The organism is Henriciella sp. (genome assembly GCF_029937755.1).
In the GTDB taxonomy this organism is placed as follows: domain Bacteria; phylum Pseudomonadota; class Alphaproteobacteria; order Caulobacterales; family Hyphomonadaceae; genus Henriciella.
In genome coordinates this window covers 1-54,461 of the sequence record NZ_JAPYPG010000007.1, presented here as the reverse complement: position 1 = coordinate 54,461, position 54,461 = coordinate 1, and the positions used below count along the sequence as shown (strand labels likewise).

Here is a 54,461-nt window from a genome sequence, read left to right as displayed (position 1 = left end):
CGGGCCGCTCACGCACGCGGGCGAGGCGCTCGACATCAAGGAAGAGAACTTTCGGCTCGGAGTCCTTCAGTGCATAGGCCATTTCCTCGGCCGTCCACCAGGCATTCATGCCCACAACCGTTATGCCGACCGAACAGCAGGCCCAGTAGATGATCATCCATTCCGGATAGTTACGCATCGAGATCGCGACCCGGTCGCCCGGCTTCACCCCTTGGGCAAACAGCCAGTTTGCAACCGCATTCGTACGATTGTGCGTCTCGGCATAGGTCAGAACTTCATCATGGTAGATGAGGTAAGGGCGCTCGGCGAATTGCTGCGTCGACAGCCAGAATTCGCGTACGCTCGGCGGAGCATTCTTGTAGGTACGGATGCGGTTGCCAAGGATCTCAGCCTCGACAATTTCAAAGTCGCCGCCCGGACCGGTCAGCTGCTCTCGCGCCCTCTGCAACTCGGCGTAATGCATGTTTCCTCCAGCATTTTTATTTGCCTAGTGAAGTAACATGCCGCGCGTTGTGACGAAACGCCGGACGCAGGGGAAGTTCATCTTTTCCGTCCGCCTCTATGGCGCATCAGACATACTCCTCCTCATCCCATCCCCAGACAGGGCGGTCCGGACCGGCCGGGTGGGGGTGCTCTTTGACGGCGGTCGGCGCAGCCGGTCAATCGATCCGGTGGATCGGTTGATGGCGGCAAAGGCCACGCCAGTGGCGTCGCTCCGGAAAGACCCCGGCCCGAGGCCGAAGAGGCCGCATAGCCTTGCGGCGGAGGCGAGGGTGACCGTGCTGCGGGTGAGGGGTAACGGCCTCACAAGGGCGGTGCGGCGCTACGTCAGTAAGTCCGCGCGCTGAGCGATCTCACGCGTACCACCTCTGGCGGGCCGGTAAGGGACACCTGCACGGCCAATAAACCTCGCGGGCGCGTCCGGTTCGGGCGCTCTATCGCCGTCTCGAAAGAGCGGCAGTCACTTCAGCGTTCAAACCGGACGCGCCCGGCCCTGTCATTGCAGGGCATCTGACACGAAACGCCAGGCGGAGACGCCGTGGCGGTTCCGGCGTTGAGACATCATCCGATCCGCCGGATAGCGCGTTCGCCATCCCACCCCTGCGCGGCCTTGCGAATATGGGCGAACGTCTCGCCCTTCGAGCCGCTTATATCGGATATCTCTACGACAGTGCCGGGATGAGCTTCGGTGTCGAAATAGGCGAACCGGCCTTTCTCTCCGCCGATCTGCCCTTCATGGCCGACCCGATAGCCGAGCGACAGCGCCTTGTCGTAGAGGCCCTGATAGTCGGTCGTCCAGTAGGACATGTGCTGGAGCCCCTCATGCCCGGCATCGAGGAATTCCTTGTACATGGAAGGCGCATCATTGCGTTGCTGGATAAGCTCGATCTGCAAGTCCCCGGAATTGGCGAGCGCGATCGACATCTTCACGTCTGAGGGGTTTCCGCGATGGGTGAACCAGTCGGTCTTCACATCCTCGATATAGAACCACGGGCCGACGCCCATCACTTCGATCCAGTGCTGTATCGCCGCTCTCGCACGACATATCCGTTCTGGCAGACGTTCCCAAAGATGCGGCTCATGGTGATCAGGACCTTTTCTCTAGCGACCGGTCCTTCTTTCTAGGCCCGGGATACGCGTGCGCAAACCGTATTGCCGATTGCAGGGTCAGGCTTTGACTCGTACCATCGCTGTAAAACGACATAAAACATAAGGGGAGGGCAGCATGGCAGACGAGTCCGGAAAAGCACGGGCCAAGGCCTACTGGAAAGATACTGTCCGGCTGACGATCGGCCTTCTGGTTATCTGGTTCACTGTGTCCTACGGCGCAGGCATCCTGCTCCGGGACTGGCTGGATCAGGTTTCCATCGGTGGGGCACCGCTGGGTTTCTGGTTTGCGCAACAAGGCTCGATCTACGTCTTTGTGGCGCTGATCTTCTATTACTGCTTCGCCATGCGCCGTATCGAGAAGAAGCACGGCGTGGAGGCCTAGGTCATGGATTTCTGGACCCTCTTCTTCGTCGTCACGACCTTTGGGCTCTACATCGGCATCGCCATCTGGGCGAGGGCTGGCTCGACCGATGAATTCTATGTCGCCGGTCATCATGTTCATCCGACAGTGAATGGCATGGCGACGGCTGCCGACTGGATGTCTGCAGCGTCCTTCCTGTCGATGGCCGGGCTGATTGCTTTCATGGGCTATGGCGGCTCGGTCTATCTGATGGGCTGGACAGGTGGCTTCGTGCTCCTGGCGCTTCTGCTTGCGCCATTCCTCAGGGAGTTCGGCAAGTTTACCGTGCCGGACTTTGTCGGCGACCGGTATTATTCCACCACAGCCCGCGTGATTGCTGTCATCTGCGCGCTGTTTGTGTCGTTCACTTATATTGCCGGCCAGATGAAGGGGGTCGGGGTCGCTTTCTCCGGTTTTCTCGGTGTGCCCTTCGAGTGGGGCATCGTGATCGGAATGGTGATCGTTTTCTTCTATGCGGTCCTCGGCGGAATGAAGGGCGTCACCTACACTCAGGTCGCCCAGTATTGTGTCCTCATCTTTGCCTTTACCGTCCCGGCGATCTTCATGTCGCTCATCATCACCGGCAATCCTGTCCCGCAGCTCGGCTTCATTGGTGAAGCGAAAGGCGAGGGCGTTGCGATGCTGACAAAGCTCAACAATGTGCTCAACGATCTCGGCTTTGGAGAGTACACGCAGACGGACAAGTCAAAGATCGACATGTTCTGCATCACGGCCGCATTGATGTTTGGCACAGCCGGCCTGCCTCACGTGATTATCCGCTTCTTCACGGTGAAAAGCGCTGGCGCGGCGAGGGTGTCCGCCGGCTGGGCGCTGGTGTTTATCGCTATCCTGTATACGACGGCGCCGGCGGTTGGTGCGTTCGCCCGGATCAACTTCATCGATACCGTGAACGAGTCGACCTACATCGCCGACGAGGAGGACTATGAGAGCCGTGCCGCCGAGATCGAGGCAGACGGCGGCAAGCCGGTGCCGACCTGGTACAAGGACTGGGAAGCTACGGGCCTGCTGAGCTTCGAGGACCGGAATGGTGATGGCATCATGCAATATCGCGGGCCGGATGCGCCCGATGGTATCGCGAATGAAGTGACGCCCGATCGGGATATCTTTGTCCTCGCCAATCCACAGATCGCGAACCTGCCTGGCTGGGTCATTGGCCTGGTCGTGGCAGGCGGTCTTGCGGCCGCACTCTCCACGGCTGCAGGCCTTCTCATGGTGATATCCTCAGCCGTCAGTCATGACCTATGCCGGCGAACCATTTTCCGGGACATGACTGACAAGGACGAACTACGCGTGGCGCGCATCTCGGCGGCGGGGGCGGTCCTGTGCGCGGGCTTGCTCGGGATATTTTCCTCACAGCTTGGCTTCGTGGCCCAGGTGGTCGCCTTCGCCTTCGGACTGGCTGCAGCCTCGCTCTTCCCGGTCATCTTCCTTGGCATCTTCTGGACTCGGATGAACAAGGAAGGCGCGATTGCTGCCATGGTGACCGGTTTGACGACGACGTTCGGCTATATCTACTGGTTCAAATTCGTCGATACCAATCCGGCGCATTGGGTCTTCGGTGTTTCACCTGAGGGCATTGGCTTTGTCTTCATGTGGCTGGCCGCTGCTGTAGGTGTCGCCGTAGCCCTGGCGACCAAGGCGCCACCCGAAGACATTCGTGAACTTGTCGAGGATATTCGCGTGCCGGGCTCCCGGATCGCGCATGGGGCAGGGGACCGGGACATGGCTCCGCTGCCCAGGGATTAGGCTAAAAGCAAAGAGCGCAGCCTTAAGGGGCTGCGCTCTTTATGATGTACGTTCCCTTCCATGGAGGGAGGAGGCCGCAAAATTTTTTAGCCGATCATCGACACGACTGTGGTCGTCGGCTGGGCCGGTTCAGCCTGCTGTTGCTTGTCAGCAGGCTCAGTGCTTACACCCAGCCAGCTGATCAGAACAGTAATGGCGAAGTCGCGCATGGCAACAAGAAGCGCAATCATGACGCATCCCCTATTGAATATCGATAAGTATCGATACTCCGAAACCGTTAAGAAAGCAATGGTCAGGCGATCAAAAGCGGACCACTGCTGCGCTTTTTAACGGCGGGGAAATCAGTTTCTACAAAGTTGGCAACCGATAAGCCGGATTCACTGGCTACAAAGAGGTTCTCTGGCATGGCTGAAACGACCGACCTTGATCTCGACCATCTTCTTTCGATGACCGGTGGAGATGTCGACCTGGCCGAAGAGGTGATCGACATTTTCCGCCAGCAGGTGGAGATCTGGTCGCGTCTGCTCGACCCGCGCGCACCGGCTTCGCAATGGGCTGATGCCGCGCACACTCTGAAAGGTGCCGCGCTGAGCATCGGGGCGCATGAGCTTGCCGAGCGCTGCCGGGTAGCTGAACAAACCGGCCGCGAGGTGCCCCCGACACCAGCGGGCGCAGCCTTACTGCTCAATGATGTAAAAGATGAGATCGCCGCCACACTGGATGCATGCGGCCGTGCGGTTCACGCTTTATCGCGCCCCGGCTTGAGAGCATCGAAGGCTTCGAACTCGTAGGCGATGCAGCGGTCTATCAAAGTGCGCCAGACCGGTTCGGCAATCGCGGGGGAGAGGCCCTGACGTCTGGCTTCTGCCAGAACTTTTGCCACCACATCCTCAATGCGCGCCCGGTCATGGACAACGGATCGCTTGCCTTTGATGCGGGCCGCGGCATCCATGAAGGACTGTCTTTCCTCGAGCAGCGCGACAAGGGCCCGGTCAAGCCGATCAATCTCGTGACGGACATCGCCCATTGTGCGAGCTGTTTCGGCGGTATGACGGCGTATGTCGGGATCGGCCGTATCGGTCATGTATGCTCCCTGAAGACGGTCTAGCCGCTTTATATGGGTGTCTCAGATACGGCAAGGCGTGTGGCGGCTCGACGCAGACGCCAATTGCAGTTGCCTGCCCGACGCACGCGTCCTGACAACCTGACGCCTATTTCTCGATCAGAAGCGGGCCACGAGCCTGTACGGGTGATCCTTGCAACATGGACCCACGCTCGATCAGGGCCTGGATTCGCTCGTCTTCAAGGATGGCTGCTGCACGTGAAATCGCCCCAAGATCCTCTGCCGAAGCTTCGGCCATGGGGCCGAAGCCAGGGATGCCGCCCTGAGGTTTCGGATAGAAGATGTAGCGGGTTTGCTGGTCGGCTTCGATACCGGCCAGGTCGCGAGCCTTGTCGATAGCATCCATAAGGCCGCCGAGCTGATCGACCAGGCCAACATCGAGGGCGTCCTCGCCGCTCCAGACACGCCCCCGGGCGACTTCGTTGACCTCGTCAAAGGTCATGCCGCGGCCTTCAGCAACCAGACCAACAAAGCGGTTGTAGCCGCGCTCCAGCCAGGCATGCAGCATTTCCCGTTGCTGCTCCGTGAAGGAATCGATGGTGGTCATTGCTCCCGCAAATGGGCCGCCGACTGTGATTTCCTCGGTATTGATACCGATCTGACGCAAGCCGTCAGCAAGGGCAAGTTTGCCGCCGAAAATGCCGATAGAGCCCGTAATGGTGGAGCGGCTGGCCATGATCCAGTCCGCGCCGGCAGAGACATAGTATCCGCCGGATGCAGCCACCGACCCCATGGAAACGATAACGGGCTTGTCCATCTCCTGAACCATCTCGACAGCATGCCAAACCTGGTCGGAAGCAACCGGCGACCCGCCTGGGCTGTCCACACGGAAGACGATTGCCTTCACCCGCTCATTGCGGCCAGCTGCGAGCAGGGCGCTGGCGACGGGGTCCGAAGCGAATTCAGCAGAGTTGGCAAAGAGGTCACCAGAGACACCACCGGTCACGATAGGACCTTCACCACCAACAATGGCGATGGCCGGTGTGCCGAGCGGCGCAGATGGTGGGTTGTAGGCCAGGACGTCAAGAAGTTCGGTTTCTTCTCCGCCGCGTTCCTTCACACGCTCCATGACATCTTCCGGCCAGCCGGTCGAATCGGCGAGACCGACCTCGATCATGCGTTCGGGGCTGAGCGGGCCGCCGGACATCGCATCCTCAACAATCGAGAAGTCAAGCTGACGATCACTCGCAATATCCTGAAGCGATGTCTGCCATACCGAATCGGCGAGCGCGGTCATGGCTTCACGGTGGGGCTCAGTGAAACCGGTTTCCTTATAGACATTGGGGGAGTTCTTATATTCGTAGAACTGCTCGATCTCTGCAGAGATATGAAGCCTGTCGAGCAGGCCCTTGAAGAACATGGTCTCGAAAGTGACGCCGCCTGTCAGGTGGTCACCACCGGGCTGCACAACGATTTCGTCGGCTGCCGCAATGGCGCGCATGGACGAGGGCCCGCCGCCATAGGTGCCCTGAGAGTGAACCACAACGAACTTGCCGGCTTCCCGAAGCTCAAGGATGGCTTCCCGCAACTCTTCGGCGCGCGAGGAGCCGATGGAAAATTCGCTGCCACGAAGAAAGAGGCCTTTTACCCGATCGTCGGTTTTCGCCGCATCGAGCCTCGTCAGCACATTGACGAAGCCTTTCTGTCCGAAGAGTGCTGCAAGACCGCTGGTCGCTGGCTGGTCGCTCAGCTCCTGCCGCAGGTCCAGGGTAAGCACCATGGAATCGGGGTTGTCCCCGCCTCCGGCCAACGAAGAACTCGCCGATTGCATCACGCTGTTGACCACCATGGACGCAACAAAGAAGAGAAGCACTGCGCCGAGAACTGTCCCGAGGATGGCGCCTCCGAGGGCTGTAAAGAATGTTTTCACGGCGTTTCTGGCCTCCGAACCGGAATTTATCAATAAACGATATGAAGCTTATCGATTAAAAGTAAAGGCCGGATGTGAGTGACCCGTGCGATTCGTGAAGCTTTTTTCCAGGGGAAGTAAATGGTCGGAACAGGAGGATTCGAACCTCCGACCCCCGCCTCCCGAAGACGGTGCTCTACCAGGCTGAGCTATGTTCCGGACCGGAGCGGGCGCCTATATCCCAGCCGCCTTTTCGTGGCAAGTATCACGGTCCCGGATTATGCAGAAAAGGGACAGCTGTCATTGCCACAGTTTGGGAGTTGAAACCGTGAAATGGATTGGCTATGTCCAGCCTTCTTCAGTGTTGGGGTATCGCCAAGTGGTAAGGCATCGGTTTTTGGTATCGACATTCCCAGGTTCGAATCCTGGTACCCCAGCCACTTCTTACGCATGAATGACACTGGTCCGGGTTATTTTTCGGTACGGCCGCCGAGCCGCCGGTGTCGCTGCGTTGCCTCTATCAATCACCAAAATACCGCATTCTTTCTGTCTACTGTGATGCGTGATTGTGCTTGCGCTTCAAAACGGTAAGTTTTTTAAACACCTTCTGGACGGCCATTGATCAGCGAGGTTGCTATTGCTAGCGTCCCACGCGATGGTCGCCTCGGCGGCGTCAGGCTTTGCCGAGAAATAATATAGAGAGTGCAACAAGCACTCCGGAAATATGGGAAGGCGTTGGGTGTCACTCTCACCCGCCTCCAGACTGTGGCCCTGTGTGTGGCGGCCAAGACTGAAAGAGCAGCGGCGGCCAATACTCAGGGGGCGCAGCCGCATTGGAGTTTCACCGTGCCGACATATAAAGGCACGACCATTCGGAGAGTAAGAGGCAAACCTCATGAAGAAAGTACTGACACCGGCGCGCGGTGCCATGATGGCAGCGCTTGTTGCCGGCCTGGCCATGCCTGCAGTGGCACAAAGCCAGCTGCGCCAGGCGCTGGAAACTGGAGAGCAGGCAACCCGCAAGGCCGAACAAGTACAGGAGCAGATCAATCAGCTTGATGACCAGCGCTCCGACATGGTCAGCGAGTTCCGGACGCTTCTGCAACGTACCCAGGCTTCGCAACTCTATGCTCGCCAGCAAGAGAAAGTGGTTGAAAGTCAGCGCCGCGAACTTGAATCGCTGCAAAATCAGCTTGAGCGCGTAGACGAGATCACAGCGCAGACCACGCCCATGCTGATTGATATGATTTCCGATCTGGAAGCTTTTGTTCAGGCCGACCTTCCGTTCAAGCTTGAAGATCGCAAGGAGCGCATCGAAACCCTGCGCGCCGCCATGGAAAATCCGCAAGTTCCGATCGTTGAGCAGTACCGTCTTATCATCGAGGCCTACAAAACCGAGATGGAGTACGGGCGTACCATCAGCACCTGGCCGGAAGTGATCGACATCGACGGCAATCCGGTGATGGTGGATATGTTCCTCTATGGCCGTGTTGCACTCGTCTATATGTCGCCGGACCGGCGTTATGCCGCGCGCTACGATCGCGCCCAGAATGCCTGGGTCCCGGTCGCCAGCAAGTTCAAGGAAAACATCGGCAAGGCCATCAAAGTGGCCAAGGGTACGACGACGCCGAGCGTTCTTTACGCACCGGCGACCCGTCTTGCTGTGACCGCACCCTAAGCGCCAAGTTCCAGAGGATTATCGATATGAACCCGATCAAGAAATCTCTGCAGGCCTTCGGCGCAGCCGCGCTGGTCATGGGCTCTGCAATGGTAGTTACCGCTCCTGCCGTGGCGCAGGACGTTTCACTGAGTGACATTTTGCGCCGCGTCCAGCAGGATGCCCAGCAGATGTCGGCTGAAGACCAGCGCCGTCTTCAGGAGTTCCGTCAGGACGCTGCGACCCAAGAGCAGAAGATGCAGCAGGCACGAGCTGACCTGAATGCTGCCGAGGCCCGCGGCCGTCAGTTGTCTGCGGAGTTCGATGAAAACGAACGTCAGCTGAGCCAGCTATCTGCCGAACTCGAAACACAGGCCGGTGACTTCGGTGAACTGCTGGGTCAGTTCCGGACTGCCGCTGGTGAGACGATGCCGATCATCCGCGAGTCGCTCTCGAACTATGAGTATAGCGGCCGTGCCGAAAAGCTCGCTGAAGTGTCGGAAGCCCGTTCGCTTCCGACCCGTGAAGACCTTGATGCTCTTCCGGATGCGATGCTGAAGGAAATGATTGCACAATCCGAGGTGAAAACTTTCACGGCGGATGTCGCGGGTGCCGGCTCTGAAGGCGAGGTCGTCAACACCGAGCTGATGCGCGTCGGTATCTTTACGGCCGCAACAACCGACAACGCCCGCTTCGTTGAAGTGATCACCGACGGCACGGACGAACCTTATCTGCGCGTTCTGAAGGCTCAGCCGGGCGGCGACTTCCAGTCGGCGATGAGCAAGCTCATCAATGCTGACGAAGGCGACGTGGTCATTACGCCGGTTGATCCGACCAAGGGCGATCTGTTTGCTGTGCAAGGTGAAATGCCTGGCCTCGGTGAGCGTATCGCTCAAGGTGGTATCGTCGGTGCCGTCATTCTGGTTCTGCTCGCGATCGGTGCAGCCTTCGCGATCTTCAAGATCGTCACGCTGTTCTTGATGGGCAGCTCCATGCGCAAGACCGCCAAGACCCGCCAGGCCGGTACGGGCAATCCGCTGGCCCGTGTCTTTGAAGCCTATGAGACCAACAAGCATCAGGACCTTGAATCGCTCGAGCTGAAGCTCGACGAACAGATCCTGCGCGAAACGCCGAAGATCGAACGCTTCAACGACATCGTTAAGGTGCTCGCTGCTGTCGCCCCGCTCCTCGGTCTGCTTGGTACGGTTATCGGCATGATCATCACCTTCACCGCCATCACCAACTTTGGTGCCGGCGATCCGAAGCTGATGGCCGGTGGTATCTCGGTCGCCCTGATGACGACGGTGCTCGGCCTGGTTGCAGCCATCCCGCTGCTCCTGCTGCACGCTGTCGCTGCATCGCTCGCCCGCGGTAACCAGCAGATCCTCGATGAGCAGGCTGCCGGTCTCGTCGCCGAGCGTGCAGAGTCCAACACGGGAACGGCCTAAGCGCCGTTCCCTCCTTCGGGAGGTGCTTCAATGGACTTTGGATTAAACGATCTGGAAGCCTTTCTGGAACGCGGTGGTCCCGTCCTTCTGGTCATCATGGTTGCCACATTCATCATGTGGGCCCTGATCCTGGAGCGCCTGTTCTATTTTCGCTTCGCCCACCAGTCCGTCGCGGACGAGGCGATTGCTGAATGGAATGCGCGGTCCGACCATAAATCCGTGTTCGCGCACTGGATCCGTGACAAGCTGATTTCGGAAGTCCGCGCCAAAGCGGAAGCCAATGTCAGCATGACGAAGGCGATGGTGGCGCTTGCGCCGCTTCTCGGCCTGCTTGGGACCGTGACCGGCATGGTTACCGTCTTCGACGTCATGGCAATCACGGACGGTGCCGATGCCAAGGCCATGTCGGGCGGTGTGTCTCGTGCCACCATCCCGACCATGGCCGGCATGGTCGCGTCGATCTCCGGCATCATCTTTACGTCCGGTATGGACAGCAAGGTGAACCGCCTGGTGCAGCGCGTCGCAGACGAGATGGAGGTTCGCTGATGCGAGGACGTCAACACAAGGCGCCTGAAGAGGCGAGTGTCGACCTCACGCCGATGCTGGATGTGGTTTTTATTCTCCTCATCTTCTTCATTGTGACATCGACCTTCATTCAGGAGAGGGCGCTCGGGCTTGAGCCGCCGCCCCCTCCGGCGCCGTCTACTGATAATGAGCAACAGGATGCCATTCTGGTTTTTGTTGGTCAGGACAATCTGATCCAGGTGAACGGCCGTTACACCGATATTGGCGGTGTGCGGGCAAACATGGAGCGGCTTCGTGCCGAGAACCCGGAAAGCTCCCTGATCATTCAGGCGCACCCGCGGGCTCGTACGGGGATCATCGTCAAGATCCGTGACGAGGCATACAATGCCCAGATGGAACGGGTTAACATCGTTCAGAGTCAGGAATAGGAGGCAGAAATGGCACGAAGAAAACGTATGCTCGCCTCGGATAGCTCTGGCGATGATGATGTGAACCTCACGCCGATGCTGGATGTGGTTTTTATTCTCCTCATCTTCTTCATTGTGACGGCGCAGTTCATCAAGGAACCCGGTGTCGAGATCAATCGCACGGAAGTCGATAATCTTGAACGCCAGAATCCATTGGGCATCCTGATCGCCATCGATGAGAATAGCGATATCTACATCGACAAGGAGCAGGTTCAGCCTCAGGAAGTCGGATACCGTATCCGCGAACTTCGTGAGGATAATCCCAAGGGCAAGCTTGTGATTCAGGCCGACCGAGATTCTGAAGCGGGGGTTTTGATCTCATTGCTCGAGACGATCAACAAGGAAGACGGGTTGACCCGAATTCCTGTGTCGGTCGAGCAGGAATAGGAGACTGCCATGTTTAGCAATCCCATCATTCGACTTGCGATTGGTATCCCGCTCGCCGCGATCGTTGTCTATGCGTTGTTCACGTTCATGTACAACATGATCAACCAGGACTACGAGCAGCCTGAGAACGTCGAACAGCGCGTTCTGGAACGGATTACGCCGGCGGACGAGGACACCGAAGTCCGCCAGCGCAGCCGCAACAAGGCCCGCAAGATCGACTCGGCTGACAAGCCGCCGCCGCCGCCAAAAATGTCGGCATCGCGGTCGGACATTGATCTTCCGACGCCAAATATCCAGGGGGCTGCTCCGACGGAACTCAATGTCGAGCGTCTCGATTCCCTGGCTATTGATCCGGTCGCTATCTCTGACCGCGATGCGCAGCCGATCCGACCACCGGTCCCGACTTATCCGTCGCGGGCGGCCGAGCGCGGTATTGAAGGGTCCTGCGAGGTCCGCTTCGACGTGGACACACGCGGGAAGCCCTACAATATCGAGGCAAACTGCACCGACAGCATCTTCAGACGGGAAGCCGAACGCGCCGTGAGCCGGGTCGAATTCGCGCCGAAGATCGTGCGTGGGCAGGCCGCTGAACGCCGTAATGTTGTCTACCCGCTGGAATTCCAGCTGTCAGACTAGGTTTGCGTGACGCTATCGAAGTTCAGAAATGGGCCTCCGAGTGAGGCCCATTTTTTATGCCGGAAATCCCAATATACTTGGGGACTTCGTCCTCTTCGCAGGCCGTCCAGTTCGCAGCATCAAGAGGAGGTTTGTGACGGCGCCTGCTGGACATTGGCATTAGAAAAAATCGTCAATAACCAAACGCAAGACTAGCGGGGTTGACGCTGCGTAATATAAAATGATATAATATAACATATAAAAAAGGGAGGCTGCTCGTGTTCAATCATATTCTTCTGCGCTCAGGCGTCGGATTACCGCTTGCCGCGATCATAGTCTGGGGCCTGTTCGGCTTCATGACCGCCATGATTTCCGACGAGTTCGTGCCGTCGGAAGTCGAAGCTCAGCGAGAGCTTACCGCCTTTGTGTTTCCCGGGGAGACGAGCTTTCCTGAGCCGCTTTCCAAGCGTGAATTTACCCCGCTTGACCCGGCAACGCCTCCGCCGCCTCTGCCGGCCCTGTCGGCGGGATCAAGCATTGTAAGTTTGCCCACGGTCAGCATTGGGGGCAGTGTGCCAGCGCTCAATCCCGATGATTTTCTACAGGGTATCAGTGTAACCCCGGTTGTTTATGGAAACCGAGTGGCCCAGCCGCTGTCTCCGCCTGCAGTCAGCTATCCGCCACGCCTGGCAAAGGCTGAGGTGGAAGGCCGCTGCGATGTACGGTTCGACGTCGATGTATCGGGCAAACCCCATAATGTCGAAGCCGATTGCACCCACAAGGGGTTCAAACGTGAGGCCGAGCGCGCGGTGCGCCGTGTGCTGTTCGCGCCGGAGATTATCGACGGCCGCCCACGGGCACGGCAGAACGTTATCTATCCGCGGGAATTCAGGTTGAAGACAGATTGATGCAGAAGGAGGGGCGCCAAGCGTTGACGCAACCTTTCCAACCGCTCATATCTTGATGTGTATTGTTATGCGATAGCGCGCCGTGAACAACAATAGCAACGATACGGCGGATTCGTGATCCGAACCGGTCAGGCTGGGGAGCCTGCCAAAGACAGACATCCGCCGTCACGGCGAAAGGAGTGAGACACCATGGGACTTAAGCCAATCCTGAAAGGCGCCATTTTTGCCGGGGCGATGACGATGTTTGGCGCTGGCGCCGCAATGGCACAGGCCGCCCAGTGCGAAGAGACACAGTTCAGCTCGAAAACCGGCGAGGTTTACCTCAAAGCCGAAACCGAGCTTCTTCAGAATGACAACCCGCAAGCGGCGCTGCAGCAGATCAACAAGCTGCGCGGTATGGAGTTGAACTGCTACGAGCAGGGCGCTGTCCTCAAGCTCGGTGCAGCCATCAAGATCCAGGCAGGCGACTACGCCGGGGCCGTTGCCGATCTGGAATCCGCCATCAATCAGGGCTATGTCCCGGATAGCGAACGCGCAAAGACCTATTACAACATCTTCCAGATCTATCTGAGCCAGAACGACCTGAACAAGGCGCTGGAATACTCTCAGAAGTGGATGAATGCCGGTGGCGACCCGGATCGTGATGACATGTGGCGTCTCGCTGTCGTGAACCAGAAACTTGAGAACAATCAGGAAGCCCTGAAATGGGCAGAGCGTGTCTTCGAGATCGATGGACCCGGCGCGAAGCGTGAAGTCTATGACTTCCTCATCTATCTTTATGACGCGACAAACCAGCGTGCCAAGAAGGCCCAGCTGCTCGAGCAGCTGCTCGCGCGCAACCCGAACGAGCGCAAGCTCTGGGATGCGATCGCAGGTGACTACTTTCAGGCCAATGAAGAGCGGAAAGCTTTTGAGGTCCAGAAGGCTATGTACCTCGGCGGCATCCTCCAGAAGGAAGATGAGCTGATGCGGATTGTGAATTTCTACAACCGCTTCGACGTGCCCTATCACGCGGCGCGCACGCTCGAAAAAGAGATGAACGCTGGTCGTATCTCCAAGACCTATGACCGGATGGAGCTTCTGGCCAACCTCTACCAGGTGGCCCGTGAGTTCCAGAAGGCTATCCCCGTGATTGAAGAAGCGGCCCGGATGAACAATAGCGGCGCCATGTATGAGCGCCTCGGCCGCTCCTATGCTGAGCTACAGGAATGGGAAGAGACCGAAGATGCCATGTTACAGGCCCTGAACGCTGGTGGCGTGAAGGACCGTGGTCTGGCATGGGTGCTCATTGGCCAGTCCCGCTATGAGCGTGGTGACCGTCCGGGCGCTCGCGAGGCATTCCGCAATGCGAACAATCGCGGTGGCCGCGGCTGGCTCCAGTTCATGGATTCCGAAGAGCGGACCGAAGCAGCGCTTGTCAGGTTTGAAGCTCAGAGCCTCGTGCAGGACACGAAGAATGAGAAGGAGCGCTGCGAGCGCCTGGCGGTTCTTGGTGAAAGCAACGTGCCGGAAGAGTGTAACACCGTTGATCAGCGTCTTGAGGATGCTGAGCAAGCACTCGCTGAGCTTGGAAACAGCTAGGCCCATTGCTTCGACTTTGTTGAAGAACGAGGGAAACCCCGGCCTTTGGTCGGGGTTTTCTTTATGGCGGGCCGCCAACTGTTGCTTTGGCCGCCTTAATGGTTTCACTTGCAACAAGTTACAGGAAAGGAAGCTGCCATGAGCAAGCCCAGCAAGTCTTACCGCAAGCGCAAGATCGGTGATCATGTTCTGAAACCGGAATCGCTGGTTATGGGATACGGGTTCGACCCGGCGATGTCGGAAGGCTCAATCAAGCCACCGATCTTCATGACGTCGACCTTTGTCTTCAAATCTGCACGCGACGGGGAAGCGCTGTTCCGGCAACTCGCCGGAAAGCGCGAAGAGGGCGACCCTGAAGAAGCGGACCTGATCTATACCCGCTTCAACAACCCGAACATGGAAGTGCTGGAAGATCGGCTGACCCTTTATGATGCAGGCGATCATGCGCTGGTCTTCTCATCGGGCATGGGTGCGATCACGACAGCGCTACTTGCGTGTGCAGGTGCCGGCACCACGATTTTGCACTCCAGTCCGCTCTACGGTGGCACTGAGGTCTTCATGCGGACTTTTATGCCGGACTTCGGGGTGACCCCGTTCGAAATGGATGCTTGGGCGACTGAGGAACAGATCCTCGCCAAGGCCCGCGAAGCTGCCAAGTCTGGTCCGCTCAGCGTGATCTTTACCGAGTCTCCTGCAAACCCGACCTGCGCTCTGGTCGATATCGAGGCGTGCAAGAGGGTTGCCGATACAATCGAGAAAGAGACGGGGCACCGTCCGGTCATCATGTGCGACAATACCATGATGGGGCCGATCGGGCATGTCCCACTGAAACACGGCGCCGATCTCGCGCTCTATTCGCTGACAAAGTATATCGGCGGCCATTCTGATCTCGTGGCTGGAGCTGCGATTGGTAACGAGGAAACGATCAGCAAGATCCGCCGCGTGCGCAACTATCTTGGTACAACGCTGGATGCCAATACGTGCTGGCTTGTTACGCGGTCTCTGGAAACGGTGCGCCTGCGCATGGAAAAAGCCTTCGATAATGCCCGCATCTGTGCCGAGTATCTGCGCGATCATCCGAAGATCGGCAAAATGATGTATCCGGCTTTCTTCGAAGAGGGAGACCCTCAGAAGAAGGTTTATGACGAACAGTGTGAAGCTGCCGGTTCCACATTCTCCTTCGATGTTAAGGGCGGCAAGGAAGCGGCTTTTCGCATGCTCGACAATCTCCAGCTGATCAAGCTCGCCGTCTCGCTGGGCGGGACGGAGAGCCTGATGTGCCATCCAGGCTCCACGACCCATTCGGGGGTCGATGAGGAAATCCGCAATCGGATCGGCTTCACGGATGGCCTGGTCCGCTTCTCGGTTGGAATCGAGGCCGCCGACGACCTGATCGCCGACCTCGAACAGGCGCTCGAGAAAGTCTAGCGGCTCAGTCGGTCACGTTGCCAAAGGTGTAGACGACCGATGCTCGTGTCACCGTGTCCGTCGCCTCGAAGCCAGGCGGCGGATTGGTGTCGTGGCGGACCTCGAAAGAGAAGCGAGCCGACAGCGTATCAGTAAGCGAGGCAGTCAGTGCGGCGATATTGCCGATCTGGGTGGATTCCTGCGCGTAGAGAATTTTTGTCTCGTTGGAGATCCCGACGGCCTCATTGAACTGGTGAGAGTATTCCGAGGCGCCGACGATAGAGAAGGATGTTTCGGTTGAGGCTGGCGTGGTCTGCGGCACCTCATTAACGAGAACCGTGGTCTCCTGCACCTCATCGATCTTCAGGCCAGGACCGCCGCGTAGAGACCATTGGGTCTCCGGCCCGTCAATCATCTTCCAGCCAAGGCCTCCGCCGATGAAGAAACGCGAATCAAAGCCCGAGAATTCGTCTTTTTCATAGGAGGTGCGACCAAAACCGAAGAGGCGATCGCCAAGCTGGCGCTCGATTTCGCCTGCCGTATACCAGCGATTTCTGGTCTCGACCGAATCGGTCTCGCCATAATCCGCAGCTGCTTCGACGCCAAACGTCCACAGACCGGCTTCGCGGTCGATTTTCAGGGCAAGTCCAAGATCGGTTGTCTCGGTATTGCCCGTTGTGTAGCCAGCGCTGAAGGATCCCTCGCCGCTCCATCCATCTTCAGCGACAGCCAGTGGGCTGGCAGCCAGGCAGAGCGCGATCAGGGACGCATTCCGAAACAACATGTAAGACCCTCCTTGGAATTCGGGGGCCTATCGCAAATACATCCCAACAAGTCGATACGGCAGCTGTGGAAGCGTCTTATGGGGGCGGGAAAGGCTAGCCATCGGGCTTGCAGTAATTGATTTCCCATGAAACCAAGAAGCATGACAGATCTGACCCAAAAGACCTCCGAAGACGAGGCCATCTGCGAACGGATCGCCGATGCCGAAGAGCGAATGCAGTCGCGAACGCTGGACTGGGCGAAGATCAATACGGGCAGCTGGAATCGCGCTGGACTGGACCAGCTGGCGCCGAAGCTTGCAGACGCCTTCTCGGCCCTGGATGCGAGTATCAAGCTCGATCCGTCGCAGCCGTTCGAAAAGGTCAATGCGAAGGGGGAAGCGGAGGATTTCGAAACCGGCCCTATCATCCGCGTGACATCGCGCCCCGAAGCGCCGGTCCAGATCGTGATGAGTGGACACTATGACACCGTTTTTCCCGACGGCACATTCACCGAGATCACCGATCTTGGCGATGGCCGTATGAATGGCCCGGGGCTGGCGGACATGAAAGGCGGCCTGTCAGTGATGCTCGGTGCCCTTGAAGCTTTCGAAGCCGGGCCGTTCAAGGAGAAAATTGGCTATCAGATCGTCGTTTCGCCTGATGAAGAGATCGGCAATTTTGCCAGTTCGCCCGCCCTCAAACAGGCAGCGCAGTCCGGCGCCATGATCGGTATGACCTATGAGCCGTGCATGGAAACCGGCGCGATGTCCGGCGGCCGTAAGGGATCGGCCGTTTTTGACGTTGTCCTTCATGGCCGCTCCGCGCATGCCGGGCGCGCCAAGGAAGATGGCCGCAGCGCTCTGGAAGCGGCGGCACATATGGTCGTTGATCTGGAAGCGCTCAACAATCGCCGCGAAGGGGTCTCCTTTAATGTTGGCGCGATTGAGGGCGGCGGTGCCGTCAACATTGTGCCTGATCTCGCGGTCGTCCGTTTTGGCGCCAGGGCACCCGATGCGGATGCGGCTCAATGGGCAACCTGGGAGGTCGAGCGCATCTTCCGCGAAGCAAAGGCACGTGACGGCATTTCCGGGCATCTCCATGGCGGGTTCTACCGCCCGCCCAAGCCGCGCAATGAGGCGCAGCAGGCGATTTTCTCGGCTGTGGCCGATACTGGCAAGGCGCTGGGGCTGGACCTGGAATTTGTCGATACGGGTGGCGTGTGTGAGGGTAACAACATCTTCGCCGCCGGTGTGCCCAATGTCGATACGCTCGGTGTCATGGGCGGGCGTATCCATTCGAATGAGGAATACGTGGTCATGTCGAGCTTCGTGGAGCGCGCCTGTTTGTCCGGTCTTTTGCTCAACCGGCTTGCGGACGGCCGCATGGATGCAAAGAAAATCAAGGCTTTGATGGAATGAGTTCGTCTTATGTCATGCGGCCGGCCCGGCTGGATGATTTCAACATATTGATGCAGCTGGCCGAGGAATCTGGCCCGGGCTTTACGAGCCTGCCCGTGCACGAGCCCATCATCCGGGAACGTCTGGAAAAGTCGGAGAAGGCTTTTTCCGGCAAGCTGTCGCAGCCCCAGTATGGCAAGTACCTCATGATGATGGTCGATCATGAGACGGGTGAGGTGGGTGGCTGCAGTGCGGTCAAAGCGGGTGTGGGTATCGACCAGCCCTTCTTCAATTACCGCGTCATAACCATCGCCCAGTCGAGTGCCGCGGGCGATCGTCGTTTCGACATGGATGCGCTTGTCCTGACCAATGAGTTCGTCGGCTTTACCGAGGTTGGCACGCTATTCCTCCGGCAGGCCCATCGCGGTGGCGGAGCCGGGCGGCTGTTGGCGCAATCGCGCTACCTCCTGATGGCGGCGGCACCTGACCGCTTCGGAGACATGGTTTTGGCCGAATTGCGCGGCGTGGTCGATCCGGAGGGGAGGACGCCCTTCTGGGATGCAATCGGCGCGCACTTCTTCCGCATGGAGTTCACTGAAGCCGACATCCTGTCTGCGACCACGGATAACCAGTTCATTCTGGATCTGATGCCGAAATACCCGATCTATGTGGACCTGCTGCCGCCGGAGGCGCGTGAGGTCATTGGACGCGTGCATGCTGATGGCGTCGGGGCGCTGAAGCTGCTCGAATGGGAAGGCTTCCGCTTCGAGCGCACGGTCGACATCTTCGATGGTGGTCCATTGGTCGCTGCCCCGCGTAGCCTGATCCGTACGATCCGGGAAAGCCGCGTGGTCACGCTTCAGGTCGGTGAAGCAAACGAATCGAGTGGCCTTGTTTCAAACGACAAGGCGTCTGACATCCGGGTCACGATGGCCGAGGGTGAGCTGAAGGGAGATGTCTTCGTGACAACGAAGGCTGTCCTCGACCGGCTCAAGCTCTCAGCCGGAGACCCGGCCCGAATCTGGTTGAGGAGCTGATCATGGCGAAAGGCGCCCATATCGCAGGAAAATGGACCACGGGCGATGGAGACTGGTTCGAGAAAACCTGTCCCGCGACCGGTGAGACAAGTTGGGAAGGTCAGGCGGCCAGCCCGGCACAGGTCAACGAAGCCGTTGAAAATGCCCGTCAGGCCGGCAAGGCCTGGCGGCACATGCCGCATCATGATCGCACGAAGATCCTTGAGGCGTACGCCGAAGAAGTCGGCAAGCGGGCCGAAAAGATATCCGAGGCGATCAGCCGCGACATGGGTAAGGTGAAATGGGACTCGCTCGGCGAAGCCGCGGCGATGAAAGGCAAGATTGCCGTTTCGATCCAGGCTCAGATCGAACGGGCTGGCGGAAAGTCCAATGAAACAGCCTTTGGGTCGGCCCATCTCACCCATAGGCCGCATGGCGTCATGGCGGTCTTCGGACCATTCAACTTTCCGGGCCATTTGCCGAACGGGCACATTATTCCGGCGCTTCTGGCGGGCAATACCTGCGTTTTCAAACCCTCGGAGCTCGCTCCGGCAGTTGCCGAGATCATGGTCGAATGTTTTGACGCGGCCGGCCTTCCGCCGGGTGTCGTGAATGTCGTCCATGGCGGGCGGCAGACGGGCAGCGCGCTGCTGGAGGCCGAAATCGACGGGCTGCTTTTTACTGGCTCTGCGTCGACTGGAACGGCGTTTCATCGTCACTTTGCCGGAAGGCCTGATGTGATCCTGGCGCTCGAGATGGGCGGTAACAACCCGCTCATCGTCTGGGACCCGGCAGACGTGGATGCTGCGGCCGATCTCGCGGCCCAGTCGGCCTATCTTACGACGGGCCAGCGCTGCACTTGCGCACGCCGGATCTTCTTGCCCGACAACAAGTTCGGCCAAAGTGTCATCGAGGCGCTGGTTGAGCGCGCGCGCGGACTTCGTATCGGGGCGTGGAATGAAGACGATGTCTTCATGGGGCCGTTGGTTTCGGAAAAGGCAGCCCAAGCGGCTGTCGATTTCCAGACAATGATTTCAAAAGCTGGCGGCAAACCGCTACGCCGTCTCAAGCGGATGGATCGTGGCGGTGGGTTTGTCACCGCTGGGGTCATCGATGTGACCGATGCGAACAACCTCCCGGACGAGGAGCTGTTCGGCCCGCTCGTTCAGGTCACCCGGGTGAAGGATTTCGATACCGCAATTGCAATGGCCAACGATACGCGCTTCGGCCTCTCGGGTGGCTTGATCAGCGATGATGATGCCCGGTGGCTGCAGGTGCATAACGAAATGCGGGCCGGTATTCTCAATCGTAACCGTCCAACGGTCGGTGCTGCCGGCAATATGCCATTTGGCGGGCCGGGCCTCTCCGGCAATTCGCGTCCTGGCGCCTACTATGCGGCAGACTACTGCGCCTGGCCGCAGGCGAGCCAGGTGGCGGACAAAGCTGAGCGCCTGCCTGCGAAGGGTTTTCCGAAATGAGTGCCACACAAGACGATAACGCCGCTCAGCGAGAGTACTGGAACGGCAAGGCCGGTGAAAACTGGGCACGCGAAGCTGAACGTCTGGACGGGATGCTTGCGCCATTCATAACGGCAGTCCTGGGTGCAGCCGGCCTTGAAGGCGGTGAACGCGTGCTGGATGTGGGCTGTGGTTCCGGCGCGCTCAGCCTGGCAGCGCTTCGGGCCGGGGCAGGGCAGGTCACGGGCGTCGACGTATCCGCCCCCATGCTCGCGCTCGGTCGTCAGCGCGCCGATGGCGAGACACAGGTCCAGTTCGTCGAGGCGGATGCTTCCAAGTGGCAGGCGGACCAATCTTTCGACCGTTTGATATCGCGCTTCGGCGTGATGTTCTTCGCCGATCCTCAAGCCGCATTTTCCAACCTGCATGCGCAGATGACGCCAGGCGGCAGGCTGGCATTCGCTTGCTGGCAGCCGCTTGATCAGAACGAGTGGGCGCTGTTGCCCTTGCGGGCTGCCCTGTCCCTGACCGATCAAAGACTGGACCGGCCGGAGCCCGGCGCGCCGGGTCCATTTGCCTTTGAGGATCCTGACAGAACCGTTTCCATTCTTGAGCGGGCTGGATGGAAATCCGCCGAAGCCAAGCCTTGGGTCGGCCAGATAGCGCTCCCCGGAGAGTCCGTCTCCGAAGCGGCTGCCTTTGCGACAAAGATGGGGCCGACCGCCCGGCTTATTGCCGAGCTGGAAATGGACGCCAACCGTGTGAGAGAGACGGTTGAAGCACGTCTGGCTGAGAAAGCCAGCGCGGATGGCCGCGTCCGGCTGGATGCAGCCGCCTGGATAGTCACCGCCGACGTCTAGAATGGGTTCAATGAATAGCCGTCTTCGGCGAGTACGGCATGGGCCGTCATTGCTGAGAGAGCGAGCTGGACGCCGGGGATGAGATCGTCTTTGCCTATGCCTTTTGCAGCTGCTGTCTGCCCGCAAAGATAGATCGGCACGCCTTCTTCAAGCAGTGCCTCGACAAGCGCCGCAGTTGGTGCAGCCTCTTCGTCATCCGTGGGCTTCAGGATGTCAGCAGCGGCAGGCCCGTGCACGACGATCGCCGGCTCAATCCGTTCACGCGCGATGCCCGCGGCAGCATGCATGTTGATGAAGCGGGCGACGCTTTCGAAGCGGCGGCTTACCCTGCCTTCATCAGCGGCTTCCGAGATATCGAAGGCGATCTTGAAGCTCATATCGTCCGGAATCTCGAGATCGCTATCTACGGCAGCGGCCGGGCCGAAACCCTCGAGCACCGGGCCTTTTACGAAGCCTTGTTCCGCAGTCTGGCCATGGGCAACAGCAGCGAAGCTCGTGGACAGCGCGGCGATGAAAAGAATGCGTTTCACGGACAACTCCTCCTGAATTGGGTAGGGCCACTGTAACCCGGCTGGCGAAACCGTCGAGGAATGACTTCCCTCCCGGAATGGGGGCGTGTAATCCGGCGCTAATGAGCAATGCACGCGAAGTCAATTTCGATGGCCTTATCGGGCCGAGCCACAATTATGGCGGCATGTCGCAGGGCAATCTGGCCAGCGCGACGAATGCCGGCGACGTTTCCAATCCGCGCGAAGCCGCCCTTCAGGGGCTGGAGAAGATGCGTCTGCTTGTGAAGGCAGGTTTGACGCAAGGCATCCTGCCACCGCTCCCGCGCCCGAATTTTGATCTTCTTGTGTCGGCTGGTTTCGGCGGTTCGGATGCGGAGATTATCGAGAAGGCGGCCAGGGAAGCGCCTCGTTTGTTGAAGGCAGCCTATAGCGCAAGTTCGATGTGGGCCGCGAATGCCGCCACCGTGTCGCCTTCAGCGGACTCGGTTGATGGTCGGCTGCATCTGACCAGCGCCAACCTCTCCACCATGTTGCACCGGTCGACCGAGCATCCGGATACGACGGCAAGCCTTGTCTCGATCTTCGAGAACGAGGAGCGCTTCGCTATTCATGGAGCGCTGCCCATGCATGCTGACTTCGCTGACGAGGGCGCGGCCAATCATGTTCGTCTGTGTGCGGAGCATGGTCGCGAGGGTGTCGAACTCTTCGTCTATGGCCGCGAGGCGGGCGAAAGTACGGCTGGTTTTCCAGCCCGTCAGACAAAACTTGCCAGCGAGAGCATTGCCCGGTCTCATCGTCTCTCTTCGCAACGCACGGTCCTTGCCCGGCAGGCGCGCGTTGCGATCGAGGCGGGGGCGTTCCACAATGATGTCGTCTGCGTCGGCGCCCTCGATACGCTTTTCTTCCATGAATTTGCCTTCGAGGATACGGAAGCGACCCTGGAGGCGATCCGCAAGGCGGCGGAGAGCCTGTTTGAGCTGAAACCGGTCATGGTCCCGGAGGCCGAGGTGCCAATCGGGGATGCCATCACTTCCTACCTGTTCAACTCGCAGCTGCTGCAGTGGCCGGGCGAGGACCGTCTTGTCCTGTTGGCGCCGATGGAAACCCAGGAAACCGAGAGTACGCGAATCTTTTGCGAAAAGATGGTCTCGGGCAATGGTCCGATCGGCCGTGTACAATATGTCGATGTCCGTCAGTCCATGCGCAATGGTGGAGGGCCGGCCTGTCTACGTCTCAGGGTGGTGATGTCGGATGAAGAAATTGCAGCGGTTCATCAAGGCGTGATGCTGAACGAGACAAAGATCGATGCGCTTCAGGATATTATCCGGCGCACCTATCGTGATCGGCTGACGGCTGCAGACCTCGCTGATCCGACATTCGCAAGCGAATGCCAGCTTGCGCGAGAAGCGCTGCTGGAAGAACTGGAGCTGAGCGGGCTGGTTTAGCCGCTAGCCTGCTTCGGCGAAGCGGCCACCCGCCTTGGCATAGGCTTGCGTGCCTTTCGCGATCACCTCATCGTCGGCCAATATGTCTTCCGGCGTATACGCAAACTCGCCCTGAAGGCGCTCGTAGATCGGCGCAAAATCGGTATCCACCGTTGCCCGGAAGAGCTGGTCATAGGAATCGATCACGAAATAGGTCTGCTGGAAGTCGTCGATCCTGTAGTCCGTCTTCATCAGCCGCTCGAGATCGAATCCAACCCGGTTCGGAGAGGGGTCTTCCAGTGCGAAGATGCTCTCGGATTTCGAAGAGACGATGCCCGCACCATAGATGCGCAAGCCTTCCCCGGACCGGATCAAACCGAATTCCACCGTATACCAGTAGAGCGAGGCAAGATTCTTCAGCGCGGCATAGTTGAGGCTGCGCAGCCCGCCCTTGCCATAAGCTTCCATATAGTCTGCAAACACCGGATTGGTCAGCATCGGCACATGGCCGAACACATCGTGGAAAACGTCCGGCTCCTGCAGGTAATCCAGCTCCTCGCGCTTGCGGATGAACTGGCCGGCCGGGAAGCGGCGATTAGCGAGATGATCGAAGAAAACTTCATCGGGCACCAGACCGGGGACGGCCACGACGCGCCAGCCTGTCAGGCTTTCCAGTTCGTCGGACATTGTCTCGAACTCAGGAATGCCGCCCCGGCCAAGGTCGAGCGCCTTCAGGCCATCGAGAAACTCAGGCGCTGCACGGCCAGGCAGAACGTCCATCTGGCGCTTGTAGAGCAAGTCCCAGACAGCATGTTCTTCGTCGGAATAGCTCGACCAGCCCTGATCGATGGTCCAGTCTTCGCGGGCATGATCGGGTTTTTCAAAATGGTTGCTCATGCAACTATTATAACGCAAAACGCGCTGATTGAAATGAAAAGCCGCCCTTCGCAGTGGCACAAACCGATTTGAAAGGACGCGCACACCATGAAACTTGCCAGTCTGAAGCAGGGGCGCGATGGCCGCCTCGTCGTTGTTTCCAGGGATCTCACCAAGTACGCTGACGCCAGCCACATCAAGCCGACCCTGCAGGCTGCCCTTGATGACTGGGATATTGCCGCACCGAAACTCGCCCAGCTCGCTGAAGAGCTGGAAGTCGGTTCGGTGCCGAGTGAACGCTTTCATGAGCATGACTGCGCCTCGCCACTGCCGCGCGCTTATCAGTGGGCCGATGGCTCTGCCTATATCAACCATGTCGAGCTGGTCCGGAAGGCTCGCGGCGCCGAAGTGCCAGAAAGCTTCTATTCCGACCCTCTGATGTACCAGGGCGGATCCGACAGCTTTCTCGGTCCGCGCGATTCGATCCCGCTGGGCGATCCGGCCTGGGGCCTCGACTTTGAGGCCGAGGTTTGCGTCATAACGGGCGACGTCCCGATGGGCGCGAGCAAGGAAGCCGCGCTCGATCAGATCAAGATGATTCTGATCTGCAATGATGTCAGCCTGCGCGGGCTGATCCCCGGTGAGTTGGCCAAGGGTTTCGGTTTCTTCCAGTCCAAGCCGTCGAGTGCTTTCTCCCCTGTCGCCGTGACGCCTGATGAGCTTGGTGAGAGCTGGTCCAGCGGCAAGCTCCATCTGCCCATGCTGTCGACCTATAACGGGGAGCCCTTTGGCAAGCCCGACTGTGATGTCGACATGACCTTCGACTTCGGCACGCTGGTCGCCCACGCAGCCAAGACACGTCCGCTTGGCGCTGGCACGATCATCGGGTCTGGCACGATCTCCAACCGCGATCCGGATGGCGGCGCCGGCAAGCCTGTCGCAGAAGGGGGGCTTGGCTACTCCTGTATTGCAGAAATCCGCATGATTGAGACCATCAGCAATGGCGAGGCAACGACCAGCTTCATGCAGGTCGGCGATACAATCCGCATTGAGGTGAAGGACGAGGCCGGCCACTCGGTGTTCGGCGCCATCGAGCAGGATGTGGTGAGGGCATGAGTGGGGTGAAGCTCTACGAATACTGGCGCTCCTCTGCTGCCTACCGGCTTCGTATCGCGCTGAACCTCAAGGCCATCGACTATGAGAGCGAAGTCGTGAACATCGCGCCTGGTGCCGACGAACAGTTCGGTGACGCCTACAAGACGCTGAACCCGCAGATGCGCGTCCCCTCGATTGAGGTGGACGGGCAGGTGGCGGGTCAGTCCATGGCGATCCTGGAATGGATTGAGGAGACGTGGGCGGCCCCGGCGCTCCTGCCGGCCGATCCGTGGAAGCGGCTCAAGGTGCGTGGCTTTGCTGACGTGATCGCCTGCGACATCCATCCGCTGAACAATCTATCAGTCCTCGCCAAGCTGGGGAGCGATTTTTCCGCCAGCAAGGACGCGGTGGGCGAATGGTATCGCGACTGGATCATTCGCGGCTTCACGGCGCTTGAGGCGATGGTGGCGGAAAGCGACTTGAATTCGGCGCTACTGTTCGGAGATGAGCCGACCCTGGCTGAGGTCTGCCTTGTTCCGCAGATGTATAATGCCCGTCGCTTCGACACACCACTCGACGCATTTCCCCGGCTGGTCGATGCCGATGCAAAATGCCGTGAGATCGATGCATTCAAGCGCGCTGCGCCAGATGCTGTGAAACCGGACTGATCTTAATTGGCGTGTGCACGCTTCAGCGCGTAACCGTCCGGCGTGCGCTCGAAAAAGTGTGGGATATCCGGATGGGTGACGGGGACGTCGCTCTCATCCGGCAACAGGTTTCCTTCCGAGACATAGGCGACATAGTGGGTTTTGTCGTTCTCGGCGAAGAGGTGGTAATAAGGCTGGTCCTTTGACGGACGCATGTCTTCCGGGATGGCCTCATACCATTCATCGCTATTGGCGAAGACCGGATCGACATCGAAGATTACGCCACGAAAATCGAAAATCCGGTGCTGGACGACCTGGCCGATCTGGAATCGCGCCTGGCGCTGGTCAATCGCATTGTGGAGGGTGTCGTCGTGTTCGGTGGGCGCAACCGTTTCATAAACGGGTTGATGGCCCTTTACCGGCCCTTCGTCTCGCACTTTACGGCGAAACAGAGCGGCAATGCGCTTTCCTATGCCCCATCCATGGCTCATCACCACCCAATGTGATAGACCAATCGGCAACCGACAAGATTTGGGCCACACATGGCTGAAAAAAAATCGCGCAGGCGGCCGCCGAATGGCCGATCGCCGCGCAACAAGCAGGGGCCTCCTCTCTATGCGGCGGTGGACCTCGGCACAAACAATTGCCGCCTTCTCGTCGCCGCGCCGAGCCGTGGTGGCTTTACCGTGGTCGATTCCCACTCGCAGATTGCCCGCCTCGGTGAAGGCCTGGCCCAGACGGGCCGGTTGTCGGATGCGGCGATGGACCGGGCCTTCAACGCGCTGGAGGCTATCGCGAAAAAGCTCAAGGCCAAGCGGGTCGGCCGCATCCGCTGCATCGCCACCGAGGCCTGCCGCAAGGCCGAGAACGGCCCGGAGTTCATCAACGAAATCCGGGAGCGTACCGGGCTGACCTTCAAGATTATCGGCGCGCAGGAAGAAGCCCGTCTTGCCCTTATCGGGTGTCATAATCTCATACATCCGGATGCGTCGGATATTCTCGTGCTCGATATTGGTGGCGGATCGACGGAACTCTCCCTGGTTGATGCGGCGAAAGCGCGGGAAGCCGGACTTAACGGCATGCTGAAACGCGCGCCAATCAAGGCGTGGACAAGTATTCCCTATGGGGTCGTCACGCTGACGGAAGCGTTTGCGGGCATGGATGAGGCGGAGGCGTGGCCCAAGATGCGCGCGCTGATCGGCGAACATGTCGATGCCTGGGCGGAAAAGCACAAGGTACGCGAGGCGTTGTCCGCGCCGGGGGCGCATATCATCGGAACTTCTGGCACGGTGACGTGCGTTGCTGGCGTGAACTTCGGACTGCCTCGGTATCGACGTGACCTCGTGGATGGCAAGTGGATGGAACGCGACAGTTGCCAGGTGACGATGGACGAGTTGATCAAGGCAGGACCCGAGGGGCGGGCCGAGTTCCCGACAATCGGCGAGGAGCGCGCCGGGCTAATGCTGGCGGGCTGTGCGCTGATGGAAGCCGTGTGGGATCTGGCCCCTCAAGCCCGGATGCGCGTGGCTGATCGTGGTTTGCGGGAAGGGCTTCTCCTGTCGATGATGCGCGGCCCAAAGAAGAAGCGGCGGCGCCGGGGTGGGCGCAAGCGTACTGGCAGTGAAGCCGCCGGCGAGGCGCAGATGGAGGCGAAGTCATGAGCGACGATGGAAAACGCCGCTGGAAAGGGCCTCCGAAGAACGAGAAGGGCTCCTCCGGCCGCCGGATGGGTGAGCGGAAGATCATTGCGTACAATGCCAAGGACGAAAGCTCCAAGCGCTGGATCGAGCGCCAGCTGTCGGACCCCTATGTGCAAAAGGCGAAGGCTGAGGATTACCGCGCCCGCGCCGCCTTCAAGCTGATCGAGATCGATGAGAAGACCGGCGTACTGAAAGGCGCGACACGGGTTGTCGACCTCGGTTCCGCACCCGGCGGCTGGCTGCAGGTCTGCCTGCGGCGGGGCGTGAAGGAGATTGTCGGAATCGACCTTCTTCCTGTGGATCCGATCCCGGGCGCTCACCTTGTGCAGGGTGACATAAATGAACCCGACGATGTCGCGGCCATGATGGAAGGTCTCTCCGGACCACCTGATCTTGTCCTCTCCGACATGGCGGCAAATACGACTGGCCATAAACAGACAGACAGCCTCCGGACGGCAGCTCTGGCAGAGATGGCGCTATGGTTTGCGGGTGAGTATCTCGCGCCGGGTGGCAATTTCTGCTCCAAGGTTTTTCAGGGCGGCGCGACGCCGGAGATGATGAACCAGATGAAACAGATGTTCCGTTCGGTGAAACACGTAAAACCCCCGGCCAGCCGGGCCGGATCGCCGGAACTCTTCGTGATCGCGCAAGGCTTTCGCGGAAAGGCCGGATGAGCATCGCCCGGATCCTCCTGCATGAGGCGCCGGGAGAGACAAGGGCGGCGGCCTTCGATGCGGTGGGCCGGCCGGTCAGACTTTTTCTCGAGCGCTGGGATGGACGGGGAGAGCCTGCAACGCTGGGCGATGTGGTGCAGGCAAGGCTCCGCCAGAACGATCCGAAAGATGGTGGTGCATTTTTCGAGCGAACCAATGGCGAGCGGATTTTCGTCCGTGATGAGCTGCCCAAGGGGTTGAGTGAGGGGGCTGAAACATCGCTCGAAATCCGCGCCGAAGCCCGGCATGGCAAGCTTGCGCGTGCCAGCCTGTCGACCAAGGCTGAGCCCGCCGTGGACAGTGTGTTCGAGCGCTGGTTCGATACCCTTCCCGATGACGTACCGGAGCCGAAAAAAGCCACCACTCCGGAGGAGTTTGACCAGATTGATGCCGCGTTCGATGAGGCGCTTTCGACCCGTTGCGGCCTGCCAAAGGGCGGACTGGTCCGGCTGGAACGAACCAGTGCGCTGATTGCGGCCGACATCGACACCGCTGGCCGGCTCCAGAAAGGCAGTGCCGGGGCCCGGGCGCTCAGCACCAATCGGGAGGCCGTCACCACGATTGCCCGGCAACTGGCGCTTCGGGATTGGGGCGGGCTCATCGTGATCGACTGTATCGGGCCGCTGACGGCAGATGCGCGTACCACATTGCGGACGGAATTTCTCAAGACGTTTCAGTCCCTTTCGAGCCGAAAACCGGATGCGCTCAAACCCTCCCGCTTCGGTCTGCTCGAAGCGCAGATCGCATGGGGTGCCTGCCCGATTGGCGACCGGCTTCTTGATGAGGGCGGCCAGCCAACGCCGGATACGGAACTCCTCGACCTCTTCCGCCAGGCCGAACGGGAAGCGACCGCCAACCGTTCTGCTTTTTACAGGCTGACCCTGTCGCCGCATGCGCTGAAGGCCTATATCACGCGCCGTAATGAGTGCGATGCGATCCTCCAGGAGGCCTTTTCCGGCCGGGTCACGATCGCGAGTGGCACAGGCGAGCGATCAGTGGTGAGGCGCGCATGAGCAAGGCAAAATGTCCCGTTTGCGAAAAGCATGAAACCGATCCGGCCTTCCGGCCCTTCTGTTCCAAGCGCTGCGCGGATGTCGATCTTTCCCGCTGGCTGAAGGGCTCCTATGCCATTCCCGGCCGCCCGGCCGATCAGGCGGATGAAACGCCGAGCTACAAGGAAGAGCGCGACGAATAGGCGTGCGCGAGTATCCGCAGATCCGATGGATCTCCGGCCCGTCATCCTCCATTTTCCAGACGGTCAGCCCGTATCGAACCAGGCGAGCAGCGCGTCCCGTACCAGTCGGGGCAGGGCGGTGGCGATAAGCCCGAGTTCATGGCCAAGCCGGAAGGTCCGTCCCTGTTCCGGACAGATCGGCGGCAGGCCACCGGCAGCTTTCAGCCGGTTGATGCGCCGGGCCATGAGTGTGGCATAACGGCCCGGATCGTCGAACACGTCCATGATACGCCGGAAACGCTCCAGAAGCGGTCCGGCCATGGTCCATTTACAGTCCGGTTCCAGCCCACCTCGCTCACGCAGCTTTGCTAGCGCCACCGGATCGAAGGTGGCAGACGGCAGAAGGTCGAAGCGAGCCACACGGCCGGATGGGGCCGGCTGCCCGTCACAGCGCTTCGACGGGCTGGCCGTCTGATGGTGTGGATTTGCTTGGGCGACATCAAGCATCGCGGCAAGCAGCAGGAGGAGCCGGCGTACCAGGGTTTCGATGGCCCGCAGCTTTGTGCGCAGGCGCTGTGTTGCGGCGCGCGTGATCTCTTCCGGGTAGAGGTGAAGGTTCTCTCTTGCGCTTGCCTCCTGCAGCGCATCACGGGCCGACTTGAGCCCGGCTTCGACAAAACCCCTGTGTTGTTCCATGCCCTCAAGGATAAGGGCGGTGTTCATCCGGTCGGATATTCTTTGTGCCCAGCGCGGCAAAGCCGGGGAGGACTGTCACTCCTGGCGCGTCTGGATGCTTTCCAGATAGGCGATGAGGGCATCGACGTGCTGTGGCTCGAACTGCCACTCCGGCATGTCGGGGTGATCGATGAGGATTCCCCGGGACAAAGGTCCGGCAAGCGACTGGATCGGGTATTTCGAAGACAGGTCGCGGAGGGGCGGCGCGCTGGCATGCGGGCTTTCGTCAGTGCGGGTGATGGCGTGGCAGGGCGCGCAGAGATTTTCCGCCATAGCCTCGCCCTGGCCCAGCAATTCCTCACGCGGGACGTCACTTTCTTGGGGGGCGGGGCTGCTCTGCGCCGGCGCCGGGCTTTGCGCGGGCGGTCCATCACACGCCACGAGGAGGCAGAAACCGCTCAGCAAGGCGAAAGTCTTCAGGCAGGCCATCATCGGATCTCCGTCCTCGGTCGTTAAGCAGTGGCCGGACAGACTAGCAGCCCGCGTCAGGATCATCGAGACCATGATCCTTCACATTCCCTGCGTGGGACAGGCCTGTTAGCTTCAGTTTTCCCTGTAAAAGGGGGTTCCAGAAGGGCGGCGACTCCATTATTAGGCCGAAAAGGGAGCTCCCCACATGCGAATCCGACAAGCGATTACCTTCGACGACGTGCTTCTTCAGCCCGGGCCGAGCGAGGTCATGCCGGCCAATGTCGACACCTCCACCTGGCTGACGAAATCCATACCGCTCAATATTCCGCTGCTGTCTGCGGCGATGGACACAGTGACCGAGGCGCGCCTCGCCATTGCGATGGCGCAGTCCGGCGGCATCGGCGTGATCCACCGCAACCTGACAGTGGAAGAACAGGCCGGTCAGGTCACGCAGGTGAAGAAGTATGAAAGCGGCGTGGTGATGAACCCGATCACCATCGCCCCAACCGCCACGTTGAGCGATCTCCAGAACATCAAGTCGCGCACCGGCTTTTCTGGCGTTCCGGTGGTCGAGGATGATGGCAAGGTCGTCGGCATCATCACCAATCGCGACACCCGGTTTGTCGATGACCCGACCGCCAAGGTTGCCGAGCTGATGACCCGCAATGTCGTCTCCGTCACCATGGCCGCGCCCATCGAGGAAGCCCGCCAGCTGCTCCACAAGCACCGTATCGAACGGCTTGTGATCGTTGACGATCAGGGCCGGTGTGTCGGTCTCCTGACGGTCAAGGACATGGAGAAGGCGCAGCTCAACCCGAACGCCGCCAAGGACGATCAGGGCCGCCTGCGCGTGGCCGCGGCCTCCACGGTCGGTGATGCCGGGTTCGAGCGGACGCAGGCCCTGATCGAGGCTGGTGTCGATGCCGTCGTGATTGATACTGCGCACGGTCATTCGCGCTCCGTTCTGGATGCCGTCAGCCGCGTGAAGAAGCTCTCCAATTCTGTTCAGGTCATCGCGGGCAATGTCGCCACGGGTGACGCCACAAAGGCGCTGATCGATGCAGGCGCCGATTGCGTAAAGGTCGGGATCGGGCCGGGCTCGATCTGTACCACCCGCGTGGTGGCCGGGGTCGGTGTGCCGCAGCTCACCGCCATCGAGGACTGTGCGGAAGCCGCGCAGAAGTCAGGCACGCCGATTATTGCGGATGGCGGTATCAAATTCTCCGGTGACTTTGCCAAGGCGATGGCGGCGGGGGCCTCGACGGCGATGATGGGTTCGGCCTTTGCCGGAACCGAAGAAGCACCCGGCGAGGTCTTTCTCTTCCAAGGGCGCTCCTACAAGGCCTATCGCGGCATGGGGTCTCTCGGCGCGATGTCGCGCGGCTCGGCCGACCGCTATTTCCAGAAAGAGGTCGAGGGCGACAAGCTCGTGCCGGAAGGCATTGAAGGCCAGGTGCCGTTCAAGGGGCCTGTCGGCAATATCATCCACCAGATGGTCGGTGGCCTGCGTGCAGCCATGGGCTATGTCGGCGCGAAGACGATGGACGAGCTGCACGAGAAGGCCCAGTTCATCCAGATCACCGGGGCCGGGCTTTCCGAAAGCCACGTCCACGATGTGACGATGACCCGGGAAGCGCCGAACTATTCGATCAGCCGGTAGGGCTGACCCGTTTCCTCTTTCCTCTGCGCCTATCAAGGCAGGCAGAGGTGGAGACGGCAATGCCGGAATTCGAGTTCAAGCGCGCCTGGGGCCATGGTGCGATGAGCGTGACGCTCGGCGAAGAGCAGATCGAGGTTGCGTCTGGCAAGACGGTCCGGGTGATGTGTTATGATGCGATTGGCATGGTCCGCTGGGTTCAGACGTCCAGCCCGCAGCGGACAGACTATGCCCTCATTCTGGAGGGTGACGACGACGATAAGCTGGTCATCAACTGCAATACGCTTGCGGACGCTCATGATCAGGACGTCTTTAATGAAGCCGTCGCAGCGATCTTGTCAGCGCTGAGCCGGGTGAAGCCTGATCTTGCGGTGCAGTCCGGTGCGGGCCTGGGCGCCAGCTGGCTTGTCTTTGTGTGCTTCGCGATTCCCGCATTTTTGGGGCTGAGCTTTGCAGCCATTGTCTTTGGCGAGCCGGGGGCTGAGCGCTACGTGTTCGTGCCAGGACTGATCGGGGCGCTTTCGGCCTGGAAGGCCTGGACGGCGCGGCCATGGCAACGCCGGGAGACGATACCTGTGGGCGAGCTGGCACAGATATTCTCGAGCCCCGCCGCGGTCTAGCCGGCATTGCGGTGAAGCGGTATCTGCCGCCGGGCCAAAATCACCGTCACGAACATCAGGCATGCAATCCCGACCGCCGCCGGGAAGAGCGCCGTTGTCCAGGAAGAGTGCTCAAGCGCCAGAATAACCAAGCCATTTCGGAGGGCGCCGAGGGTGAAGAAGAGCGCGTTCTCTTCATGCGGCAGGGTCCACGCCTTGCGGATGGAGGGGCCGAAGCCGAGCAGGTCGACGCTGGTCAGGATGATGACGGCGGCGAGCGGGTCGGCGGTCAGCCACCACAGCGGCAGGGCGGAAAAGGCCAGGGCGAGGAACACCCAGTCCATCCGATGGATGGACGTGTCGGCAGATTTCGACAGGGCGAGCAGGGCCACACCGCCGGTGATCAGGCCGGAGACCGCAATCGGCCATGCCCCGACACCGGCGCCACCGGCGAGCTGGGCCGTCGCAACGGTGAAGGTCACCGCCGCCCAGATGAACCACGAAAAGACGTGCGGGCGTGTACGCCCTTTCATGATGGCGCGGATATAGGGGTAGAAGGCGATGAAGGTGAGCACCATGGCGATGGCGCTGAAAACCTCTTTCGTCAGAATGGGGGTCATGGGCGCGCTTGCGCTTCCCGCCACATCGTCGTGACCAGCGGGGCGGTTTCGTCGACTCGAAACTCGCCGCGCCGTTCAAAACCCAGCGAGCGGTAGAAGCCGTCATTCACCGGATTGGTGTTCTCGAGATAGACGGGCAGGCCCGCCTTGTCGGCGCTCGCGAGGACCGGCGTCAGCATCGCCTTGCCGAGCCCCTTGCCGCGGGCTGCCTTCCGTGTGCCGACGGTGAAGAGGTAGACGTGCGGGTCACGCGGATGATGCTCTTCCATCGTCTTGCCGGCGGCCATGCCCCGCTTCATCGCGCCCTTGGAGCCGTGGATCTGCTGCGCAATGATCAGCTGGATCAGCATCAGCGGGGGCAGGCGCAGGTCGCTTTCATGGGTCGCCCACATGGTGGCACCGCGGTCGTCGGCGATATGGCAGAAGCCATGCTTCAGGTAGATGTCGCGCGCCATCATGCGGAAGAGCGGACGCAGGGCCCGCTCGCGGCCGAAAAGCCAGAGATTGAACGGATCTTCCGCAAACGCTTCCGCCGTAATGTCGCCAAGCTGGCGCCAGTCGCGCCGGGTTGCCAGGCGCAGGCTATCGGGCAGGTCAATCTCGAGCATCTGCGTCCTTTCAGGCGTGTCTCAGAGCCGCTCTTTTATACACTTGTGAAAAGCGTAGTGCATGTCATTGTCGAATTCGATCCGGACATCCAGAATTGACGGCTCTCCAGGCTCGTTGCCCCAAAGCCGTTCTCCGACCCAGAACAGGTCAATCAGCTTCCGTTCGGGTTTGAAGCTATAGATATGATAGCCCTCATATCCCTTGTGGTATTCAAGCTGCCTTGTTGCTCCGAGTGTCTTCGCCTTGGGCAGACGAAACGTCAGCATCACCTGCGGATTTTCGCCGATATAGGTCTCCAGGAAGAAGTTGAAGTGATGGACCCCGTCCGGGTCCCGCCCGATCAGCAGGGCGCCGAGGTCATCCTGGACGTGGACAACGCACTGATCGACGGTGTCACTGTAGGTGACCATCCAGTTGTCGCCTTCATCAAGCAGGTCGGTCTCGGCGTATGCCATGCTGGCCAGACCGGTTGCCGCACAAAGCGCTATTGCGAGCGTCTTCATTCCCTCGCTCTCCCCTCTCTGTAATTCTGGCAGCAGGTTACGGGAAATCTGCCAGACTGCGCAAGCGACGGGGGCTGGGCGCCCTCAGGCGAGGATGAGGCTTGCCGCCCCGAATAGCCAGACCTGCATGATATGCCCCTCGCTGTTTCCACCGGCGGCAGAGGACGTTAACACGGCGCCTCTGACAAGAGAGGTCATCAATCCATGCGAGACGGCGGAAGAATAGCGGCAGCCATCGATGTCCTCACGGACGTCCTCAATCGCCATCAGCCGGTGAAGTCGGCCGCGCGCGACTGGGGCAAGCGGGCGCGTTATGCCGGGTCGAAGGATCGCGCCTTTGTCTCGGGACTGGTGCTCGACGCGCTGCGCAAGAAGAACTCGATCGCGCACGCGATGGGTTCGGATGAGCCGCGCGCGCTGATCCTCGGCGCGCTGGCCCATGCCTGGGGCTGGGACATCATGCGGATCGACTCTGCCATGGATGAGGAGCATGCGCCCTCAAAGTTGACGCTGGACGAACGCGAACGCCTCGTCATGGCGCCCGACGTGACGGCTGAGCCTTGGATCAGCGGCGACTATCCAGACTGGATGGAGCCGATGATGGAGCGGGTCTTCGGCGAGGAAAAGGTGGTCGAGGCGCAGGCCATGGCGGTACGCGCCGATGTCGATATCCGCGTGAATACGCTGAAAGTGAACGCAGAGAAGGCGGGTGGGCCGATGCGGTCTGCGAATGCCGTGGAATCGCCGCTGCTGAAGAATGCCTATCATATCCCGGCGCGGGACCCGTCCGAACGCGAAGCCTCGCTCGAGAGCATCCCGGCCTATTCCAAGGGCTGGGTCGAGGTGCAGGATGCGGGGTCGCAGATTGCAGCGGCGGCCTCGAATGCCAAGGCTGGCGAACAGGTGCTCGACTATTGCGCGGGCGGGGGTGGCAAGACGCTGGCCATGGCTGCGATGATGGAAGGCAAGGGCCAGGTCCATGCCTATGACATTGATGGTCGGCGGCTGTCGGCGCTGATCCCGCGGCTCAAACGCTCCGGCGCGCATAATGTGCAACTGGCCCATCCGAGCGAGCCTGAAGCCGTTGAAGCCCTGAAAGGCCAGATGGATGTCGTCTTCGTCGATGCACCGTGTACCGGAACGGGTACATGGCGGCGCCGGCCGGATGCGAAGTGGCGTCTGAAGGAGAAGCAGCTTCAGAAACGGATTGAGGAGCAGACGGAAATCCTCGAAGCCGCCTCGCAATTCGTGAAGCCGGGCGGGCGGCTGGTGTACGCGACCTGCTCCTTCCTGATGGAAGAGGATGAAGACCGGGTGGCGGCGTTCCTGTCGGGACATCCGGACTTCACCGAGCAGAGCGCAGGGGAGGCGGCCATCGCGTCAGGCCTTCTCACCGACGAAGGTGCGGCGACCGTGAAGGCTGGCAGCCGGGCCGGCACGTCGGTCCGCCTCACCCCACGCCGGGCCGGCACGGACGGCTTCTTCTTCTCGGTCATGGTGCGCAAGGCTCAGGACGCGTAAGCTTCCGGCAAGCCGGAGGGATTCGCATGGTCGAGCCATTGCCTGAACACATGCATTTCGAGGCGAGCAACCGCCAGTACATCGTGCTGGGCGCTGTCTCGGCCTTGCTCGTCATTCTTTTGACGGCAATGCGCCTGCTCGACCAGGAACCGGCCTATGACGCGAATGTCTGGCTGACCGTGTTCTTCGCCATCGTCACGCTGATCGCGGCCTCTGCCGCGCTGTTCAAGCGCAGCTGGCTGAAGCTTGATCGTTACGGGTTCCAGTCCAGCGAGCTGAAAGCGCTCGGCAAGATTGCCTGGAGCGATGTCTCGGAATTCCGGCCTTATCGCCAGCGTGTGCGCGGCGTGCCCGAAACCCGGCAGGTTGCATTTGAGCTGACCTCGGAGAAACAACGCGTGCTCGGCCGGCTTTCCGGGCTACTCTACAAGGGGACGGTCCGCCTCACTGAACACTATCAGATGAAGGGGCCGGAACTGGCGGAACTGATGAACCGGTTTCGCGCACGGGCCATCGTGGACAAGGGAGCGCGGGCATAGACTGGTTTGTCCTCACCCTCATTGTCCTTGCTTTCCCGGTCTTCTTCGGGGCGATGTGGTTCGGGATTGTCGGTTTTCTCGCCTGGGCCGGTGGCTGGCGTAACCTGGCAAAATCCTATGGCGGTGCCCTGCCGCCCGATTTCGAAGGGCGAAAGCTGCGGACGGTGACGCTCGGCCGGGGGCGGTTCCCACGCGTGCACTACAGGAGTGTGCTGTGGGCAGAGTTCGAGACGGACCGGCTGCTGCTGAAACCGCACGTGCTGTTTCGCTGGGTGCATCCGCCGCTTATTATTCCGCGTACGGACATTCAGGCGGCTGAGCGAAAAGGCCTTTTGCGACGCTTCTGCGAGATAAAGACGCGCGCCCATCCCGGCATCAGCTTTCATTTGCCGGTGAAGCATTTCGGCTGGCCGGAAGATATGGGCACGCAGGCCTAGCCTGCGATGCCGCCCAGCTTGAAGAGTTCGCTGACGAGATGACGATGACGCGCTGAAAGCTCGGGGCGCCAGTGCTCGAAAATCAGGATGTAGCGCGGGCCCGTGCTGTTGTTCCACGCCTCATGCTCGATCGTGTCGTCGAACACGAAGACCTCGCCTTCCTTCCATTCGCGCGTCTCATTACCGACCCGGAAGCCGCACTGGCCGGGCAGGATAATGGGCAGGTGGCAGATGAGGCGGGTGTTCAGCATGCCGTGATGCGGCGGGATGCGCGCGCCCGGTTTCAGCAATGAGAACAACACAGAAGGGGCAGGCGCGGGACGGGCATCTTCCCCGATGGCGTCGATCGCGGCCATCGTCTTGGGACAGAGGGCGATATTCTCTTCCATCCGCTTGCCCTGCTTGATCAGGTAGAAGGCGCTCCATTGCGGATTGTCGAGCAGCGGGTGCGAGACGCCCGGGCCTTCGCGGCCTGTCTTCTCGACATAGGGGGCAAACCGGTCGGCCTCGCTCGCCTGATGGGTGAGCAAATTGTCGAGTTCGGCGCGAATCTCGGGCGTCTTCGCCGCGAGTGCCTCTGTCCAGGTGAAGTCTTCCAGTGGGTAGAACTGCCGGTTGGGCAGGCCGGGATAGAGATAGCGCGTCGGGCGCGACTCATACGGCGCGGCGCGGCCGGCGAGAATATCGAGCGACTGCCTGAACAAGTCGTCGCCCGGTTCGCTGCCGACATTGTGCTGTCGGGCGAAGTCATCAACCGGGTGTGGCTCTGGCTCGGCGCGCTGGCCGATGAAGTCGCGGGCAGCCTCCACAAGCTTTTCGATCTCCACATTGCGGATGCCCATCCTGGAGACGCCCTCGAGGCCCTGCCGGAACTGGGTCTCGGCGTCCTCGTGACGTCCTGCACCGACGAGGGCCTGTCCGTAATGCAGCCGTGCGCGGACGCTTGCCGGGTCGACTTCGAGCGCTTTTTCGAGCGCGGCCAGCCGGTTCGCCATGTCGCCAAGCAGCGAGTGGGCAAAGGAGGATGCCACCCAGACATCGGCGCCCGGCCAGCCAAGATCGATGGCGCGGCGGAAGGCGGCAAGCGCGCCATTACCATCGGAGCGTTGCAGGGCCTGCATTCCGGCAGCGGCCTGTGATCTTGCCTGTGCCTGTTGCTCGTCCATATTTTACCCCTCAAAGGCCATCTGCGGCTCTTCCAGCCTAACCGATTAGCGGCTAGGACGCGGCATGGCCAGCTCACCTGATTCCGTTGCAGACAAGCACGAACACGTCCTGATCGTCGATTTCGGCTCGCAGGTTACCCAGCTCATTGCGCGGCGCCTGCGCGAGAGCGGGGTCTACTGCGAGATTCATCCGTTCAACAAGGTCGACGCAACCTTCATCGACAGCTTCGATCCGAAGGCGATCATCCTGTCCGGCGGGCCGGCGAGCGTGACCTGGGACGACAGCCCGCGCGCCGACGAGGCCGTCTTCACGCGCGGCGTGCCGGTGCTCGGCATCTGCTATGGCCAGCAGGTGATGATGGAGCAGCTGGGCGGCAAGGTCGAAAGCGGCACAAGCCGGGAGTTTGGCCGGGCCTTCATCGAACAGGTCACCGAGAGCGAGCTGCTTGAAGGGATGTTCGGCGGCGATGACCACAAGGAACAGGTCTGGATGAGCCATGGCGACCATGTCGCCGAGCTGGCCCCGGGCTTCGGCGTCATCGCGAAATCTCCGGGCGCGCCGCTTGCGATTATCGCTGACCTGGAACGTCGCTTCTACGCCACGCAGTTCCATCCGGAGGTCGTCCATACCGTGCATGGCCGCCAGATGCTGCGCAACTTCACGCACAAGATCGCCGGGTTATCGGGCGACTGGACCATGGCCGCCTATCGTGAGGAAGAGATTGCGAAAATCCGAGCGCAGGTGGGCGACGGCAAGGTGATCTGCGGCCTGTCAGGCGGCGTCGACAGTTCGGTAGCGGCGGTCCTGATCCATGAGGCGATTGGCGACCAGCTGACCTGCGTCTATGTCGACCACGGCCTGATGCGCCAGAATGAAAGCGAGGAGGTCGTCGGCCTCTTCCGCGATCATTACAATATTCCGCTCGTCCATGTGGATGCGAGCGAGACTTTCCTCGGTGCGCTCGAGGGCGTCTCCGACCCGGAGAAGAAGCGCAAGACGATTGGCGGGCTCTTCATCGACGTCTTCGAGGAAGAGGCGAAGAAGATCGGCGGCGCCGATTTCCTCGCCCAGGGCACGCTCTATCCCGACGTGATCGAAAGCGTCTCGGCCATAGGCGGGCCGTCGGTGACGATCAAGTCGCACCACAATGTTGGCGGCCTGCCGGAGCGGATGAACATGAAGCTCGTCGAGCCGCTGCGCGAGCTTTTCAAGGACGAGGTCCGCGCGCTTGGCCGTGAGCTCGGCCTGCCGCAGAGCTTCATCGGGCGCCACCCCTTCCCGGGGCCGGGTCTCGCCATCCGTATCCCCGGCGAAATCACCCGCGAGAAGGCCGACACGCTGCGCAAGGCAGACGCAATCTATATCGAGGAGATCAGGAATGCCGGGCTCTATGATGAGATCTGGCAGGCCTTCTCGGTGTTGTTGCCAGTGAACACGGTCGGTGTGATGGGCGATGAGCGCACCTATGAGGCCGTCCTGGCGCTCCGCGCGGTGACATCCACCGATGGCATGACGGCCGACTATTTCCCCTTCGACCACGCCTTCCTCGGCCGGGTTGCCACGCGCATCATCAATGAGGTGAAAGGCGTCAACCGCGTCGTCTACGACGTCACCTCCAAACCCCCCGGAACGATCGAGTGGGAATGATTCCGCGTCTCTCGCGGACTATCGCGAACGATCAATAAATTCAACAAATACAATAGCTTGATACCGATTTTCGTTCGGTGTCTATCGCCTTCTATCGCGGGCCAACGGAACATTCTGACGGTATCGCCTGACGGTATACAAATTGCCTCTTCCTGCCTAAAGTCAAAATACCGTCAGCCCATTTTGGCGGCCTGACGGTATTTTTTCGGCATAACGCATTGAAAAATAAGTTTTTTGTTGTGGAAAATTGGCCATTTCGGCCTGACGGTAAAATTGGTGGGAAGGAGGCGCAACATGCTGACCGATATTGCAATCAAGTCTTTGAAATCAAAGGATAAACCCTACAAGGTCGCAGACCGGGACGGTCTCTATGTGTCCGTCGCGCCGACGGGCACCAAGACCTTCCGCTACGATTACCGTGTGAACGGGCGCCGGGAGACGCTGACCATCGGGCGTTATGGCAAGTACGGGATCACGCTGGCGGCTGCGCGCGAGAAGCTGATCGATGCGAAGAAGCTCGTGGATGAGGGTGTCTCACCCGCCAAGGAAAAGAAGCGGGCCAAGGCCAAAGCGAAATCCGAAGGGACGTTCGGGGAGCTTGCTCAGCGCTGGCTCGCTGAGAGCGAGATGTCGGACTCGACCCGCGACATGCGTCGTCACATTGTCGATCGTGACCTGATCCCGGCGCTGGGCAATTACACCTTGCGCGAAGTGACGAGCGAGGACGTCCGTCAGCTCTGCGACAAGATCAAGAAGCGGGGCGCGCCTTCAACGGCGCTGCACGCCCGCGAGTTCATCAAGCTCATCTACGCCTTCGCCAATTTGCACGGCATCCGTGTCGAGAATCCCGCCGAGGAGGTCGATCCCCGGTCGATCGCGCGTGTCCGGCCCCGCGACCGCTCGCTCACGCCGCTGGAGATCCGGGTCCTCTATCGCGTGCTCGAAGAGATCACCGCCAATCCGACGCTGAAGCTCGGCGTGAAATTCATCCTGCTGACGATGAAGCGCAAGACCGAGGTCGCCCATGCGACATGGGATGAAGTCAGTTTCCAGGATGCGGTCTGGACCATCCCGAAGAAGCGGATGAAGACCGGCCTCGACCACAATGTCTATCTGTCGAACCAGGCGCTCGATATTCTGGTGGCGCTTAAAACCTGCGCAGGCGGATCGAAATACGTCTTCCCGTCGCGCTATGACACGTTTCGCCCGATATCGAATGCGACCTTCAACCGGATCACCGACAGCGCCCACAAGCTGGCAAGCGAGATGGAGCTTCCGCTGGAGCCTTTCACCGTCCACGACCTGCGGCGCACGGGCTCGACGCTCCTGAATGAGCTTGGTTTCAATCGCGACTGGATCGAAAAAAGCCTCGCGCACGAAGACCGGCGCTCTTCGCGTGGGGTCTACAACAAGGCCGAATATGCAGACCAGCGCCGCCACATGATGCAGGAATGGGCCGACATGATCGATGCCTGGGCTGCGGGTGAAAGCCGCAAGCCGAACATCATCCCGGAGAGCATGGCGGTCTACGCCGCTGATCCGAGGGTGGGGTGATCGTCACTTCCGGTTCGGGCGCAGAAGGAGTCTTTACGACCGGCATGAAGCGTAGGCCAAAGCTGACGTTTGCGATTGCGGCGCGAAGCAGCGCTGATGGCGCCAAACGGCCAATCGTGGATCCCAGGTCAGATTGGATGAATGTCGTGGACAATCCCATGTTGCAACACATCGGTCTAAGTAGGAAGGTGTAACTATGGGGGGCACCGTGGACATCAAAGACATTTTCCCGCCGCCTGGTCACGTGCAGCGCTTGAGGTGCTCTGACTGCGACGGTTGGCTCGATCTCGCTTATGCTGACTTCGACGAAACTGTGTCAGGGGCGCGGATAGCCATCAAAGGGCTGCCCGTACTTCGGTGTTCTACGTGCGAGAAGGACTATCTTCCGGACCGATCGCGCATCTCGATCATCCGGCTGCACGAGCAGTGCGTGTCCAAGGTATCCGCCGGTGTCACCGTAACGCGTAGGAAGCTTGAAGACCGCTACCCCTTCACGGACGTGCCGTTCCAGTATGATGCGGACGACTACGAATACCTGCCTGGCCTTCGCGGGCAGGGGGACGGTTTTCTCACACTTGTGTTCTTCAAGAGAGGGGTCTTGCTGAAATACGACACGGCGTCGGGCTATCGCCTGACGTTTGCGTCTCGGACGTACGGCACGATCACCACGGACGAAGACAACCAGATAAGCTTTGGCATCAACCGAAATGGCCGCGTCGTGATGTGGCTCGGCGACATCGCGACATTGCCCGTGCCGGAACAGTATTACCTGCTGTCTGAAAACGTGGAATCGGATCACTCCATCGGCAGCGAATTCTACGATGGACAGATCGACTGCATATTTTCCGATCCAACACCGGAAAACGACCTACTCGCGGCAAGGACGGACTTCCTCGAAGCTGCCAGGATGCATTTTGGAGCGACGCTCGCCCACCTTGAAGCCGAAGTGGTGGCGATCGCCCTCGACTTTGCGAGGCCGCTCACAGACAGCGTGAAGAACCAACAGCATGCGGCGGACGCGCTCAACAAGATCCACGTCGAATCTCTGGATACACAGGCCATCGGGAAGTTGCTGAGCGCGGCCGGAGGCGATCCCAAAGGCCTTGGCGGCCTGAAGCGCCTGCAGACACTACTTGAAACGCTTCCCGGCAGTTCCGCAATTTCGAATCTCATGCTGCCGCTCTTCGTGACCTACGATCTCCGGGTGGCAAACCTGCATCTCACATCTACGGGGACGGCGTCGGACAAGATGGACGATATCACGAGCCGCCTTGGTCTCCCGGCCGCCGCGCCGTTCTTTGATGTCTACGACGCGCTGGTGAAGCAGCTTGCGGCGGCTTATCGCGGGTTGCAGGAGCTCCTCACCCCGTAGCTGCAAGAGGCGGTGGCTGATCTTTCGCGGCCTCTAGTCCAAGACGGGGCCAAGCGATGCACTGTGCCTTCGTCAGCTGCTTGTTCAACTCATCCTGCGGTGGGCGGCTCGGAAGATGCTTTGGCGGTGTCGCAGTCAATACGACTTAACGATTGGATGTCTGCTAACGGGCGCGCTGCCTACGAAACGCAGCATTGTCCGCAATGAGGGATATTTGAGACAGTTCACCGCATTCGATAATCCGGATGCGGTCCGCAGCCTTCGCGACCCTTGCGCCTTTGGGCGTCGATCCACTCCAGCACTTCGGCGAGGGGCCAGACGACGCATCGGGGTGTCAGGTAGAACCGCTGCGGAAATTCGCCCTTCTGTTCGAGTTCGTAGATCGTCGTATCGGAGAGCGGCACAAGCTTGCGAAGCTCCGGCCGCCTGACGGTTCGGCGCCTGAAGATGTCGGCGGGCGTGATCCGTTCAGGATCGGTTGAAGTGACCGGAGCAGGGGCCTTTGGCGGCGGGTTCAGGTCCCGCGCGAAATCCCTAAGCCCTGTGCGCCCGCCCTCCTTTACGCGATGCAACATGACGCACTCCGATTACACCGTCTTCGCCCGGTTCCACACCATCACGCCGGTGCCGTCTTTCTCGTTCTCGAAGAAGGCCGCGCGCATGGGGCTGGCAAAGCTCGGGTCGTCGAGTTTGACGGCGAGGTAGGGCGTTTCGCCATCCTTGCTTTCCTGACGCCAGGCAGCGCCGAGTTCGGCCCCGCCGGCATAGAGGCGGAAGTCGGGGGCACCGTCTGAGGCCTTGTCACTGTTGGGAACAAGCTGGGCTTTGACATTGATGGTCATGGTGCGGATGGTGCCGGTATAGCTGCCTTCCTTCAGGGTGAATGTTCCGATCTGTGCCATGGGTTTAGGTCTCCGTGCTGGCGGTTGAATGAAGGGCGCGTCGCGCCCGCTTGAACCCGGCGTCGGACGCCAGGAAGCTCTCGATCATGGCCGGGATCAGCGCTTCGGGCTTTTCCTCCGCGCCGTAGGTCTGGCGGTAGATTTCGGCATAGTCGCTGAGCGCGCTGGCGAGCTCGGGATCGACCGAGAGGCTCATGCGCACCGGGGTGCGGTCGGGTAATTGTCCGAGACGAAGGGTCATCGTGTGGCTCCTTGGGGATGGGGTCTGAGAATGAGATCGCGGGTGACGACCACGCGCACCGGCCAGCCGGGGCGCACGCGGATGGTTGGCTGGATGCCAAGATTGCGCTCGACGACGCGTTGACCGGCCTGGTTGACGGTGTCGGTCGTGCCGCGGCGGATGGCGCGTTCCAGGTCGCCGTCTCCGTCTGCGCCAAGTTCGGCGCCGACGCCGAGAATGGTCGCGAGGCCTGCCGCGAGGAACACGCGGTCCCAGTGGTGATCGGTGCGGTCGGACAACCCCGCAAAGCCCTGCGCGTCAGCACCCGGCGCCGAGATCACGATGGAGGACCCGTCCGGGAAGATGATCCGGTCCCAGGTCACGAGCGCGCGGTCTTGACCGAACGAGACTTCCGACTGATACCGCCCGATAAGGCGCGAGCCCTGCGGGATGAGAAGGTATTGCCCGGTCACGGTGTCATAGACCGGTTGGGTGACCTGCGCGACGATCGTGCCGGGCAGGTCCGAATTGATCCCGGTCACGAGGCTTGCCGGGATCAGCGTGCCCGCCATGACCTGGTAGGGCGAAGCCGGGTCTTCGATGCTGTGAGGGTTGTAGATGTCGCTGTCCGCGCCTTCCCTGGCGAAGGCCAGTTTACGGGACTGGAGATTGGTATCGGCGGGCTGGCCGAACGCTGACGGCGCGCCCTGCGGCAGGGCGGCGAGCGCCAGCAGCTCAGAGCCAAGATCAAGCGCGGGGTCGCGATAAGCGAAGCGGGTGTCGGTGGTGCTTGCGGTACCGCTCTGAGAGTCGAGCCGGAAGAAGACCGGCGCGCGGGCCGCTTCATCGGCAAGCGCGGCCTCGCGCATGCGCCTTGCGCGTTCGGCCTCGTCGGCCGGGTTCGGGCGGAAATCGTCCTCGAAGCGGGTCACATATTCGGGTTCGATGCCAAGCTCGCGTTCAGCCCGCAGCATGGTCGCGCCGAGATCGCCGGAGAGTGGCGGGCCAAGGCGCGCGATGCGGTCTTCCACCGGGGCAATCTCGCTATAGCTTGCCGGGAGGGTGGAGAGGCCTTCGGGCTTGCGTGTGTTCGTGGTGTTGTAGAGCTCGCGCCTTGCATCCGGATCGACGGCGGTTGGTGGCTTCAATGCAATTCTCATGGCGGCGAACAGGCCAAGCACGCCGAGGCCTGCGCCGACCATCAGGACCTTGCGGTTGATCCGCGTAACCGGCTTCGGGCTGGAGCGGATCTTCAGCCGTTCGGCATGCTCGTCGAAGGGAATGGGCTCGGACATGGGCATCAGTTCCCGAACAGGCCAGCCAGAGGCGAACGGCGCTCATTGCGGGAGATGCGGACGACCATCTGGTTTCGTTCGCCGAGCCGCAGTTCCGCCGCACGGAACAGGCGGTCCACGACATAATAATTGCCGCGCACCCGGTAGTTGACGAGTTCCGCGTCACCGTCCGCACCCAGAACAAAGAGCGGCGGCATGTCTGTGGTGGCGATGTCTTCGGGCATCTGGATGAACACCTGACGGCCATCATCGAAGACGCGCACAGGTTTCCAGTCGGGGCTGTCGCCGGAGAGCCGATAATCGAAGTTCAGGCCTTCCAGCGTCAGGCCGCGCTCAATGCTGCCAGCGTCTCTTGCAATGGCGCGTTCATTGCGGGCGGTGAGGCCTGCCAGTTCATCAGCCGGATAGCGCCAGGAGAGCGCGGCCATATAGCCGCCCTCCGTGCTCTCCAGCTCCAGATGATAGGTCCGCCGGTCGGTGGCGATCATCAGATTGGTGCGGATGCCGGAGCTGATCGGTTTGACCAGCACATGGGCGCGGGCCGTCGCGCCCGAACCGGACACCGTGTCCCCCACCACCCAGCGCACCGTGTCACCGGCCGAAACCGAGACGAGTTCCTCGCCCGGCTGCAGGGCGATGTCCGACACCTGGCCGGGGCTGGCATAGAGGCGGTAAAGCGCGCCTTCGGTATAGGGATAGACCTGGATCGCGTTCACATAGCCGTCGACCGAAGGTTCGATCAGGGCGCTGGTGCGACCTTGTCTTATCGCTTCTGCCGGTGAAACCGACGGCGTGCTGACGGTCCTTGTATAGGTCCGTGTCACGCTGCCATCGGGATTGGTGGTGACGCGGGTGCCGATGGGCATCATCTGGCCGGGCAGCGGAAGTGCCACGGCGGTTTCGACAATCTCGACAGGGTAGTCAGCGCGGTCCTCGACAGGCGTCGCGGCGACGAAGGCGCTGGCATCGATGGGGTCGAGTTCCGTCGTGGCGCAGGCTGACAATAGCGCCATGGCAGAAGCGGCGGTGAGGATACGAAGCATGGGGATCATTCTCCTGTAACGAGGTCCTGACCCCAGTTCAGGGCATGGACATAAAGGCCGAGCGGATTGGCGCGCAGGGTCTGCGCATCCGTCGGCGGTTGGGTGATGAGGGTGAAGTTGCCGGTGAACCTTTGGGCGCGAACCAGCGCGCCATTCTCATAGGTCTTCTCGATCCAGCGGGCCTGGAAACTGTCGTCCGAGACGCGCACGACGCTGACGACATCCACCGTGCGGGATTTTCTGCCGACATCGGCGAAGGGATCATTGGTCGAGGCGTATTCATTGAGCGTGGTGGCGGCGCGGTCAGTGACGAAGTCATAGGCGCGCAGCCAGTTTTCGCGCACGACGACCGGATCGACGCTGAGGCCGCGCACGTGCTCGATGAAGTTGGCGAGGTGATGCGCGATCTGCGCATCGGTCGGGGTGTAGCGCTCCGTCGCTGGCGAAACGGCGCGGGCCGCGCCGGTCTCATCGACTTCCACGACATAAGGCGTGACGGTCGATTGCATGCTCCGCCAGACCAGCGCGCCGGAGGTGACGAAGCAGAGCCCGAGACAGCCGAGCGCCATGAGCCGCCAGTTCTTTGCCTGCACGCGGGCGGAGCCGATACGGTCGTCCCAGACCTGTCCGGCCTTCTGGTAAGGCGTTTCAGGGAACGGGCTTGGCCCATAGCTGGAGGAAGATCGCCTGAAAGCCATCGTCTAATCGTCCTTGTCTTTGAGGGTTGGGTTCGCGCCCGAAGCGCCGCGATCGCCGTCGCGGATCGAATGGGCGGCCATTTGGCCTGCCTGTCCCATGCGCTGGCTGGTCTGCATGCGGCGGGCCCAGCCGGGGCTCTGGGATGAGGATGATCCGGAGGCAGAGCTTTGCATGGATGCGGTCTCAGACCCGCCGGTTGCGCGCCAGGCGCCCTGACTGCCGCGTTGGTAGGCCTCGCGCATGGACTGGGCAGGACGGCTTGCAGCGCGGCGCATGGCGTCCCCGCCTGCGCGCGCGACACCGGCAAGGCCGGCGGCGACGCCCGCTGCGCCGGATGCGCCGGAGGCGACAGAGCCCAGCGTATAGGAGGTGCGCGCCGCTCCTGCCATGCTGGCGCCGGCCTTGACGGCGCTTGAAGCACCGCCCGCGACCGCGCCGACAGCGGCGCGGCCGCCCATGCCCGCTACATAGGTCCCGGCAGCGACGCCCGCTGTAGCACCCACTGCTGAGCCTGCGCCGAGCTGCGGAGCGCCGGTGATCAGCCCGCTCGCAATGCCGGGCGCAAAGATGCCCATCCAGAAGAAGACAATCGCAGCCAGCACCGTGCCCATGACCTGCGCCAGCGTCACATCATCGCCGGTGCGGAACGCATCGGTCACCGACGAGAAGAGCGTCGAGCCAATGCCGATAATAACGGCGAGCACCATGAGCTTGATGCCCGAGGTGATGACATTGCCGAGGACACGTTCGGCGAGGAACGTCGTCTTGTTCCAGAGCGCGAAGGGCACGAGCACGAACCCGGCCAGGGTCGTCAGCTTGAACTCCAGGATCGTGATGAAGAGCTGCACGGCGAGCACAAAGAACGCGACCATGATGATCGCCCAGGCCACGAACATGACCGCGATCATGATGAAGTTATGAAAAAACGAAATCGGCCCCAGCATGTCGCTGATCTCTTCGAGCAGCGGCTGACCGGCATCGAGACCGACACTGGCAATGAAGCCGGGGCGCAGGAGATCATCGGCAGTCATCGTCCCGCCGCCAGCGGTCACGCCAAGCTCGGCGAAACTGTCAAAGACGATACCGGCGAGGAGAGAGAAGTTGCCGATGATGAAGGCGAAGAAGCCGACATAGAGCACCTTCTTCAGGAGCCCGGCGATGACGTCCGTGTTCTGGCTTAGCGCCCAGAACAGGCCCGCCAGCGTGATGTCGATGGCGATGAGCGTGGTCGACAAATAAGCGACATCGCCCGCCAGCAGGCCGAACCCGCTGTCAATGTAAGCTATGAAGGTCGCAAGGAAGGTGTCGATCACGTCCATGGCGCGCTATTCTCCGAGGAAGGCCCGGGTGCGTGCGCGACCACGTTCGGCTTCGGCGAGTTGGCGCGCCCGCTCCAGCGCCTCGGCGCGGTAATGGGCCGCCATCATGGCTTCCATTTGCATGAGCTGCTCGGTCTGCAGGGCTTCGATCTGGTTGCCGGCCTGGGCGACCTGGAGATTGCCGACGGCGGACTGGCTGTCCGCGATCAGCCGGTCGAGGCTGTCACTGTCAGCCCGCGCTGTGGAGACGACCTGCGCCGTGACGGTCAGGCTGTCCCTGTAAGCTGTGCGCGATTGCCGCCAGCGGGCGCGGGCCTCTTCGACGAGCACGGCCTGACGCGGCGGCTCGGCGCCATAGTCTTCCGGGTACACCTCTTCATACTCGCGCTCGATTTCCTCGACGCGGTAGCCGATGCCTTCGGCCTCGCGCATCAGCTCCTCGATGCGGCGCATACGGCGCAGGATGTCGTCAGCGATAGAATCCGGCAGTGCTTCCAGATCGCGCGCCATGTTTTCCAGCATTTCGATTTCATGGGTGAGCTGCTGGATCTGCTGGTTGACCTCCTGAAGCGAGCGGATGGCCTGGTAGATGTTCTGGATGTGATTGGCCGGGTCATACACCGTCCATTGGGCCGAAGCGGGCGGCGCGATGAGGATGGAGAGCGGCGCGGCGCAGATCAAAGCGGAGGCAAGTATGCGTTTCATCGGGGGCTCCTATTCGGCGGCGAGGATGTGGGAGGGATTGAAGGGCGCGTGCGCCTCAGGCTCCGGCGCATGGCCGGGCCAGCGGGTGAGAAGCTCGGCTGCCCAGGGCAGGCCCTTTTCGATCAGCCAGCAGGCGGAAAAGCCGTCGCCTTCCGTCTCGGCCCAGATGCGATCCATGCGGGCCTGGTCTTCGGGCGATGACGCGCCGCAGACGGACAATGCAATCGGCCCGAGGCCAAGATCGAAGACACGGGCCCCGAGGGGCGACTGGTAGTAATAGTCGCGCTTCGGTGTGGCCCTGCTGATCAGTTCGATCTGGCGCGCGTTGAGGCCGAACCGCTGATAGGTCTCGCGGGATTGTGGTTCCTGCGCGCGCTCGTTCGGCAGGAAGATGCGCGTGGGGCAGGATTCGACGAGGGCTGGCGCGATGGTGCTGTTCGCAATGTCGGCAAGGCTTTGCGTCGCGAACACGACGGACACGTTCTTCTTGCGAAGGGTCTTCAGCCATTCACGGATGCGCGCGGCAAACATGGGATCATCGAGGAAGAGCCAGGCTTCATCGAGGATGAGCAGTGTTGGCCTGCCATCAAACCGCGCTTCCAGCCGGTGGAAGAGATAGGTGATCACAGGCGCCACGGCGCCTTTCGCATGCATCAGCTCTTCCATCTCGAAGCAGACTGTGTCGGCGAGCGCGAGGCTTTCATGGTCGGCATCGAGGAGCCGTCCGTGCGGACCTTCCAGCGTGAACGGATGCAGCGCGGATTTGAGCGTGTCGTCCTGCAGCATCAGGCTGAGGCCTGTCAGCGTGCGTTCGGGTTCAGGCGCTGAGCTGAGAGACTGGATCGCTTCCCAGAGCTTTGCCTTGAGGTCCGGCGTCATCGCGACGCCTTCATTGGTGCAAAGACCCGCGAGCCAGTCGGCGGCAAAGCTTGCGCCATGTTCGGTGTCGATATCTTTCAGCGGCTGGAGACTTGGCGCGCGGGCACCGCCGAGATCGATATGTGCACCGCCCATGCAGAGCGTCGCGGCGCGGGCCGAGCGGCCCTTGTCGAACAGGAAGACCTGCGCCCCCTCATAGCGCTTCCATTGCAGGGCTAAGAGCGAGAGCAGAACAGACTTGCCCGCGCCGGTCGGGCCGACGACCAGCGTATGGCCGACATCGCCAATATGCAGGTTCAGGCGGAACGGTGTCGTGCCATCGGTCTGCGCCTGAATGAGCGCCGGGGCGTTGTGGTGACGATTGGTGTCTTCGCCCGCCCAGACGGCCGAGAGCGGCACCATATGGGCAAGGTTCAGCGTGTGCAGAATGGGCTGGCGGACATTGGCATAAGGATGACCGGGCAATGAGCCGAGCCAGGCATCGACCGCGTTCAGTGTTTCCCTGATCGCGGTGAAACCGCGGCCATTCACGATGCGCTCGGCAATTCGGATATGTTCGTCCACCGTGCGGCGGTCGGGGTCAGCAACGGTGATGGTGGTCGTGACATAGCCGTAGGAAACGAGATCACTGCCCAGTTCCTGCAGCGCCGCATCGGCGTCAGCGGCCTTATTGTCAGCGTCATTGTCGACGAGCGCCGCCTGCTCATTGAACATGGTCTCACGCAGCACCGCGCCGATGGATTTGCGCTTGGCGAACCAGTGGCGGCGTTTCTTGCCGAGGACTTTCTCGGCTTCGGCCTTGTCCATCGCGATGAACCGGGTCGCCCAACGATAGGCAAAGCCTTGACGGTTCAGCTCGTCGAGAATGCCCGGCAGGGTCGTGGCCGGAAAGCCGAGAATGGTCAGCGTGCGCAAATGCGCCTCACCAATCATCGGTTCGAGCCCGCCCGCGAAGGGCTCATCGGCGAGAATGGCGTCGAGGAAGACCGGCAGTTCCGGCGTCACGACCGGGTGGCGCTTGGTTGAGATCGTCGAGTGCAGATAAGTCAGCGTCTCGTCGTCAGAGAGCTTCGCAATCTCGGCGAGGCAGGTGGCCAACAGATCAAAGACGCGGTCAGCGTGCTGCTGGAAGGTCTCAAGCCTATGCCGCCAGGTCGCGGCGTCTTCCGTTTCGACACGCTGGATCAGGGCCTTCTCGGCGCGGCCGGTGGCATCGGCGGGCGGCAGCCAGAGCAGGGTCAGATAATACGAACTCTCAAACCGGGTTCCGGCTTCTTCCGCCTGTAATGACCGTTCCTGATCGGTGAGCCAGGTCAGCGCATCGGGAAACTCCGCCTCCGGATAGTCATGCACTTCATGGCGCTGGGCTTCGAAGAAGAGGGCCCAGCCCGAGCCGAACCGGCGCAGCACATTATTGACCCGCGCCATGACGGAGACGAGTTCTTCTTCCGTCGAACTTTCGAGGTCAGGGCCGCGATAGCGGAACGTCGTCTGGAAGCTGCCATCCTTGTTGAGGACAACGCCCGGCGCCACGATGCAGGCCCAGGGCAGATAGTCGGCCAGAAGCGTCGGCGCGTCGGCATATTCTCTGAGGTTCAGCATGTCAGATGCTCCTTGTGGCGCGTCGAGCGGCCTGCGACGGCCATGAAATCCGGATCAGACCGCGCCATGAATACCGCTGCCGAATGCCCCACCGCCCAGAGCACAAGGCCCGGTATCCAGAGCTGGAGGCCGAGGCCGACAGCAGCCGCGAGGGTCCCGATGGCGATGGCGGCGGTTCTTGGCGCGCCCGCCATCAGGATTGGCTCGGTCAGGGACCGGTGGAGCGGGATTTCATAGCCGTCGGCAGACATCAGATGAGCGCTCCGCCGCCGAACGAGAAGAAGGTCAGGAAGAAGCTTGTCGCGGCAAACGCGATCGAAAGCCCGAACACGATCTGGATCAGCTTGCGCATGCCGCCCGAGGTCTCACCAAAGGCCAGCGTCAGGCCGGTAATCGTGATGATGATCACCGCGACGATGCGCGCGACCGGTCCCTCGATCGAGGTCAGGATCTGATCGAGCGGGCCTTCCCAGGGCATGCCGGAGCCTGCCGCATGGGCGGGACCGGCGATCATCAGGCCGAGGCCGATACAGGCCGCGACCTGCACCGTTCGGTTTACGGTCTGGAGGTGGGTGTAGAGGGTCATTGGGTTTCTCCATGTTGGACGAGGGACAGGGAACGGGAGACGAGCGGGGCGGTCTGATACCCCTCGCCGTCAAAACCTGTGACTCGCAGCGCCTCTTCGACGCGGCGCTGGCCGCCCGCGCGGCTCATGAACACGACCACGTCAATCGCCTCTGCGATGAGGTCGAAGGGCGCGCGCGGTGTGGCTTCCAGGGTGAGCTGTTCAAGCCGGGTTAGCGCGCCGTGTGCGGAGTTGGCATGAAGCGTCGTGATCCCGCCCGGATGGCCGGTGTTCCAGGCCTTGAGGAGGTCGAGCGCTTCAGGCCCCCGGACCTCGCCGACAATGATCCGGTCGGGTCGTAGCCTTAAGGTCGAGCGGACAAGGTCCTGCAGGCTGGTGCTGCCGCGATGGGTGCGCAGCTGCACCACATTGGGCGCGGCGCAGCGCAGCTCGCGCGTGTCTTCCAGGATGACAATGCGGTCGTTTTGGAGTGAGGGTTCTGCCAGCAAGGCATTGGTGAACGTCGTCTTGCCGGACGATGTGCCGCCCGCGATGAGGATGTTGGCCTTGCTGGCGATAGCGTCTCTGAGCGCCTGTGCCAGCGCCGGAGCCAAGGCGCCCTGGGTGACATAGTCGCCGAGTTCGAACGGCGTCGTCGCGGGCTTGCGGATCGAAAAGCATGGGCTGGTCGAGACAGGTGGGAGAAGCCCTTCAAACCGCTCGCCGCTGCCGGGGAGTTCGGCCGAGACGATCGGGGACTTGGCGTGAGCGGCCTCTTCCACCCCGGAGGCGACCAGGCGGATAACGCGCTCGCGGTCGCAAGGGGCAAGTGTGTGCTGCGAAATGATGACGCCCACGCCAGCCTTCTCGATCCAGACCGAGCCGTCCGGATTGGCCATCACCTCGATCGTGTCCGGCGCTTCCAGCGCCTCACGCACCACCGGGCAGAAGGCCGTGCGCAGCATGGTGCTGCGCCGGGTTTCTGTTTCGGTATGGTGCGCATGAAGGGACATATCCCAGGGCTCCGACTGTTCATTTCAACAAAGCCAAGGATCGCAGACGGATGAATTCTACGGGAGTGTGAATGGCGGCAAATGGAGGCCGAACGCGGCGCAAGGCGGCGCGTTCCGGCATATTGCGGTAAAGGATGACAAATGCGCTTTTCTGTAGAGTTTGCGGCAGTTTTTCGTGTCACAAGCGAAACGAAAAAGGGTCGTTGTTTAGACGCAAAGCAATTAGAACACTGTTTTCAGACATCTTAATTGAGGTCGTCAGAGAGAAGCGCCAAACAAGCGTTGGCACACTTCTTGCCGGAATTCTCGTAAGAAGGGAGTTCAACCATGAAAACATTCACACTCGAAACAGACGCATTCACCGCAAAGTATGATTATTTGTGGCGGCTCTCGGAGGATCGCTGGGCCTGGGAATATGCCCGTCGCAGCAATAAGGTTCGCCGCTACGCGGAAAGCCGCACGCCGGACGACATTTCCGAGATGCAGGCGCCCTGCGCCAGCATCCGCCTCCTGAAATCCCGCGTGCCTCAGACCATGGCCGAACGGCTCGGCTTTGCCTTTATGCCCGATCCTGCAAAGAACGGATTCGAGGCCGATGTCGTCTGGACCCGGCTTGCCTATCCCGATCAGGTCGAGGTCAATTGCAGCTCGCTTCGCCCCGGCCAGACCTGCGATATCTGGGAGCGCACCGTACCGATCTGCAACATCACCCACATCACCGATTCCATCGGTCGCGAATTCCTGCTGATCCGCGGCAAGGGCTGCGTCGTCCAGGTGCGCTGCACAGGTCTCTCCCTTCTCGGGATGGAGCCAGTGAGGATGAACCTCACCATTTCTGATCTTGATGCCTTCGAGCGCAAGGTGAAGGCCCAGAAAGCCGCGCTTGCGCTGATCGGCGATGGGCCGGACCTGACAGAGCCGCGCTGGACCAAACGAACGGCGATGCTGCGCAATGGCCTCATCGCGCTGGACTGTCTGGAAGCCGGCCTCAATCGCCGCGAAATCGCAGAAGTGATCTTTGGCAAGGACCGCGTGGCCGAGGACTGGAATGGACCGTCGCTGAAACACAGCATGCGTTACCTCATCCTGAAAGCCGAAGCGCTGCGCGATGGCGGCTATCTCGTCGAACTCCTCGGGTCGCAGTTCGGGATCACGAAGACCGCCGCCTGATCAGGGCGTTCAGCGGCACGGAGTCTTTTGCGGCCTGCCCGCGCCTTTGGCGCGGGGCTGTTCGCCCGGCTGTAGGGGCCGTTGAGAGGCATCGGGGCGGTCCGGGGTGATCGCCGACCTTCGCCCGGCGCTCGCCCCGGAGCCGCAGGAGCCATCCTACGCCGACCGGCCCGGCGAGGCTCAATGAGGGTCCGGTTGTTCGTCTAAAGAACGTGGTGCTGGGCCTCGCCGGCTGACCGCGCGCCCGCGCTTGTCTTAGAGATTCCTGGTCTTCTGGTTAGAAAAGAACCGCTGGTGGGGA

Annotated in this window: 58 protein-coding genes, 2 tRNA genes and 1 pseudogene (1 of these 61 running past the window's edge); 33 read left to right on the top strand and 28 right to left on the bottom strand. The window is 60.9% G+C overall.

The genetic code is table 11. From position 1 onward, the window contains the following. On the bottom strand, nt 1–463 hold the 5' end (the start) of the coding sequence (locus tag Q1K29_RS14670) for a class I adenylate-forming enzyme family protein (protein ID WP_300395827.1). It extends 1,229 nt beyond the left edge of the window; 463 of the gene's 1,692 nt are visible here — the first part of the coding sequence; the start codon lies at nt 461–463; the stop codon falls past the left edge of the window. A 599-nt stretch (nt 464–1,062) separates the two neighbouring features. Then, nucleotides 1,063–1,583 (bottom strand): annotated as a pseudogene (locus tag Q1K29_RS14665) (VOC family protein). Nucleotides 1,584–1,726: 143 nt separating this feature from the next. Between Q1K29_RS14665 and Q1K29_RS14660 the strand changes: the two are divergent. After that, entirely contained in the window at nt 1,727–1,993 is a 267-nt protein-coding gene (locus Q1K29_RS14660; RefSeq protein ID WP_300395826.1) for a DUF4212 domain-containing protein, read from the top strand. Nucleotides 1,994–1,996: 3 nt separating this feature from the next. Then, nucleotides 1,997–3,778, top strand: a complete 1,782-nt coding sequence (locus tag Q1K29_RS14655) for a sodium:solute symporter family protein (protein WP_300395825.1) — start codon at nt 1,997–1,999, stop codon at nt 3,776–3,778. A gap of 86 nt (nt 3,779–3,864) precedes the next feature. On the opposite strand, the gene Q1K29_RS14650 is transcribed toward Q1K29_RS14655, so the two are convergent. Then, nucleotides 3,865–4,008 (bottom strand): hypothetical protein, encoded by a 144-nt coding sequence (locus tag Q1K29_RS14650; protein WP_300395824.1) that lies wholly within the window; start codon nt 4,006–4,008, stop codon nt 3,865–3,867. Between the two features lie 174 nt (nt 4,009–4,182). Between Q1K29_RS14650 and Q1K29_RS14645 the strand changes: the two genes are divergently transcribed. After that, a complete protein-coding gene (locus tag Q1K29_RS14645) occupies nt 4,183–4,569 on the top strand; it encodes an Hpt domain-containing protein (RefSeq protein ID WP_300395823.1) in 387 nt (128 codons plus the stop codon). On the opposite strand, the gene Q1K29_RS14640 is transcribed toward Q1K29_RS14645, so the two are convergent. The 3 genes from Q1K29_RS14640 to Q1K29_RS14630 form a co-directional block, all read right to left on the bottom strand. Further along, nucleotides 4,518–4,862 (bottom strand): chorismate mutase, encoded by a 345-nt coding sequence (locus Q1K29_RS14640; protein WP_300395822.1) that lies wholly within the window; start codon nt 4,860–4,862, stop codon nt 4,518–4,520. The two genes, Q1K29_RS14645 and Q1K29_RS14640, sit on opposite strands and share 52 nt — an antisense overlap. A gap of 127 nt (nt 4,863–4,989) precedes the next feature. After that, the gene (gene sppA, locus Q1K29_RS14635) at nt 4,990–6,771 is read right to left on the bottom strand and encodes a signal peptide peptidase SppA (RefSeq protein ID WP_300395821.1); all 1,782 of its coding nucleotides are present in this window, start codon (nt 6,769–6,771) and stop codon (nt 4,990–4,992) included. Between the two features lie 121 nt (nt 6,772–6,892). Then, a tRNA-Pro gene (locus Q1K29_RS14630) sits at nt 6,893–6,969 on the bottom strand. A 146-nt stretch (nt 6,970–7,115) separates the two neighbouring features. Here Q1K29_RS14630 and Q1K29_RS14625 point away from each other — a divergent pair. From Q1K29_RS14625 to Q1K29_RS14580, 10 genes are all read left to right on the top strand, one after another. Beyond that, nucleotides 7,116–7,190, top strand: a tRNA-Gln gene (locus Q1K29_RS14625). Nucleotides 7,191–7,645: 455 nt separating this feature from the next. Next, the gene (locus tag Q1K29_RS14620; RefSeq protein ID WP_300395820.1) at nt 7,646–8,428 is read left to right on the top strand and encodes a DUF3450 domain-containing protein; all 783 of its coding nucleotides are present in this window, start codon (nt 7,646–7,648) and stop codon (nt 8,426–8,428) included. A 26-nt stretch (nt 8,429–8,454) separates the two neighbouring features. Then, entirely contained in the window at nt 8,455–9,855 is a 1,401-nt protein-coding gene (locus Q1K29_RS14615) for a MotA/TolQ/ExbB proton channel family protein (protein WP_300395819.1), read from the top strand. A 30-nt stretch (nt 9,856–9,885) separates the two neighbouring features. After that, on the top strand, nt 9,886–10,401 hold the full coding sequence (locus Q1K29_RS14610) for a MotA/TolQ/ExbB proton channel family protein (RefSeq protein WP_300395818.1): 516 nt from the start codon (nt 9,886–9,888) through the stop codon (nt 10,399–10,401). Continuing rightward, entirely contained in the window at nt 10,401–10,808 is a 408-nt protein-coding gene (locus Q1K29_RS14605; RefSeq protein WP_300395817.1) for a biopolymer transporter ExbD, read from the top strand. Before Q1K29_RS14610 ends, Q1K29_RS14605 begins: the two co-directional genes overlap by 1 nt. 9 nt (nt 10,809–10,817) lie before the next feature. Next, a complete protein-coding gene (locus Q1K29_RS14600; protein ID WP_300395816.1) occupies nt 10,818–11,234 on the top strand; it encodes a biopolymer transporter ExbD in 417 nt (138 codons plus the stop codon). A gap of 9 nt (nt 11,235–11,243) precedes the next feature. After that, nucleotides 11,244–11,870 (top strand): energy transducer TonB, encoded by a 627-nt coding sequence (locus Q1K29_RS14595; protein WP_300395815.1) that lies wholly within the window; start codon nt 11,244–11,246, stop codon nt 11,868–11,870. A 257-nt stretch (nt 11,871–12,127) separates the two neighbouring features. After that, nucleotides 12,128–12,757 carry a TonB family protein gene (locus Q1K29_RS14590; protein ID WP_300395814.1) on the top strand — a complete coding sequence of 210 codons (630 nt, stop codon included), beginning with the start codon at nt 12,128–12,130 and terminating at the stop codon, nt 12,755–12,757. A 189-nt stretch (nt 12,758–12,946) separates the two neighbouring features. Next, on the top strand, nt 12,947–14,338 hold the full coding sequence (locus Q1K29_RS14585; RefSeq protein ID WP_300395813.1) for a hypothetical protein: 1,392 nt from the start codon (nt 12,947–12,949) through the stop codon (nt 14,336–14,338). A 138-nt stretch (nt 14,339–14,476) separates the two neighbouring features. Then, nucleotides 14,477–15,766, top strand: coding sequence for a cystathionine gamma-synthase family protein (locus Q1K29_RS14580; protein ID WP_300395812.1), 1,290 nt, complete (start codon nt 14,477–14,479; stop codon nt 15,764–15,766). A gap of 4 nt (nt 15,767–15,770) precedes the next feature. Here Q1K29_RS14580 and Q1K29_RS14575 read toward each other — a convergent pair whose 3' ends face one another. Then, nucleotides 15,771–16,529: a DUF481 domain-containing protein gene (locus tag Q1K29_RS14575; RefSeq protein ID WP_300395811.1), complete on the bottom strand. Its 759-nt coding sequence runs from the start codon at nt 16,527–16,529 to the stop codon at nt 15,771–15,773. A gap of 141 nt (nt 16,530–16,670) precedes the next feature. Here Q1K29_RS14575 and Q1K29_RS14570 point away from each other — a divergent pair, with 141 nt between their 5' ends. From Q1K29_RS14570 to Q1K29_RS14555, 4 genes are read left to right on the top strand one after another with little or no spacing between them, the layout of a single operon-like run. Then, nucleotides 16,671–17,927 (top strand): hydrolase, encoded by a 1,257-nt coding sequence (locus Q1K29_RS14570; protein ID WP_300395810.1) that lies wholly within the window; start codon nt 16,671–16,673, stop codon nt 17,925–17,927. Further along, entirely contained in the window at nt 17,924–18,943 is a 1,020-nt protein-coding gene (locus Q1K29_RS14565; protein WP_300395809.1) for an arginine N-succinyltransferase, read from the top strand. Before Q1K29_RS14570 ends, Q1K29_RS14565 begins: the two co-directional genes overlap by 4 nt. A gap of 2 nt (nt 18,944–18,945) precedes the next feature. Further along, entirely contained in the window at nt 18,946–20,400 is a 1,455-nt protein-coding gene (gene astD, locus Q1K29_RS14560) for a succinylglutamate-semialdehyde dehydrogenase (protein WP_300395808.1), read from the top strand. Beyond that, on the top strand, nt 20,397–21,239 hold the full coding sequence (locus tag Q1K29_RS14555) for a methyltransferase domain-containing protein (protein ID WP_300395807.1): 843 nt from the start codon (nt 20,397–20,399) through the stop codon (nt 21,237–21,239). Before astD ends, Q1K29_RS14555 begins: the two co-directional genes overlap by 4 nt. Here Q1K29_RS14555 and Q1K29_RS14550 read toward each other — a convergent pair. Next, nucleotides 21,236–21,769 carry a DsrE family protein gene (locus Q1K29_RS14550; protein WP_300395806.1) on the bottom strand — a complete coding sequence of 178 codons (534 nt, stop codon included), beginning with the start codon at nt 21,767–21,769 and terminating at the stop codon, nt 21,236–21,238. The two genes, Q1K29_RS14555 and Q1K29_RS14550, sit on opposite strands and share 4 nt — an antisense overlap. A 101-nt stretch (nt 21,770–21,870) precedes the next feature. On the opposite strand from Q1K29_RS14550, the gene Q1K29_RS14545 reads away from it, so the two are divergent. Next, nucleotides 21,871–23,193 (top strand): N-succinylarginine dihydrolase, encoded by a 1,323-nt coding sequence (locus Q1K29_RS14545; protein ID WP_300395805.1) that lies wholly within the window; start codon nt 21,871–21,873, stop codon nt 23,191–23,193. A gap of 3 nt (nt 23,194–23,196) precedes the next feature. Here Q1K29_RS14545 and phhA read toward each other — a convergent pair whose 3' ends face one another. Then, nucleotides 23,197–24,069 carry a phenylalanine 4-monooxygenase gene (phhA, locus tag Q1K29_RS14540; RefSeq protein ID WP_300395804.1) on the bottom strand — a complete coding sequence of 291 codons (873 nt, stop codon included), beginning with the start codon at nt 24,067–24,069 and terminating at the stop codon, nt 23,197–23,199. Nucleotides 24,070–24,156: 87 nt separating this feature from the next. On the opposite strand from phhA, the gene Q1K29_RS14535 reads away from it, so the two are divergent. Then, a complete protein-coding gene (locus Q1K29_RS14535) occupies nt 24,157–25,164 on the top strand; it encodes a fumarylacetoacetate hydrolase family protein (protein WP_300395803.1) in 1,008 nt (335 codons plus the stop codon). Further along, on the top strand, nt 25,161–25,811 hold the full coding sequence (gene maiA / locus Q1K29_RS14530) for a maleylacetoacetate isomerase (RefSeq protein WP_300395802.1): 651 nt from the start codon (nt 25,161–25,163) through the stop codon (nt 25,809–25,811). The genes Q1K29_RS14535 and maiA overlap by 4 nt, the downstream gene beginning before the upstream one ends. Before the next feature lie 2 nt (nt 25,812–25,813). Here maiA and hspQ read toward each other — a convergent pair whose 3' ends face one another. Then, a complete protein-coding gene (gene hspQ / locus Q1K29_RS14525; protein ID WP_300395801.1) occupies nt 25,814–26,281 on the bottom strand; it encodes a heat shock protein HspQ in 468 nt (155 codons plus the stop codon). A 51-nt stretch (nt 26,282–26,332) separates the two neighbouring features. Here hspQ and Q1K29_RS14520 point away from each other — a divergent pair, with 51 nt between their 5' ends. Genes Q1K29_RS14520 through yacG form a run of 4 tightly spaced genes read left to right on the top strand, consistent with a single transcriptional unit; the run spans nt 26,333 to nt 29,398 of the window. Next, a complete protein-coding gene (locus Q1K29_RS14520; protein ID WP_300395800.1) occupies nt 26,333–27,451 on the top strand; it encodes a Ppx/GppA phosphatase family protein in 1,119 nt (372 codons plus the stop codon). Next, nucleotides 27,448–28,164: an RlmE family RNA methyltransferase gene (locus tag Q1K29_RS14515; RefSeq protein ID WP_300395799.1), complete on the top strand. Its 717-nt coding sequence runs from the start codon at nt 27,448–27,450 to the stop codon at nt 28,162–28,164. The genes Q1K29_RS14520 and Q1K29_RS14515 overlap by 4 nt, the downstream gene beginning before the upstream one ends. After that, nucleotides 28,161–29,216 (top strand): ribonuclease E/G, encoded by a 1,056-nt coding sequence (locus Q1K29_RS14510; RefSeq protein ID WP_300395798.1) that lies wholly within the window; start codon nt 28,161–28,163, stop codon nt 29,214–29,216. The genes Q1K29_RS14515 and Q1K29_RS14510 overlap by 4 nt, the downstream gene beginning before the upstream one ends. Then, nucleotides 29,213–29,398, top strand: coding sequence for a DNA gyrase inhibitor YacG (yacG, locus tag Q1K29_RS14505; protein WP_300395797.1), 186 nt, complete (start codon nt 29,213–29,215; stop codon nt 29,396–29,398). Before Q1K29_RS14510 ends, yacG begins: the two co-directional genes overlap by 4 nt. A 63-nt stretch (nt 29,399–29,461) precedes the next feature. On the opposite strand, the gene Q1K29_RS14500 is transcribed toward yacG, so the two are convergent. Further along, entirely contained in the window at nt 29,462–30,100 is a 639-nt protein-coding gene (locus Q1K29_RS14500; RefSeq protein ID WP_300395796.1) for a hypothetical protein, read from the bottom strand. A gap of 48 nt (nt 30,101–30,148) precedes the next feature. After that, a complete protein-coding gene (locus Q1K29_RS14495) occupies nt 30,149–30,616 on the bottom strand; it encodes a c-type cytochrome (protein ID WP_300395795.1) in 468 nt (155 codons plus the stop codon). 112 nt (nt 30,617–30,728) lie between these two features. Between Q1K29_RS14495 and guaB the strand changes: the two genes are divergently transcribed. After that, entirely contained in the window at nt 30,729–32,183 is a 1,455-nt protein-coding gene (gene guaB / locus Q1K29_RS14490; protein WP_300395794.1) for an IMP dehydrogenase, read from the top strand. Between the two features lie 59 nt (nt 32,184–32,242). Beyond that, complete coding sequence (locus Q1K29_RS14485; protein WP_300395793.1) at nt 32,243–32,800, top strand: hypothetical protein; 558 nt, start codon at nt 32,243–32,245, stop codon at nt 32,798–32,800. Here Q1K29_RS14485 and Q1K29_RS14480 read toward each other — a convergent pair. Genes Q1K29_RS14480 through Q1K29_RS14470 form a run of 3 tightly spaced genes read right to left on the bottom strand, consistent with a single transcriptional unit; the run spans nt 32,797 to nt 34,511 of the window. Further along, on the bottom strand, nt 32,797–33,399 hold the full coding sequence (locus tag Q1K29_RS14480) for a hypothetical protein (RefSeq protein ID WP_300395792.1): 603 nt from the start codon (nt 33,397–33,399) through the stop codon (nt 32,797–32,799). The genes Q1K29_RS14485 and Q1K29_RS14480 overlap by 4 nt on opposite strands. Further along, on the bottom strand, nt 33,396–34,007 hold the full coding sequence (locus Q1K29_RS14475; protein WP_300395791.1) for a GNAT family N-acetyltransferase: 612 nt from the start codon (nt 34,005–34,007) through the stop codon (nt 33,396–33,398). The genes Q1K29_RS14480 and Q1K29_RS14475 overlap by 4 nt, the downstream gene beginning before the upstream one ends. Before the next feature lie 21 nt (nt 34,008–34,028). Then, the gene (locus tag Q1K29_RS14470) at nt 34,029–34,511 is read right to left on the bottom strand and encodes a hypothetical protein (RefSeq protein ID WP_300395790.1); all 483 of its coding nucleotides are present in this window, start codon (nt 34,509–34,511) and stop codon (nt 34,029–34,031) included. Between the two features lie 204 nt (nt 34,512–34,715). Here Q1K29_RS14470 and Q1K29_RS14465 point away from each other — a divergent pair, with 204 nt between their 5' ends. The 3 genes from Q1K29_RS14465 to Q1K29_RS14455 are packed head-to-tail and all read left to right on the top strand — an operon-like array spanning nt 34,716 to nt 37,008. After that, a complete protein-coding gene (locus Q1K29_RS14465) occupies nt 34,716–36,032 on the top strand; it encodes an RsmB/NOP family class I SAM-dependent RNA methyltransferase (protein WP_300395789.1) in 1,317 nt (438 codons plus the stop codon). Between the two features lie 26 nt (nt 36,033–36,058). Continuing rightward, complete coding sequence (locus Q1K29_RS14460) at nt 36,059–36,571, top strand: hypothetical protein (protein ID WP_300395788.1); 513 nt, start codon at nt 36,059–36,061, stop codon at nt 36,569–36,571. Nucleotides 36,572–36,624: 53 nt separating this feature from the next. Further along, the gene (locus tag Q1K29_RS14455) at nt 36,625–37,008 is read left to right on the top strand and encodes a hypothetical protein (RefSeq protein WP_300395787.1); all 384 of its coding nucleotides are present in this window, start codon (nt 36,625–36,627) and stop codon (nt 37,006–37,008) included. Here Q1K29_RS14455 and Q1K29_RS14450 read toward each other — a convergent pair. After that, on the bottom strand, nt 37,005–38,174 hold the full coding sequence (locus Q1K29_RS14450; RefSeq protein WP_300395786.1) for an aspartyl/asparaginyl beta-hydroxylase domain-containing protein: 1,170 nt from the start codon (nt 38,172–38,174) through the stop codon (nt 37,005–37,007). The genes Q1K29_RS14455 and Q1K29_RS14450 overlap by 4 nt on opposite strands. A 64-nt stretch (nt 38,175–38,238) precedes the next feature. On the opposite strand from Q1K29_RS14450, the gene guaA reads away from it, so the two are divergent. The 3 genes from guaA (at nt 38,239) to Q1K29_RS14435 (ending at nt 42,748) form a co-directional block, all read left to right on the top strand. After that, nucleotides 38,239–39,822 carry a glutamine-hydrolyzing GMP synthase gene (gene guaA, locus Q1K29_RS14445; RefSeq protein WP_300395785.1) on the top strand — a complete coding sequence of 528 codons (1,584 nt, stop codon included), beginning with the start codon at nt 38,239–38,241 and terminating at the stop codon, nt 39,820–39,822. A gap of 294 nt (nt 39,823–40,116) precedes the next feature. Then, nucleotides 40,117–41,376, top strand: coding sequence for an integrase arm-type DNA-binding domain-containing protein (locus Q1K29_RS14440; RefSeq protein WP_034763719.1), 1,260 nt, complete (start codon nt 40,117–40,119; stop codon nt 41,374–41,376). A gap of 208 nt (nt 41,377–41,584) precedes the next feature. Beyond that, entirely contained in the window at nt 41,585–42,748 is a 1,164-nt protein-coding gene (locus tag Q1K29_RS14435; protein ID WP_034764008.1) for a hypothetical protein, read from the top strand. A 224-nt stretch (nt 42,749–42,972) separates the two neighbouring features. Here Q1K29_RS14435 and Q1K29_RS14430 read toward each other — a convergent pair whose 3' ends face one another. The 12 genes from Q1K29_RS14430 to trbB are packed head-to-tail and all read right to left on the bottom strand — an operon-like array spanning nt 42,973 to nt 52,990. Further along, a complete protein-coding gene (locus Q1K29_RS14430; RefSeq protein WP_081812989.1) occupies nt 42,973–43,323 on the bottom strand; it encodes an AlpA family phage regulatory protein in 351 nt (116 codons plus the stop codon). A 12-nt stretch (nt 43,324–43,335) separates the two neighbouring features. Next, complete coding sequence (locus tag Q1K29_RS14425; RefSeq protein ID WP_034763723.1) at nt 43,336–43,650, bottom strand: DUF736 domain-containing protein; 315 nt, start codon at nt 43,648–43,650, stop codon at nt 43,336–43,338. Between the two features lie 4 nt (nt 43,651–43,654). Continuing rightward, complete coding sequence (locus Q1K29_RS14420; RefSeq protein ID WP_034763727.1) at nt 43,655–43,891, bottom strand: DUF2274 domain-containing protein; 237 nt, start codon at nt 43,889–43,891, stop codon at nt 43,655–43,657. After that, entirely contained in the window at nt 43,888–45,165 is a 1,278-nt protein-coding gene (locus Q1K29_RS14415; RefSeq protein WP_290484917.1) for a TrbI/VirB10 family protein, read from the bottom strand. The genes Q1K29_RS14420 and Q1K29_RS14415 overlap by 4 nt, the downstream gene beginning before the upstream one ends. Nucleotides 45,166–45,170: 5 nt before the next feature. Beyond that, entirely contained in the window at nt 45,171–46,208 is a 1,038-nt protein-coding gene (trbG, locus tag Q1K29_RS14410) for a P-type conjugative transfer protein TrbG (RefSeq protein WP_290482716.1), read from the bottom strand. Nucleotides 46,209–46,213: 5 nt separating this feature from the next. Next, the gene (gene trbF, locus Q1K29_RS14405) at nt 46,214–46,906 is read right to left on the bottom strand and encodes a conjugal transfer protein TrbF (protein ID WP_119376329.1); all 693 of its coding nucleotides are present in this window, start codon (nt 46,904–46,906) and stop codon (nt 46,214–46,216) included. 3 nt (nt 46,907–46,909) lie between these two features. Further along, nucleotides 46,910–48,226 (bottom strand): P-type conjugative transfer protein TrbL, encoded by a 1,317-nt coding sequence (gene trbL, locus Q1K29_RS14400; protein ID WP_119376328.1) that lies wholly within the window; start codon nt 48,224–48,226, stop codon nt 46,910–46,912. Between the two features lie 6 nt (nt 48,227–48,232). Continuing rightward, complete coding sequence (gene trbJ / locus Q1K29_RS14395) at nt 48,233–48,931, bottom strand: P-type conjugative transfer protein TrbJ (protein WP_034763738.1); 699 nt, start codon at nt 48,929–48,931, stop codon at nt 48,233–48,235. Between the two features lie 9 nt (nt 48,932–48,940). Further along, nucleotides 48,941–51,412 carry a conjugal transfer protein TrbE gene (trbE, locus tag Q1K29_RS14390; RefSeq protein WP_034763743.1) on the bottom strand — a complete coding sequence of 824 codons (2,472 nt, stop codon included), beginning with the start codon at nt 51,410–51,412 and terminating at the stop codon, nt 48,941–48,943. Continuing rightward, nucleotides 51,406–51,663 carry a VirB3 family type IV secretion system protein gene (locus Q1K29_RS14385; RefSeq protein WP_034763746.1) on the bottom strand — a complete coding sequence of 86 codons (258 nt, stop codon included), beginning with the start codon at nt 51,661–51,663 and terminating at the stop codon, nt 51,406–51,408. The genes trbE and Q1K29_RS14385 overlap by 7 nt, the downstream gene beginning before the upstream one ends. After that, nucleotides 51,663–51,998 carry a TrbC/VirB2 family protein gene (locus Q1K29_RS14380; RefSeq protein WP_034763748.1) on the bottom strand — a complete coding sequence of 112 codons (336 nt, stop codon included), beginning with the start codon at nt 51,996–51,998 and terminating at the stop codon, nt 51,663–51,665. The genes Q1K29_RS14385 and Q1K29_RS14380 overlap by 1 nt, the downstream gene beginning before the upstream one ends. Beyond that, nucleotides 51,995–52,990 (bottom strand): P-type conjugative transfer ATPase TrbB, encoded by a 996-nt coding sequence (trbB, locus tag Q1K29_RS14375; RefSeq protein WP_034763750.1) that lies wholly within the window; start codon nt 52,988–52,990, stop codon nt 51,995–51,997. The genes Q1K29_RS14380 and trbB overlap by 4 nt, the downstream gene beginning before the upstream one ends. 327 nt (nt 52,991–53,317) lie before the next feature. On the opposite strand from trbB, the gene Q1K29_RS14370 reads away from it, so the two are divergent. After that, nucleotides 53,318–54,160, top strand: coding sequence for a DUF2285 domain-containing protein (locus tag Q1K29_RS14370; protein ID WP_034763753.1), 843 nt, complete (start codon nt 53,318–53,320; stop codon nt 54,158–54,160). The last annotated feature ends 301 nt before the right edge of the window (nt 54,161–54,461 follow it).

Bases quoted from the DNA above. Each gene is read 5' to 3' on its own strand.
- hspQ (WP_300395801.1), bottom strand. From the start codon at position 26,281: ATGAGCCATGGATGGGGCATAGGAAAGCGCATTGCCGCTCTGTTTCGC.
- Q1K29_RS14500 (WP_300395796.1), bottom strand. From the start codon at position 30,100: ATGAACACCGCCCTTATCCTTGAGGGCATGGAACAACACAGGGGTTTT.
- trbB (WP_034763750.1), bottom strand. From the start codon at position 52,990: ATGTCCCTTCATGCGCACCATACCGAAACAGAAACCCGGCGCAGCACC.
- Q1K29_RS14470 (WP_300395790.1), bottom strand. From the start codon at position 34,511: ATGAAGACGCTCGCAATAGCGCTTTGTGCGGCAACCGGTCTGGCCAGC.
- Q1K29_RS14595 (WP_300395815.1), top strand. From the start codon at position 11,244: ATGTTTAGCAATCCCATCATTCGACTTGCGATTGGTATCCCGCTCGCC.
- trbF (WP_119376329.1), bottom strand. From the start codon at position 46,906: ATGGCTTTCAGGCGATCTTCCTCCAGCTATGGGCCAAGCCCGTTCCCT.
- Q1K29_RS14495 (WP_300395795.1), bottom strand. From the start codon at position 30,616: ATGGTCTCGATGATCCTGACGCGGGCTGCTAGTCTGTCCGGCCACTGC.
- Q1K29_RS14645 (WP_300395823.1), top strand. From the start codon at position 4,183: ATGGCTGAAACGACCGACCTTGATCTCGACCATCTTCTTTCGATGACC.
- Q1K29_RS14520 (WP_300395800.1), top strand. From the start codon at position 26,333: ATGGCTGAAAAAAAATCGCGCAGGCGGCCGCCGAATGGCCGATCGCCG.
- Q1K29_RS14425 (WP_034763723.1), bottom strand. From the start codon at position 43,650: ATGGCACAGATCGGAACATTCACCCTGAAGGAAGGCAGCTATACCGGC.
- Q1K29_RS14475 (WP_300395791.1), bottom strand. From the start codon at position 34,007: ATGCTCGAGATTGACCTGCCCGATAGCCTGCGCCTGGCAACCCGGCGC.
- yacG (WP_300395797.1), top strand. From the start codon at position 29,213: ATGAGCAAGGCAAAATGTCCCGTTTGCGAAAAGCATGAAACCGATCCG.
- Q1K29_RS14585 (WP_300395813.1), top strand. From the start codon at position 12,947: ATGGGACTTAAGCCAATCCTGAAAGGCGCCATTTTTGCCGGGGCGATG.
- Q1K29_RS14575 (WP_300395811.1), bottom strand. From the start codon at position 16,529: ATGTTGTTTCGGAATGCGTCCCTGATCGCGCTCTGCCTGGCTGCCAGC.
- Q1K29_RS14640 (WP_300395822.1), bottom strand. From the start codon at position 4,862: ATGACCGATACGGCCGATCCCGACATACGCCGTCATACCGCCGAAACA.
- Q1K29_RS14610 (WP_300395818.1), top strand. From the start codon at position 9,886: ATGGACTTTGGATTAAACGATCTGGAAGCCTTTCTGGAACGCGGTGGT.
- Q1K29_RS14605 (WP_300395817.1), top strand. From the start codon at position 10,401: ATGCGAGGACGTCAACACAAGGCGCCTGAAGAGGCGAGTGTCGACCTC.
- Q1K29_RS14380 (WP_034763748.1), bottom strand. From the start codon at position 51,998: ATGACCCTCTACACCCACCTCCAGACCGTAAACCGAACGGTGCAGGTC.
- Q1K29_RS14465 (WP_300395789.1), top strand. From the start codon at position 34,716: ATGCGAGACGGCGGAAGAATAGCGGCAGCCATCGATGTCCTCACGGAC.
- Q1K29_RS14570 (WP_300395810.1), top strand. From the start codon at position 16,671: ATGACAGATCTGACCCAAAAGACCTCCGAAGACGAGGCCATCTGCGAA.
- Q1K29_RS14420 (WP_034763727.1), bottom strand. From the start codon at position 43,891: ATGACCCTTCGTCTCGGACAATTACCCGACCGCACCCCGGTGCGCATG.
- Q1K29_RS14450 (WP_300395786.1), bottom strand. From the start codon at position 38,174: ATGGACGAGCAACAGGCACAGGCAAGATCACAGGCCGCTGCCGGAATG.
- Q1K29_RS14460 (WP_300395788.1), top strand. From the start codon at position 36,059: ATGGTCGAGCCATTGCCTGAACACATGCATTTCGAGGCGAGCAACCGC.
- astD (WP_300395808.1), top strand. From the start codon at position 18,946: ATGGCGAAAGGCGCCCATATCGCAGGAAAATGGACCACGGGCGATGGA.
- Q1K29_RS14565 (WP_300395809.1), top strand. From the start codon at position 17,924: ATGAGTTCGTCTTATGTCATGCGGCCGGCCCGGCTGGATGATTTCAAC.
- trbJ (WP_034763738.1), bottom strand. From the start codon at position 48,931: ATGAAACGCATACTTGCCTCCGCTTTGATCTGCGCCGCGCCGCTCTCC.
- Q1K29_RS14535 (WP_300395803.1), top strand. From the start codon at position 24,157: ATGAAACTTGCCAGTCTGAAGCAGGGGCGCGATGGCCGCCTCGTCGTT.
- Q1K29_RS14515 (WP_300395799.1), top strand. From the start codon at position 27,448: ATGAGCGACGATGGAAAACGCCGCTGGAAAGGGCCTCCGAAGAACGAG.
- Q1K29_RS14600 (WP_300395816.1), top strand. From the start codon at position 10,818: ATGGCACGAAGAAAACGTATGCTCGCCTCGGATAGCTCTGGCGATGAT.
- Q1K29_RS14615 (WP_300395819.1), top strand. From the start codon at position 8,455: ATGAACCCGATCAAGAAATCTCTGCAGGCCTTCGGCGCAGCCGCGCTG.
- maiA (WP_300395802.1), top strand. From the start codon at position 25,161: ATGAGTGGGGTGAAGCTCTACGAATACTGGCGCTCCTCTGCTGCCTAC.
- Q1K29_RS14655 (WP_300395825.1), top strand. From the start codon at position 1,997: ATGGATTTCTGGACCCTCTTCTTCGTCGTCACGACCTTTGGGCTCTAC.
- Q1K29_RS14545 (WP_300395805.1), top strand. From the start codon at position 21,871: ATGAGCAATGCACGCGAAGTCAATTTCGATGGCCTTATCGGGCCGAGC.
- Q1K29_RS14385 (WP_034763746.1), bottom strand. From the start codon at position 51,663: ATGTCTGCCGACGGCTATGAAATCCCGCTCCACCGGTCCCTGACCGAG.
- Q1K29_RS14660 (WP_300395826.1), top strand. From the start codon at position 1,727: ATGGCAGACGAGTCCGGAAAAGCACGGGCCAAGGCCTACTGGAAAGAT.
- Q1K29_RS14620 (WP_300395820.1), top strand. From the start codon at position 7,646: ATGAAGAAAGTACTGACACCGGCGCGCGGTGCCATGATGGCAGCGCTT.
- guaB (WP_300395794.1), top strand. From the start codon at position 30,729: ATGCGAATCCGACAAGCGATTACCTTCGACGACGTGCTTCTTCAGCCC.
- Q1K29_RS14480 (WP_300395792.1), bottom strand. From the start codon at position 33,399: ATGACCCCCATTCTGACGAAAGAGGTTTTCAGCGCCATCGCCATGGTG.
- guaA (WP_300395785.1), top strand. From the start codon at position 38,239: ATGGCCAGCTCACCTGATTCCGTTGCAGACAAGCACGAACACGTCCTG.
- Q1K29_RS14415 (WP_290484917.1), bottom strand. From the start codon at position 45,165: ATGTCCGAGCCCATTCCCTTCGACGAGCATGCCGAACGGCTGAAGATC.
- Q1K29_RS14440 (WP_034763719.1), top strand. From the start codon at position 40,117: ATGCTGACCGATATTGCAATCAAGTCTTTGAAATCAAAGGATAAACCC.
- trbG (WP_290482716.1), bottom strand. From the start codon at position 46,208: ATGCTTCGTATCCTCACCGCCGCTTCTGCCATGGCGCTATTGTCAGCC.
- phhA (WP_300395804.1), bottom strand. From the start codon at position 24,069: ATGAGCAACCATTTTGAAAAACCCGATCATGCCCGCGAAGACTGGACC.
- Q1K29_RS14555 (WP_300395807.1), top strand. From the start codon at position 20,397: ATGAGTGCCACACAAGACGATAACGCCGCTCAGCGAGAGTACTGGAAC.
- Q1K29_RS14370 (WP_034763753.1), top strand. From the start codon at position 53,318: ATGAAAACATTCACACTCGAAACAGACGCATTCACCGCAAAGTATGAT.
- Q1K29_RS14485 (WP_300395793.1), top strand. From the start codon at position 32,243: ATGCCGGAATTCGAGTTCAAGCGCGCCTGGGGCCATGGTGCGATGAGC.
- Q1K29_RS14455 (WP_300395787.1), top strand. From the start codon at position 36,625: ATGTGGTTCGGGATTGTCGGTTTTCTCGCCTGGGCCGGTGGCTGGCGT.
- Q1K29_RS14650 (WP_300395824.1), bottom strand. From the start codon at position 4,008: ATGATTGCGCTTCTTGTTGCCATGCGCGACTTCGCCATTACTGTTCTG.
- Q1K29_RS14580 (WP_300395812.1), top strand. From the start codon at position 14,477: ATGAGCAAGCCCAGCAAGTCTTACCGCAAGCGCAAGATCGGTGATCAT.
- Q1K29_RS14430 (WP_081812989.1), bottom strand. From the start codon at position 43,323: ATGTTGCATCGCGTAAAGGAGGGCGGGCGCACAGGGCTTAGGGATTTC.
- Q1K29_RS14510 (WP_300395798.1), top strand. From the start codon at position 28,161: ATGAGCATCGCCCGGATCCTCCTGCATGAGGCGCCGGGAGAGACAAGG.
- trbE (WP_034763743.1), bottom strand. From the start codon at position 51,412: ATGCTGAACCTCAGAGAATATGCCGACGCGCCGACGCTTCTGGCCGAC.
- trbL (WP_119376328.1), bottom strand. From the start codon at position 48,226: ATGGACGTGATCGACACCTTCCTTGCGACCTTCATAGCTTACATTGAC.